The sequence below is a fragment of the Fictibacillus sp. BK138 genome, assembly GCF_004216955.1.
Classification (GTDB): Bacteria; Bacillota; Bacilli; order Bacillales; family Fictibacillaceae; genus Fictibacillus.
The window spans coordinates 2,499,705-2,555,160 of record NZ_SGXL01000001.1 but is presented as its reverse complement, the minus strand read 5'-3'; the positions used below and the strand labels follow the sequence as shown (position 1 = coordinate 2,555,160).

The following is a 55,456-nucleotide window of genomic DNA, read 5'->3' as shown; positions in this document are numbered from 1 at the left end:
TGATCGTGAAGTATGCTTTCGAAGAATTGAAACTGCATAGGGTTGAAGCGGGAGTTATGCCACATAATATTGGATCGATTCGTGTCTTAGAAAAAGCTGGTTTCGAAAAAGAAGGACTTGCCCGAAAAAATGTGAAGATCAACGGCAAGTGGGAAGACCATCAGCAGATGGCGATTGTTAATCCGGCTGATTAATCTATGAAAAAATGGTTCGTAATGCTAATAGTGTTAATAAGTTTAGTTGGCTGTAATAATGAAAAAAAATTAGTCCGAGTGGATTATCAAATCAGTGAAAATCATTCTGGCGAACATATAATAACGGATGAAGATCGGATTCAAACAATTGCCTCTATCTTTGAAAAAGTAAAATGGGAAAACGTTAAAGTAGAGATGTCGAGGAAAGAAGATATGCAGCTGACTTTTTTCTACCAATATGATCCGAACGAGCCGGAGAGGCTAGAAGAATATAAGATTTGGTTTAACAAGGATATGGATACTGAAATCGTTGATCCAAATAAACATAGGTACGGGAAGCTGGATGAAGCGGATGCCGTGAAATTGAGGGAAGCGATTAAGTGATGAGAGAGTCTAGGTGGTATGTTCTCGATCTTCGAGATGCACCTGTATATGGGAGATTTAATGATTGAAGTAAATGATAAGCTTGCATGCTCGTGGATAAGTCTAGGAAATCTTTGCATTGCTTATTGGTAATGTCTGTTGAAATTAACAGTGCATAATCCATGAGTGCTTGAATATGGGCAGTTTTAGAGGTGTGTTTACATTTGATACATTGCCAATTTGCTGAAATTCTCTCCATTTTATGATTGCATTTAGAACATAGGACGCCAGTTATTAACTCGCTTTTATCAACTCCAAAATACTCAAGTATGTCTGGATTATAAGGTTCATCTAGCTTCATTAATATTCGAAGAATCTTTTTCCTTTCTTTCATGGTCAGCACATCCTTTTCATATTTTTGAATATACTCTTCATATTTTCTTTTTAATCGTGAGCTTTTTATTATCATATTTAACGCGTCCTTATTAGATGGAGGGCTGTCTATATTCGTCTTAGGGTTAGTAATTACCACTAGAGTTTCAATTGGAACTTCAGGTATTTTATGCTTTTTTAGAATTTTTGACAGGTGATATGCCTGTCTCTTTACTTGTTCGATGGGATCATCAAAGACATCTTCTCTATCATTTATTTTTCTGATCAATTGTCCAAACCTATCATCAAAATAAAGGTGCCCTGCATAATTTTTTATTTCTAAAAGAATAATGAATCTCGAAGTAATGATGAGAGTGTCCATTTGAAAGTAATAATTCATATGAAGTATACGAATGTTGTGGATAAAATGAGCATCTTGAGGCAAGTAGCGGTAAAAGTACTCTAAAGATTTTTCTCCGTGTAAACCAGCAAGGTGTTTTGACAAATGATCTTCAAGTTTTAAGTGGATGTTTAAGGATTTAGGCACTCTTTTAATTGAAACCTCTAACTTTTGAATAACCACAGGATTATTATGTTGGTTTTTGATAAAAAAACCTCCCTTATAACATTGAATTTAGTATAAAGTCGGATGGGAAAAGTATCAAAAGTCAATTTGCTTGATCTCGTAATTTTCTAAAGTGATTTATCACATAATTTCTTAAGGCAATCACATAATTTTTTAGCCTCATCACATAAAAAAACGAGTCAATCACATAAAAATAGCCACTCATCACATAATTTTACATTTAATCCCAGTTCCGCATTCAAATTTCTGCTAGATTTCATATGACTTGTAGTAAAATCCCCTTTTCTGCTCTATACTGTGTAATAGAATGTGCATGGAGTGATTATGATGAGTAAAGCGAAAGCGAATAGCAAGAAAAAGAGTGGAGTAGGACAGGGAACTGGCAAGAAGGGCTGGAACCGATGGAAATCGAGCAGCAAGAAAAAAGGACCAAAGCCGTATGTAAGTAAAGGAACGAAAAAGATAGATAAAGATCAGGAACCAAACGACTAATAAGAGCCAGCTCACCATATACGTGAGTTGGCTTTTTTATTTGGTATATTTCGAACCCCTCCAAAATAAAATGAACTATCTAACGGTATTGGGGGAGGACAAGCAGTGTCAATAAATAAAACGGATTACACGATCTCTGAAGACTTGGTCATCAAATACAACACGTTGAGTGCCAAGAAAAAAGAACTTGAAAAGGAACTGGATGAACTGAAGAAGGTCTTTCATATTTATTTTGATAACCTGGTTGGTCCAAACGAAAAAGGCGAGGTTACCGTCAATAATTATAAACTGCAGAGACAAATTCGGAAGTCGGAAAAATTTAATGACGAGAAGACGGTTCACCGGCTTACCGAACTCAACATGACCGATCTCATCCATCATGTTCCAAAACCTGATGAAGAAAAGGTGAAGTCTGCCCTCACGCTTGGATTAATAAAAGAAGAAGACTTGGAAGGCTGTCTCCTTAAGAGTGCTTCACAAGCGATTGTTGTTAAAACACTTAAATAAAAGAGGGGTGACTTGTGTCAAAAAGTCACCCTATTTGTTATGGAGAGTGATCGAAATATGACAATCTTAGTAACAGGCGGTGCAGGATACATCGGCAGCCACACGGTACTTTACCTGAAAGAAAAAGGTGAATCTGTTGTTGTGCTGGATAATCTTATTACGGGCCATCGTCAATCGGTACTCAACAACATTCCTTTTTACATGGGGAGCTTACACGATGAAGAGCTGCTCCACTACATTTGCCAAAATCACAACATAGAAGCCATCATTCATTTTGCAGCAAATTCTCTAGTGGGCGAAAGCGTGAAAGAGCCGCTTTCCTATTATGAAAACAATGTGTCGGGAACACTTTCTCTGCTGAAAGTGATGAACAAAAATAATATAAAAAAACTCGTATTCTCTTCGACCGCAGCAGTTTACGGAGAACCGAAACACGTCCCGATTCAAGAAGAAGACCATGCAATCCCGACAAATCCTTATGGTGAAACGAAGCTTGCGATAGAGAAAATGCTTCATTGGGCAGAAAAAGCATATGGAATAAAATCCGTTTCACTCCGCTACTTTAATGCAGCGGGTGCAGACCCTGAAGGACGTATAGGGGAGGAGCACCATCCAGAAACGCATCTGATTCCGATTGTACTTCAAACCGCATTAGGACAACGGAACAAAATAAATGTGTTTGGCGACGACTATCCTACGCCAGATGGCACATGTATCCGTGATTATGTTCATGTCATGGATCTCGCAGATGCTCATTATTGTGCTCTAGAAAAAATCAGAAACGAAAATGAAGGCGGCGTCTACAACCTTGGGAATGGAAAAGGCTTTTCAGTAAAAGAAGTAATCGAAACGTGCCGGGAAGTTACGCAGCGTGAAATCAAAGTGGAAACATCTCCAAGAAGACCGGGGGATCCAGCAGTACTTGTAGCTTCCTCACAAAAAGCACGTGATGAATTAAAATGGCTGCCGAAACATCCCGATCTAAAAGACATCATAACTCATGCTTGGAACTATCATGCAAAACAGTCACATCAAAATAAAAAAAGAAATGTACAGTTCGTAAAATAGATGAGAGCAGCCCATTAATTCAGGGCTGCATTTTTTTCATGTAAGCATGGAAGTTCATTTACCCATATGCAATAATTGGTAGTACATACATAGTAGTATATAGAGAGCTTTTTTGAAAAAAGGGGTGCTGATCATTAATTTTTATTTCGTAAACCATTTTCCCTCAATGTTGATGGATATCCTGGCAATAATCGTGATTGGGGTTCTTGCTTATCGCATCTATAAAAAGCAAGATGAAAAACCGATAAAGTGGAAAGTTTTTATTGTGATCATCATTGGTCTTTTTTCATTTTCCATTACCATTCCAGCCTTTGATACATTCGTTAAAATTCCAATCCTTCCGCTTGGCGTTTGGATTTTGTATTTTATCTACAGAAACAAGGTAGAGAAGTGGGCGAAGTACAGGCGTTTTGCCTGGCTGGGGTTCATCTCGAATTTCATTTTTCTTGCTGCTGCTCTTTTATCATTTCCACTTCAGAATGCTCTCTATCCAGAAAATGAGCTATCCACTTACATGGCAAGTGTAAAAGAGGCGGAAATTGTAAGCACTCATCCTTCTGCAAAAAAGGTGCAACTTAACAAAAAGAGCCTTGAAAGTCAGTTGAATACAATGAGAAAAGATTCTATACCAAGTGAAGAATGGTACTACAATACAGTCGTAAATGTGGAACCGGAGGACCGTAAAGAACGTTTTCCTTATCAACTTACTGGCACTGAGATGAAATGGGGAAGCGGGACTAGCGCGGTTATATATGTGGAAGAGGACGGGAAAGGTCTGTTAGTTTGGACACCAACTAAACAACTATACTATCGAGCAGACTCCTCCATATTGGAAGGAGGGAAATAGACATGACGAAAACTACAAAATTAACGGTAAGCATAGGCGTATTAATTATTTTGATGCTGGTCACCTATTGGTATTTCCCGAGAACTCCAGTCGCTTTTCCTTCTGATAAAGAATTGATACAAACCATAAGCGCTACGCAAACTACGGTGAGAGTTGAAGAAATACAAGATAAAATAAGGATAGATGATAAACACTTCTTCGTTCCATTTGTCTCAACCACCGGAGACTATGGAACTAGCTATTGGGAATGGCAGAATACAAAATGGAAAGTACTTAACATCGATAATACAGGAGAACCGAAAGTATGGAGGATTGATAGTAAAGACCCGTCTACATTCCGGTTAGTTTGGAATCTACATGAAGACGATCAGGTAGCTTATATGAAGTTGTTCTTATACAGAGAAAGAAATTTCCATGTTACGGACGGAATAGAGTACTATTATCCAAAACTGCAGATGGAAAACAAGATAGAGACAGCTTCGGTCTCATACGGCTCAATGAAACTTACGAATGAGTGGGTATCTGTCATCGACTCTCTAATTAAGATGGATTCAGCTGCAACACCGGATTTATTTGGTGATTTTGACCTCAATCGTTATATGTATTTTGCGTGGAAGCCTTATGAGAAATCGGGGATTGAAGCAAGGATAGAGGGGACTAGCAACGGATTTTCTTTTATGAATGATGATATTGAATTGGATTTTGTAAGAATAATGAATGATCCAGACATCGAATCTCAATAATCAAAAAAACAGTACACCTCCCACATATGGGAATCATGCACTGTTTTTCTCTTTCTACTCTATTATTCTGCTTTCTGTAAGATCGAAATAGATTCAGAGTTTTTGATCCTCTGTAAGATCCCCTGAATGGATGGGTACTCGTCATACAAGAAAACGAGAGTGTCGCCTGGCTGTGATCGCTCCCAAGCCTGGAGCATCGCTTCAGGTTCTTTCGGATACACATGAACAGCCGTATTACTCTTGGCTTCCTTTACACCGGTGTAGAGAAGATGAACCGTTTCCCCAGGTGTGCGTCCTCTTAGATTCACATCTTCTTTTATGATAAAAATATCTGAATGGGTGCCAAAGATGCGACCCATCTCTTGTATGTTATGGTCCTGTCTGTCGCCGGCTGCTGATCCTACTGTAATCACACGACCGCCATTTCTTAGCTGATCCACGGTTTCAAACAACGCTTTAAGACCTGCTGGGTTATGAGCGTAATCGATCACGATCGTCCGGCCATGGATGTTCTCAACGTTAAAGCGTCCGCGGTTCTGGTTTTCTGTCGGAAGGAACGTAATCACTTTGCTGCGAAGTTCAGAAAGTGGACGTCCTAACGAATGAGCAGCAGCGAGTGCACCCAGTACGTTTGCAACATTATGGCGAGCTGCACCACTTATCGTTAACGGGATGTGAGAAACAGGCAGGAACCTTTCCGTTATCCCGTTCTCGCTGAACATCACCCAGTCATTTTCGAGATACCATACTTTTGCACCATTCTCTAAACCTTTTTGGATCTCAGGGTTCATAACAGACAGTGAGAAGAAGACTACATTACCGTTCGTGTGCTGTGCCATGTCCACACAGCGCGGGTCATCAGCATTCAGAACGCATGTCCCTTCTGGAAGTACCACTTCAGCTACAGTTTGTTTTAACCTTTTCAAATCGTCTAATGTTTCAACGCCGTTTAAGCCTAGATGATCTTCGCTCACGTTTGTTACGATGCCAACATCACAATAACGGAAAGCCAGACCTTCGCGAAGCATGCCTCCCCGTGCTGTTTCAAGCACCGCAACATCAACAGCTGGGTGTGACAGCACTTTGCGGGCGCTTCTCGGTCCGCTGCAGTCGCCTGAATCCAGCTGCTGATCGCCGACCCATACGCCATCAGAGCACGTATAACCGACCGTTACATTTTCTTTTTGTAAAAGGTGAGCGACTAAACGGGAAGTTGTCGTTTTGCCGTTCGTTCCCGTTACCGCCACGACAGGAATCGCGGCTTCTTCACGGGATGAGAACAAATAATCAACAATTGCTCCGCCGGCATCACGGCTTTTTCCTTTTGAAGGGTAAAGGTGCATACGGATACCTGGTGCTGCGTTCACTTCTAAGATAGCAGCTTCACCATCTACAAACGGAACAGTTACATCTGTTGAAAGAATATCGATTCCAGCAATATCAAGACCAACAGCAGCTGCAGCTTCTATGGCCATTTTACGGTAAGATGGATGAACTTCATCCGTAACGTCAATCGCAGATCCGCCAGTTGAAAGATTTGCGTTCCCTAAGACTTCAAGGGCTTGTCCTTTTTTCAACACAGAATGAAGAGAGTAGCCGCTTTTTTCTAAATGCACGACCGTACGCTCATCCAGCGGAATCTTGCTCATTGCTTTTTCATGTCCGTCGCCACGTAATGGATTCAGGTTTTCTTCATCAATTAACTCGCCGATTGTTTTAAAGCCGTCACCTGTTACGATAGGAGGGAGACGCAAACTCGCAGCAACCAACTCGCCATTCACAACAAAAAAGCGATAGTCGTTGCCAGAATAATAACGTTCGAGAATATACTGCGTTCCTTCACTGTACACAACACGGAAGGCCGCTAACAGATCTTCATCGTTTTGTATGTCAGTCACGATATTTTGTCCTTGGCGCCCGTTAAGCGGTTTGATCACAAGCGGATAACCGATCTTCTCAGCTGACTGTAGCAATTCATATTCATTGGATACCACATCGCCAATCGGAACTGGGAGACCGGCACCTTTCAGAAAGGTTTTCGTCATATCTTTATCACACGAATTTTCAACAGCAAGATAAGAAGTTTGGCTAGAAATCGTAGCCTGTACGGATTTTTGTTTTTTTCCGGTTCCGAGTCGTAAGTAGCTATTCGTTCCGATCCGCTCCACTGGAATCTTGCGGCTCCGAGCCGCATTGTAGATCGCCTCTGTGCTCGGACCTAATTTATGCAGATGATAAAGATCAGAAGTGTGTTGAATATAAGTATCAGCGCTGATTTCATTTCCTTCTAGAATAGCGGTTACAATTTCAATCGCAGCTTCAAACGCGTTATAGCCTGACTTCGGTTCCACATAATCATACGTTACAAAGTAGATTCCTTTTCGCTCACTTGTAATCGTTTTGCCGCGTTTAACTTTTATACCAGCAAGGTGCTGAATTTCTAACGCAATATGTTCTAAGATATGCCCCATCCACGTGCCTTCGTGAAGACGTTCCACAAATCCGCCCGCATAGCCTCTCGAACAGGTGTGAGTATGAAGGGAAGGGATGACTTTTAGTAATTTATCTGTAAAACCCGGTAACAGGTTCGATGGTTTTTCTTCGAATTCTTCTATATCAAGCTCAATCCAGATCGTTGGTTTGAAGCTGTAAAGATTAGGCCCCGTTAAATAATTCACGCGATTGATTTTCATTAATTACGCTCGCTCCTTAAGAGATGATTAATTCTCGTTTGTGTAAATTGAAAACCGCGCCCGCACCCAATGTATGGAAGCGGATATCGGAAATCGTCATGTTTCCTTTGTTTTCAGCAACGTCCACATACGTAGATGTTTTGCCGTCGAAGATGCTGACGTTGTATTCGCCGATTACTTCGAACTGCTCACCGTCGTTATGTACCCAGATTGCCGTGTTTTCATCGATTCCGATGCCAATGATCTGAGGATTTAACGCGATGGCGCGCATCAGCCTGCTGAAACGGTCGCGCTGGGAAAAATGCTGATCAATGATCACGTCTTCTAAAAATCCGAAGCCTGAGCCCATTTCTAGAACAGAAACGTCCTCTTTTTCAAAGAGCTTGGACGATATGATCATTAATCTGCTCATAACAGCAGCACCGGCACTCGTTCCGCCGATGGTTAATCCGTTTTTCCATTCTTGAAAAAGGTGCTTGTAGAATGTGGTGCCACCAAGAATACTAGTCAGTCTCAGCTGATCTCCGCCTGTCATGAACAAACCGGATAGGGAAGAGAGCTGCTGGGGCAATTCAGGATCTTCCGCTTTTTCCCGTGAGTCCAAATGGAAAAGCAGTGGCTTTGTTCCATGTAAAGTATGAAACAGTTCATGATATTCGCTGCCTACTTCTTCCGGAAAGCCGGATGCTGTTGTCAGAATCCCAATCGGACCTGGACGATTCTTACATAATGCAGCGAACCTGGATAGAATCATTTTTTTATCTTTTTTGTCCTCATTGCCACCAATGATCAAAAGATCACCTTTTGCCATCTTTCATCAGCCTCTTTGTAAATGTAGTAGTTGGAATGATAAGTCGAAATGAGTAAGGAATTTCGACCTGTTATGTATACCACCAATCGTCAGAGTTCAAACCATTTTGAGGGATTTTTTTACTGAATATTTAAATTGTTAAAATTTTTGTAAAAATAGCTAGATTCCTGTCTAAAGACTTAGTATAATTTACCTACTGGAAGTTTTTTGCTTTCAAAATAATGAAAAGGAGAGAAGGTAGAACAAAAGAGAAAATAGGAGGATGAATAGATGGAAAAAACGATGCTTCTAGGTTCCTACGAAATTAACACAAGTACGATGGCACTTTTACCGTATTATAATGAATTCGGTGTTGTGCATACAGAAATATTGGAATCTGAAAAAAATGAAAGAGTTGCACTCAGTCCGATAAAAATAATAAATGAAAGTTGTTTGTTCTTCGGCTCCAGTTATGAAGGCAGGCGAGAAGCTGTCCGCCGTTCAATGGGCTATGTGAGTCTATCCCCAATCATGATCAACCTCGAATTAGGCATTTTCTTTTTTCCTGTAGAATCACCCAAAAACGAAACGTGCATCTGGTTATCACAATCACATGTGCAGCGGATTGAAACTGTCGATTCCGACACATGCAGCGTCCACTTTAAAAACACCGCAAACCTGATCTTACCCCAATCGAAGCATGCACTAGAGGCGAAACTGTTCCGCACCGCACAATACCGATATATATTAAGTGAACGAGTGAGTGAAAGAAATACGAGATATTAAAAAGAAAAACAAAACGCCTGATGCATTCGTTATGCACGGCGTTTTGTTCATTTAAACGTTCATTAATGACATTGCCAAGTAACGAGAACGTCTTTGAAATTCCCATTCTTTAAATCGTCCTTTTTGATAATGAAATAGACTTTTCCTACATCTCCCCAAATAAAATCTAGTTCTTCGTCATAAAACATCCTTTCAAGAGATTAATAAAATCAGTATACGAAATAAGATAAGAAGTAATGTAGAGTCTAAAGTAGTTATTGCAAAAATGGAACTTTATTCCTTTATGCTCGTAGGTAAGTATAAGAGGAGGGATAAGGTTGAAAAATATTATGGTTTCAATTGTCACACTTATATTGATGGCTGCAATTAATTATGTGGTGTCTCGTATGATAGGCTGGAACTTTATTGATTTTGCTTTGTTTGTGGGCTTAGCGTCTGCGATCATCATCCGATTCTTTACTTCAACAGGCGGACTTTCTTCCAATATGGTCCGAATGCAGACACAAGCCATTACTGGTATAAAAGTAGATGAAGAGAAGCAGACATTCAAACCGACCTACGCTTATTATGCTGCTCTTGTTTATACAGCAGCATCATTTATCGGTATTATTATTTATTATCGGGAATATTTTTTATAGGGTGTTAAGTAACCATTAGTCTTCATTTTTCGTCTGTTAGTAGAGGTGAGGAGATGAGAAAAAATTATTTCAGCGTGATCCTTTTATTGTCAGTAATCTTACCTCAAGTCTCCTCTATGTAAATAAAAAACCTTCCAAGTCGGAAGGCTTTATCTCTTTTACGCTTGTTTTCGTGTTTCTTCTTCATCCTCGTCTTCAACATCCTCGTCAAACGGCACGTCGAATTCAGAGTCAGGTGCTGTGAACAATGAGATACCTACTAAACTTATAAGACCAGCCGTCATTCCGTAAAGGATAGGATTTGTTGCCGTCAGCCCTTCCATAAAGAGCCCCGCTAATACTACTACTGTTGAAATTAAGATCGCATAAAATCCGGAGTTTGGTGTAGCACGTTTCCAAAAGAAAGTCATGACGAGCGGAACAAAGATAGCTCCAGAAAGAATGGCATAAGCAACATCAAGCGCAACCAATACGTCTTGGATCCAGATGGAAAACGTAATCGCGATCAACCCAATAAAGAGGGTTGTTATTCTAGAAGATGTAAGAAGTTGACGATCTGTTGCGTTCTTTAAAAAGTACTGTTTTAAAATATCATTCGTAATTAATGTTGATGAAGCAAGTAATGAGCCAGATGCTGTTGACATTAGAGCAGAACAGACGCTTGCCAGAACAAGACCTAAAATTCCTGTTGGAAGAATGGTAAGTGCCATCTCTGCGAACGTATTTTGAGGATTCTCTAAGTTCGGAAGTACGATGAACGCACACATCCCGATGATACTGCCAGCAATCGCGTAAGCAAAACTATATACCCCTGCAAAAATAGAACCGTTTCTCGCTATTTTACTAGATTTAGCTGTAAATACACGCTGCCAAATATCCTGGGAAACAACCATTCCAAGTGCAAACAGGAGGAAATATTGGAAAATTTGCTGATAGCCAATCGTTGTAAAATTTAAATGAGTTTCAGGTAATGTGGATAATAGATTTCCTAAACCATCAACTTTTGAAAGACTCATAGGCAGCATGATAAAGAAGATTCCAGCCGTCATCACGACAAATTGAATAATGTCTGTAACCGTTACACTCCACATTCCGCCAAGAATGGTGTAAAAGAGGACGATACTGCCACCAACAAGCATAGAGGTTGTAATATTCCAGCCTAATAGTACGTTAATGATTGTACCCATTCCAATCACTTGAGTAACGGCAATCATGAGCGTATAGATCGAAGCAACAATAGCACTTAGTAGACGTGTTTCTGATTTATACCGTTTACCCAAAAGTTCACTGATCGTCGTAACTTTTAACGAATTAATCTTTTTAATAAAAATAGTACCTAAAAGAATAATGCCTAAACCAATCATAGATACGAACCAAATACCTGAGATCCCAAATTGATAGCCAAGCTTTGATGTTCCAATTGTTGCAGCTCCGCCTAGAATAACTGCGGATAAACAACCTAGATACATAAACATTCCGAGATTTCGACCGGCTAGATTAAAATCCTCCGATGTTTTTGCTTTCTTTGAACCGATAACTCCAGCCCCGATCAATACAGCAAAATAAAAAAGAATAATAACGGTATCAAGTGCTTGCATGTAAAAAAACCTCCTTTTTTATAGAAAGATTGTAGTCACACATTTTGATAACTTCCGCTTAGCTGCAAGTGAAGTTCATTCTGATATTCCAAAACAGCTTCTTCCAAAACAGACAGGCCGTGATCGATTTGTTCTTTATTAACCGTTAGAGGAGGAATCATCCGAATCACTTCTCCGTGGTTACCGCATAGGTAGAAAAGCACTCCTTTTTCTAAGCATTTATCTAGGATGGCCATCAATCCGTTTCCGTCAGGCTTGCCAGTCAAAGGATCAACGATCTCGATGCCAATCATGAGACCAAGGGCTCTGATGCTGCCAATAACAGGGGAATCTTGCTGTAAGACTTTCAACCGTTCGTAAGCATATGCCCCCATGTTTTTCGAGTTCTTAACAAGCTTTTCTTCTTTTAAAACAGCAATTGTTGCAAGTGCCGCTTCACAAGCGATCGGATTTCCTCCGAATGTTGTTCCATGACTTCCTAACGGCCATTGCTTCATCAATTCTTTAGAAGCGACTGTAGCACTTAAAGGGAGTCCGGATGCAATCCCTTTTGCGATCGCCATAATGTCAGGTGTAACATCAAAAGTCTGTGCGGCAAACCACTCACCAGTACGTCCGAATCCCGTTTGGACTTCATCAAAAATGAGCAGGATGCCGTGTCTATCGCAAATCTCTCTGATTCTTTTCAGCCATCCTTTTGGAGGTACGATATAGCCTCCTTCACCAAGAACAGGCTCCACAATCATGCATGCTACTTCCTCTGGTGTAACTTGATGATTAAATAAGGTTTCAAAATCCTTCTCCAGCTTTCCAATCACATACGTTTCAGGATCCATGCCAGACGGACAACTCTTCACGTCCGCATAGGGTACTTGATAGGAAAGACCATTTGGCTGAAGAAATTTCCGATATTTACTTTTGGAAGTTGTAACACTTAATGCACCAAGCGATCTGCCATGGAAACAGCCGATAAAGGAAACGACATACGGACGTTTTGTTACATGCTTGGCTAGTTTGATCGCTCCCTCAATTGCCTCTGTACCACTGTTAGCAAAGAAGAAACAATCAAGATCACCCGGTAAAACTTGTGCCAATTCCTTTGAAAGCTTCAAGATCGATTCATACATGATGACACCAGAAGGACCATGCATGAGATGGTCAGCACCATTTTTAATCGCTTCTACGACTTTCGGATGACGATGACCCGTGTTAGCTGTTGCGATACCAGAAGTGAAATCCAGATATTGCTTTCCATCCAATCCGTAGTAATAACAGCCTTCCGCTTTTACTACAGGTAGGTTTGGATGATCCTTAGCCATACTGGGGGCTAATAGATCGGGCATTTCCGTTACAAGATGACTCCAGTTTGTTGACACAAAATGACCTCCTTGAATATTCAATCTCTAGTTGTATAAAAAATTCCTATACAGAATATCCATGCAAGTTTTGTGCCAAATTATTAATAAATTCTATACTTTTTTAATTTTCTAACAATTGAAGGTTGGCTTGTCCCGAGAGCATCTGCCATTCGTATAGTCGTTATGTATTTTTTTCTCGCTTTTAATAAAATTTGTTTTTCCGTTTCTTCCAATAGTTCTTTCAATGTTTTATCGTTCATAACTGAAGGCGGAGAAAGGGTAGGACCTTCCTTTAAATGGTCTGGAAGCTGTTCTACTGTAATAAGGGTTGAAGGTGAGAGAACGACTAATCTTTCCATAATATTAATAAGTTCCCGCACATTGCCTTTCCATTCGTAATGCAACAAGTGGTGCACGACCGCTTCATCTAATTTCTTTTCGCGATTATATTTCTCCTCAAACTGCTGCAGCAGCAAATGTATAAGAGGTACAATGTCTTCTGTTCGTTTTCGGAGAGGAGGGATTGTTACAGGAACAACGTTTAATCGAAAATATAAATCTTCCCTGAACCTTTTCTCTTGAATAGCAGTATTCAAGTCTTTATTCGTAGCAGAGATCAAACGGAAATCCACTTTGATTGGCTTTGTTCCACCTACTCGGTAAAACTGTTTTTCCTGAATCACTTTTAACACTTTTACTTGATGATGCAACGGCAATTCACCTATTTCATCTAAAAAGAGTGTTCCGCCATTAGAGAGTTCAATCAACCCTAACTTTCCTTTTTGGTGTGCACCTGTAAATGCACCCGGTTCGTAACCAAATAATTCAGCCTCAAACAACGAGTCAGGAATGGCACCGCAGTTTACTTCAATGAATGGGCCTTTATTTCGCTGACTTTTATTATGTATGAATTTTGCAAGAAGTGATTTTCCGACACCAGATTCGCCAAGAATCAACGCATTCACATCGACTTCAGATAATTGAAGCGCTGTACTGATTACCTTTTTCATATCTTCACTGTTTGCTATGATTCCAGCATCCATGAGTTGCTTACTTCTCAACAAATCCAATTCGCTTTTGACACGTTCCATTTCTTCTTCCATAGCAATTAAAAAATCTTTGTATTCTGCCAGTTCTGTAATATCATGCGAATAACTGACAATCCTGTAAAGCTCACCTTTTTCGTCATAAACGGGGATGCCTGTTACCAGCAGTTTTTTTCCTTTATTCGTTGTTTGAACAAAGGTGATCTTCTTATTTTCCTTAACAACCATAGGGGTTAGTATGGGGGTAAATAATCCTTGTCTTTCAAGATCATATACAGATTTTCCGATCAGGCTCTCAGAATCTACACCGTAAATCTTACCTGTAACTTCGCTCACCTTTAAAATAATCCCATCTACGTTTGTGACTAAAATATCGTCTTTTAATGAATGTAGAATTTGTTCGTTTTCATTCCATGTAGAAGAAGAGGTCAAAACAATCATCCCTTTCGAATATTAGTAGCGATAATATTATACAATTCTGAATAATTATTCGTTTTTGAATAATTATAGCCTAGAGAGTGCCTTCTGGATACTGGTCAAATGAAATTTTTCCATGAAAAAAGGACCAACAATGTGGTCCAAAACCTAATTACAATACTTCTGTATTTAATTCTACTTCAATATTTCCTTGTGTTGCCTTTGAGTAAGGGCAAACGCCATGTGCTGTTTGAACGAGTTCTTGAGCTTCCTCTTGTGATACTCCGCTGACCCCTACATGAAGCACGACTTCCAGCTTAAAGCCGCCATCTGTATCTTTTCCGATTGAAATTTCAGCGGTTACTTTGGATTCAATCCGTTTTTTGGATTGTCTCGCCACAAGGTTTAACGCTGAGTCAAAGCAAGCTGCATAACCAGCTGCAAATAATTGTTCAGGATTGGTTGCACTCTCGTCTCCGGATCCACCAAGTCCTTTTGGCATGGCTAACTTGTGGCTTAATACACCATCATTACTTTTAACGGTTCCCGCTCTTCCGCCTTCAGCTGTTGCTTTTGCTGTATATAACTTTTCCATAATGAATAACACTCCTTTTATTTGTGTAAAATTAAATTGTGTACAATTAAATAATAAGAGCTTATTATAATAATGTCAAACAATTAAATTGTGCAACATTAATGTATAATAGAAAGAAGAAATGAATGAAGGAAAGGAATCGATTATGGAAGATCAAAATCCCTTGTTATTAGAAAGCCAAATTTGCTTTAAAATTTACACACTTGAACGTGAAATCACGAAACTGTACAGAAACTTGTTAGAAGATCTGGATATGACGTATCCTCAATATTTGGTCATGCTGCTGCTCTGGGAAAAAGATGCGATGACAGTAAAAGAAATAGGAAAACGATTGTTTTTGGATTCGGGCACCTTAACACCGATGCTGAAACGAATGGAGGCAAATGGAATAATTAAAAGAAGACGCTCAACTGAAGACGAGAGAAGTGTCATTATTTCATTAACAAAGAAAGGTGAACAATTTAAAAAAAAAGCAGAATGCATTCCTTCTAAATTAGTGGAAGATATGTCGTTGGATCATGGGGAATTAACGATTTTGAATAAAACGCTGACAAATATGCTCTACAGGCTGCAAGGGCAGACCACTAGTAATTAATAAACAAATCTTTAAACACTTAGATCAATATAGAAAAAGATGCACAAAGAGTCATCAAAATTTTTCAGGATAATGAAGTAGATCCTATAGGTTTAGGGGCAAAATAAGAAGCGCACTATCGGGATTTAAAATTAAAAGAATGGGAAGCTTTGTATCCCGATGTTATAGTTAACTTCAATGTGGACCTTACCATTAACCATACAGGTAGGATTGAATAAAAAGTAAGAACTTTCCGAGCGGAAAGTTCTTTTAATTTGCTGTTAAGCTCATGATAAATCCTTTCATATACTGATTCAGCTCATCAGCAGCTTTGGTTGGTATCTGGTGCTTTACATTATCAACGATTTTTAATTCATTGTATTGCAATTTCCGATTCAGTATCTTGGCATATGGATGAAACTGCCTGTCTTTCTTCCCGTAAACGAGAAGAACTGGCAAATCAATGTTCGAGAGCTGATTTGTGCAATTGTATTCTGCACTATAAGCATAATACTGCTCGATATTTATGGCATTCCCCTTCATAGACGATGTAAATAGCAGTCGAAACATCTCGTTGTTATTTGAGTTTGTTTTGGAAACAGATAATGCAATAAGGGGTACGGCATCTTGAGCAGCTAGAGATCTTCCCAGCTCTATTTTATCTTTTAAGACACCATGCGCTTCAGACATACCGCAAATGATAACTCCACCTAGAGCTCTACTTGGCAGTGCAAGTAAAAATTCCAAAACAATAGAACCACCGGTCGAATATCCACACACATAGGCTTTTTCAATACCCAGGTAATCCAGGAGCTGTTTAATATCCTCTACAATTAGTGGATACGTAAGAGGGGAACTTGAATAATAACTTCTACCGTGGCCTCTAATATCAAAAGTGATTACCTTATATATTTTTGATAATTCATCTTCCTGATAAGTGAAATTTTCAGATGTAAGGAGTGGAGGGTGGATAAAGATGATGGGCACCCCGTCTCCTTTAACACGGTAAGATAAAGAAACGCCATCTGCTGTTTCAAAGTAAGCCATTTTTAATGAGGCATATTCCCAGGATTGTTTTGCTGTGGAGCTTGTGCATAACTTTGAAGCATCGCCGTCATATCTTGATCGTTTAATTGCGGAACCTGATAATAGCCATGTTTATTTTGATATAAAAAGATCTCATAGCTCATCTCAATAAAGTTTGGAACACTATCTGCGACAACACGGCGTAATACAGGATTTGTCATCTCAAGTGCTGTCATGGCTAAAAGCGTAGCTAATGATTTTGTGTTTCCTAGCATGTAAGCAGACAATCCTTTGTCTGAAAGGTCGTTCACAGATTGATTTGGCTTTTTCGGAGCTCCTGGCTTAATGCCATAAACAATATTGTTATCCTGGTTCATTTTGTATTGCTGAGTCGGAACTTTCGGATCTTGCCCTGTGCTGAAGCAATCAACGATCGTATTGTACATTTGGGTGACAAATGCAGCCTGGCGGTGATTAATATCTTTTAAGATCGGGTCTTTAATATGCTGATCATACATTTGATACTGATCAAGCATGCTGATGATGCCGGCAATGATTTCATGCGCATCAAACAGCTCGTGGCCGCCATGGTTTTTATTTATAGCTTGATTTGCCATCATATTTTGCGGCATTTGAGTTCCGTTTTGCATTTGATTTTGGTTTTGATTTTGGTTAGGCATATAAATTCCTCCTAATATTTTTATTACGTCATTAGGATACCTAGTTTCCGTTTAATCATGTGTTTAAAATCAAAAAAACTGGCTCATTTTGGTTGCAGTGACAACCTTTCTGAGCCAGTCTGTGTGTTAATTGTTATTTACTTCATCATCCCGCATCAGCCAGCCTTCAAAGTGGCGTTTAACATGATTTTCAGCTGCTTGAAAACTATCAAATGTTTCTTCGACTGGATGTGTTTTATGTGTGATCAGCCAAGTTTCATTATCGTCAGAGTAGATCTTTGAAACTTCCTGATATTTATTCACGTACATCGTTCCGTCAGGGTTTCCCTTCACATTGTGTTCGTTCTTCGGAGCGTCAATTCTGCGCGCCTGTTCCTGAAAAGCTGCTACCACAAACTTCTCAAAAGCTTCTGGTGTGATCGTTCCGCCAGATGCTTTAGGGTGTCCGCCACCTCCATACTGCTTCGCATAGATCGAACAATCGACTTCTTCATGAATGGTACGGAGTCCAATTCGTTTGTTTGCGATGTTCAAAATTACAATGAGATCTAAGTGAGGATTCTCACGGTTGATCTCGTTGCCGAGCTCTGAATGATAACGTTCAGCATGAATAATACCGATCTTGTAAGTCTTCTCCTCAGATCCTTCACCTAGTGACCAAGTATCCCAGATCTCAACCATTTGACGCTGCTTTTTCTTGATGTAATCAGCGATGTTTTCTTCTTCTAGATCAAGAATCGTTGTTTCCGTTTCTGAGAACTCGAACGAATCACCTTTTAGGCGTTCCATGATTCGTTCTTCAAACTTATCAGGCGGAAGGATGAAGAATAAGTCGTTTAGACGTTTCGCTTCGACCTTTTGATCAAACCATTCCCATGTGTCATAAAGTCTGACTAACTCTACATATTCTTTTAGAGCGCCTGTGTCTTTCAGCTTGCCGTTCTCCAATAAATATTCATAGAAAAGGGAAGTTGCACAAGTCAGGCGATCATCGTCATAGCGAACTTGAACATGTCCCCAGTCAAATCCGTTAAAGTGAAGTGCTGTAGCATGGTGGTCGATCAGTTTAACTTTCCCACCAGCATTGGAACGTTCGTCCAGTCGCATCATTAATTCTTCGTTTACTGCGATATCCGTAATAATAATTTCTGTTTTTCTTTCTTTTGGATTATCCAGAAGCTGTTCCACTCGGTCGTTAATCGTTCCATGTGAACAATAAGAAATCTTGCAGTTGTCTCCAAAAGCTAGCTGTGCGAGGTAGCCGCACGATTTACCGTCTAAATCGTTGTGTGAAAATAAATGAATCATGTTAGTATCCTCTCTATTTTGCTCTCTGTCTAGAGTATCGTCATAATGCGGAAAGTTCAACCTAAAAAAACATTTACAAAAGATGGAATTAGGGAGAAAATGGTAGTAGAACATTGTTGCATACAAAATTGGGGGTTTTAAAATGAAGGATTTTCTGAAGATATTTCAGAACAAAAACTTCAGCAAGCTTTTTTTAGCTGGATTTACTTCGATGATGGGAAACATCATCGGTGTTACAGCATTCATGTTTTATTTATTAGATAAGTTTGGAGAACAGCCATTTTATGCAACGCTGGCTGAGTTAATGTATTCACTGCCTACATTAGCAGTCTTTTTTATTGTGGGTGTACTCGCCGACAGGATGGACCGCCAGAAGATCGCTTTATATTGTGACTGGATTTGTGCGGTTCTATGTTTGGCATTGATGGGGGCAATCTGGCTGGATTGGATGCCGTTAATCTTTGCGATTCTATTTTTGAGAAGTGCCGTCGGCAAGTTCTTCTTCCCAGCAGACCAAGCCATGGTGCAAGGAATCTTATCAAAAGATGAGTATGCGATTGCAGCAGGTTTGAATCAGATGGTTGGAAGTATGTTCATGCTTTTTGGAAACATGCTGGCGATCTTTATTTATTGGACTGTTGGTATTCAGGGAGCTATCGCTTTTGACCTGGTTACATATGTGGTTTCCGCGTTATTGATCATGAGCATGAAAGTGAATGAAGAAGTTCGTTTGCCGAACGGGAAACATAAGTTCAAAGATATTAATATCGGGATGGTATGGAAAGACTTCGGTGCAGGTTTCGCTTATATAAAGAACTCGAAATTGCTGATGTCTTTAATTTTTGGTTTTTTCTTGTTCGGTGTAGTCAATGGCGGATTATCGGTCATGCCAGCTTTTATCATGAAATACAAACTGGCTCCTGACAATTATGAGCAGATGATGATGTGGATGGGTGTCGTGTTTGGTGTGTCAGTTCTGGCTGGAAGTGTGATTTGTTCGATGCTTGCTAAGAAGATAAAGCTTTCAACTGCGATTATTATTGGTCTTTTTACAAGCGGAATAGCAATTGGTTGTTGTGCTTTAGCAGCAAACATTTGGGTTTTCTTTATTTTTACCGCTCTAATGGGCTTCAGTATCCCGCTTGTAAACATTGGTTTAGGGGGATGGCTGCCGAAAATCGTAGACCCGAAAATGATGGGACGTGTCCAAGGTGCGATCACACCGATTAATATGCTCTCACATACGGTCACCCTTGCGTTGATCGCGGCGTTCTTCCCAAAATTCTTGTCGGTTGAATCGCTATTCTGGGTAGTTGGTGGAGCGTTGTTCATTGTTGGATTGTTCTATATGTTCACATTGCCTAAATATGATGTTGAAGAAACAGATGAAACAACTGATATGGACTTGAAAGAAAAAGTACCAGTGTAAAGCTGGTGAAAGTAACGAACCCCTTATATAATGAAAGGCGGAGGGGAAGTTATGGCATTATTTCAAAGCATTCTATTTTGGTTTTTTATGATATTGCCTATCGTTCTTTTTATCGTGGCTGTTGCCAGAACATCGTGGGTGTTAATGCTAGTGAACTTGTTATTAACATTGCCGTTAGTTTGGTTTGTAGGCTGGATTACGGAAAGATATGGTGCAGTGTTTGTTGTGGTTGCTATTCATCTCATAGCAGGAGTTTGGCTATGGATGAAAAGGCAGCGGATGGATTTTAGATAAAAGTATGGAAAGGTTTCTGCAGACTTAGTTGGTTGCAGAGCCTTTTTTTATTAGAAAAAATGACCGGCTGGGATGGCCGGTCTCGCTGGTGGGGAGGTTAGGCGTTGGAATATCTAACCTATAATCAGAATAACACGAACAGGTGTTCCTGTAAACTCTTTTAGTTTATTTTTTCCAAACGATTGAAAATGTCGTTCCTCGTGATGAACTTGACTTCATAATGAGGTCTGCACCCAAAGCTTTTGCGAGCATTCTGCTAAATGGTAGTCCTAGTCCAAGCCCTCTAACTTTTAACTTTTTCTTTTCGCCGCGGAAGAAACGCTCGAAGATATATGGCTGTTCTTCCTCACGAATGCCTGCTCCTGTATCTTGAACTTCGATTGATTTTTCTAATAGTGTTATTGTAATTGATCCATTTTCACCAAGAGATTGATAAGCATTATTTAAAAGGTTGATCAAGATCTGTTGTAATCGAAGAGGGTCTGTTTCTCTATATACAATGGTTTCGGGAACAACTAACTTGATATCAAAATCCTCATTCAACGTGATTTTCCAATGATGCACCATTTCTCTCAGAAGTTCATTCATGTTTGTTTCTTCTGTTCTGATAGAAAACGCTCCGGCTGAAAGGGAGTTGTAATCGAGGAGATCCTCAATCATTCTTTGTAATCGGTGAATTTCTTTCAATGTAATCTCCAAAAATTCATCGCGCTCATTTCCAGAAACAATCCCATCTTTTACAGCCTGAACGAGGCCGCTTATAGAAGTAACAGGTGTTTTCAAGTCATGCGTAACGCCTGCCAGCAATTCTGCTCTAAGAGCTTCGAGCTGAGTCAGCCGGGTCGTCATCTCTTCAAAAGATAATAATAATTCATGAATTTCTTTTTCCTTTGCATCATCCGTGTTTAAATGGATATCGTAGTTGCCATCTCTGATTTGGGAAGCAGCAAATGCCACGTTGTGAATTGGTTTTAAGATTTTCTTAGTCAATAGATAAATGACGATCCATCCTAGCAATCCCAAACCAAGAAGTAAGATGATTGGCAATCGGTATTCTTGCTCAACATCTGTTAATTCTGAGGCGTTTTGCATAACAAAAACCCAGCCAGCTTGATTATCATCATAGACAATCGGCTTTTTAACTGCATATACACGTGTTTCATTTAGTTGTAATTTTTGTACGATTTTTTCATTTTCTAAAACGTCAGAAGGGATCTTCTGGAGATTATGAAATTGATGTTCTTTTTGCATGAGTCCTTTATGAAGAGGTTTTGAATTTAAGACATTGCCATCCATATCTGTAATGAAAAACTCTGGTGGTCTGTCCATTTGAAGGACTTTCGCTCTGTCATCAAGTTTTTTGTTAAAAAGGTTGTAGTCTTTATTTCTGTCCGATGATGCGATTCGGTCTGCCGTTTCAGCTGCTATATATTCCATGAGGGTTAACCGGTTTTCAAGGGTGGTATTTCTGATCCACCACAAGGTAAAAACGCCAAGGACCAGAAGACCGATGAAAAGGGTAAACAAATATCTCGTTGTCCAATATCGTAACAATGTTGTTCGATTCTTATTTTTCATAGACACAGAATTGATACCCCAATCCTCTAAGTGTACGTATTTCTCCTTGTGAAGCCGGCCATGAGGCCAATGCTTGTCTGATTCGTTTAATCGCCAGATCGACAGCGCGCTCACTGCCGTCATAATCCAGTCCCCAAACTTGCTCAATTAAGTTGTCCCTAGTAAATGTCCGGTTTGGTCTTCCTGCTAAAAAGAAGAGCAGGGAAAGATCTTTCGGTGTAAGAACAACAGGTTCACCATTTATTTTGACAACATGAGAATCCATATTAAGGTTAAGTGATCCAAATTGTTTTATATTCTCTGTCTCTAAAACATTTGCAGCGCGCCGCAATACTGCATTAACTCTTGCAATAACTTCTTCACCAATGAAGGGCTTTGTTATGTAATCGTCTGCGCCTTGGTTCAATCCTTTTAACCGGTAATCGATGTCTCCAAGGGCAGTTAGCATGATAACAGGGCATGAACTGTTCTGCCTGATTTCTTGTAAAATACTCCATCCATCCCGACCTGGGAGCATCACATCTAATAAAACAAGATTAGGAGATTGGTCAACAAAATAGGTTAATGCTTGTTGTCCATCAAATGCCTGAAGCACTTCATAGCCTTCATGTTTTAAGTAAACGGTCAAAACTCTTGAGATGGTTTCTTCATCTTCTACTAATAAAATCCTTTTCATGGCAGCACCTCCTGTTACCTTTACTATACTTGAAAAATCCCCAGTTTTATAGACTGGGGACCGTGTGAAACTTTAAATGTCATTTCCGATTTCCGCTGGGTTTTCTTCGTTCAATTGAGGCTGAACTTTACCGCCAGAAGGAGCGTCTGAACCAAATCGTTTTCCGCCATCATGATGCTTTCCTTTACCATGATGCCCGCCTGGTCCAAATCCGCCTTTGCCGATTGGAAAAAAGTCATCGCCACGCAAAGCTTCAAGCTTATCCGCATCTTTTTCTTTAATCGCTTCAATTAATTCACGTGTTGATTTGTCTTTTGTGGAGATGCCAAGCTCTTTAGCGAGGTTCTGTACTTTTTTCTCTTGAACCTCCATCGCAATTTCAGGAATCGCTTTTCCGTCAATCGTAATGTTTAGTTTTTTGGCTTCTGCTTTAACTTTTGCGGTCATCACTTCATGAGCCAGTTCTCTCATTTCCTTACCGTCTGTCGAAATCCCTAATTCTTTCGCTTCTTTTTGGATCGATGTAGTCATCACTTCCTGTTGAAGGGTTTGAAGGTCTTTTCCATCTGTTGAGATGCTGAGTTCCTTTGCTTTTTTGATAAGAGAAGCTTGTCTGATATCTTGTCTCAATGTTTCAGCATCTTTTCCATCAGTTGAAACACCAAGTTCTTTAGCTTCTTTTTTCAATTGTGCTAAGTGAATCGCTTCGTGCAGTTCTGCAGCGTTTTTATCCTTTGTAGAGATTCCTAGATTCTTAGCCTTCTTCTGTAGCTTTGCCAGCTGGACTTCTTCAGCCAATGTCTCGATGCTTTTTCCTGAAGTCTTAATTCCTAATTCCTTGGCTTCCTTTTTGATCTGCTCTGTTCGGATCTCTTTCATCAGCGTTTCTGCACCTTTACCGGTCGTACTGATGTTAAGCTCTTTTGCTTTTTCAAGTAAATCTTCTGTGTTTCTTTTGAAGAATCCGCCTCCAAAATGACCGTGCCCTTTCATCTTCATCTCCCATTTTTTCGGGGAAGTTTCTGTTGTAGTCTTCTGATCGTTTTCTGCTGCAAGGGAAGTAGTTGCATAGCCTCCAGCTAATAGTGCGCCTGCGATCGTAAAACCGATTACTGATTTTTTCATTGATTGATTTCCTCCTGGATGGTTAGGGTAGTTTTTCGAAGGTTCGAACCTTGTACATTTAATGTAACCAGTGAAGATGTCAGCACAATGTCAGGAGAAAGAAATACAAAAATAAATTTGAACATTTTTTAAAAGTAAAAATGAGGCTTGTATTATCTAACATATAAGGACTATTTCATTAAAAGTATAAAGAAGGGATGTGTCAGGAAGATGTCAAAGGGGAATTATGGGTCATATACCTTGCCGACTTTTATGTAAAAGGCATACACTATATTTTAAAACGTAGTATTCTGATTTGTTAGGAAGGGATTGTCGTTTTGTGAGCTATTTATACGATGCATATATCAAAAATGAAACGCAGCAAAATTGGTTTAAGAAAATAGATGGTTTGGCGGAAAAGTTTGCAGAGCGAGCTGATAAACATGACCGCGAAGGCAGTTTTCCGTTTGAGAACGTTAAGGAGCTTAAAGAGGCTGGTTATCTTTCGTTAACGATTCCGAAAGAGTTTGGCGGAGAAGGGTTGAGTCTGTATGAGTTTGTTCTCTTACAAGAAAGAATTGCAGCAGGAGATGCAGCAACAGCATTATGCCTGGGATGGCATCTTGGCTGTTTTCTGGAACTAGCAGAAGAGCGGACGTGGAACGAAGAGAAGTTCCGTTCCTTTTGTGAAAAAGTGGTGGTAGATCAGGCTCTTGTGAATCGTGCGGCATCTGAACCTGCCACTGGCAGTCCAACGCGCGGCGGGATGCCGCAAACAAAAGCGGTGATGCAAGGTGAAGACTGGGTGATCAATGGCACGAAGACTTTTACATCAATGGCACCAGCGCTAGATTATGCCATTGTTTCTGCCCAAATCGGGGATACGGGGAAAAAAGGTAACTTCTTGATTGATATGAAGCAGGATGGAGTTACGATAGAAGAGACGTGGGATACGGTAGCCATGCGGGGTACGCGAAGCGATGACCTCGTGATGAAGGATGTAACCGTAAACGGTGATGCTCTTGTTGAAGAAGAACGAGGAAAACTGGATCTTCCAAAAGCATGGCTGCTTCATATCCCTGCCTGTTACCTTGGGGTAGCAGTAGCGGCGAGAAATGAAGCCGTTAATTTCGCAAAAAGCTATAAGCCGAATAGTTTGCCAGGAGCGATTGCTGAGGTTCCAGAAGTACAACGCAAGATCGGTGAAATGGAACTCGAACTATTTAAAGCCCGAGAGCTCTTATATACAACCGCTGCAAAATGGGTGAATGAGCCAGAATCCAGGATGGGAATGGGACCTTCACTAATGGCCGTTAAGCATGTGGCAACAAACTCGGCTGCAAAAGTTGTTGATCTTGCTATGCGGATTGTAGGAGCAAGAAGTTTAGCGATGTCCAGTCCGTTGCAGCGTCATTACCGCGATGTACGTGCTGGTCTTCATAACCCGCCGATGGACGATATGGTGATTAGTGCACTGGCGAAGAGAGCCTTAAGTAATAGCTGAACATCATTTGAAAGCCTTTCAGCCCAAGACCTAGGGTGGAGGGCTTTTTTGTGGTTCAGTAATGTGGTGCGAGGGTATTATCGCGTGCGGGATTTGTCGAGGATTGTAAACTCGTGGATAAACTGCTAAAACTTTTGGATTGAGGGGTAAATCTCGTGGATAAACTGCCAAAAGTTCTGGATTGATGCCGCTTTTTTCTGGATTCGACCTGTTGGATAGCCTCCTATACCCAGTTAGGTATCGCTTTGAAACCGTTTCGGCACCCGAAACTGCTCCTAATTAGGGCTCTTTTCGCTGGGGCAACCTGACTTGCTTCGTTTTTTGTGAAATCACCTTAATTACTTGCTGAAAATGGAAGAATCCCTTCTGAAAATAATCAGAAGGGACATCTTCATTATATAAATGAAGCAGGATGAAGCTTAGTGCTCCGTATCTCTCATAAAAAGCCTACCTCTGTTGAGGCTCGTAGAAACAAAGGTTATTTCCGAACGGGTCTCCAATCCTGATTTCCAGGTGGCCATGAGCGCTTTCTAAACCAGGTCTCGCAAACTTGTATTTTTTCGAACTAATTCTTTGGTGCAGTTCTTCAATTCCATCCACTTGTATCCGGATTTTGATCCCCGGGCTGGAATCCCCATAATGTTCGGAGAGATGCAGTTGGCAAGAACCTGATGACACTTGCATATATAAAGGATAATCTTCTTCATACCGGTGCTCCCAGTCGAGGTGAAACTCCAAAAAGTCTAAATAAAATTCTTTTGCTTTCTCTACGTCAAATATTCGAAGGACTGGGGTAATGCTTTTTGCTTTAATCATGTATAGAAGAGGCCTCCATTTTGTTTTTTTGCATATGTGCTAGTTGTTTTAGGTTTTTTTCAAAAAGTTCTTTTAAAGCCCAATCTTCATAGGAAGAGGGGATGTTTATGACAGCCGCATCTTCCGCATTCTCAGCGATTGTCTTAACGTCTTTTATGTATTGAATAATTTGATAAAAATCTGATTTTGTACCTAACGGACCATGACCGGGTATGGCTGTTTGAATATTCCAGGTACTCAATTCTTGCAGCGTGTGCATCCAGTTATCCAGATCGGATTCATCAAAGAACGAAGGATGTGTTTTGACAAATAATAAATCTCCCATAAAGATGACCTCATCTTCTGGTAGATATAAAAACGTGTCACAAGGGGAATGACCAGCACCTCTTGTAAAAAGCCGTGCTGTCCGTTCAGTACCATGAATAGTAAAAGCCTCAAGGAACGTGCTAGAAGGGAGAGTTAGCGTTAATGTTGGTAAAGACGATAAGATCTCCTTTAAAAAATGAATCTGTGTGAGTGTTTTTTGCTCTTTTGTCTCGTTATATTCGCTTTGTAACGTTTGTATGTAATTCTCTAATCCAGCGATATCTTGCTTCTGTCCCTTAATACGTTCAGGTTGAATGTCCTTTGCTTTTCTGTAGGTTAACTCACTTGATATCAGGTTGCTGGAGTGGAAAATCTGATTTCCGCGAATGTGATCTCCATGATAATGGCTGTTCACAACCCATGAAACGGGCTTATTTGTCATCTCTTCTGCACACTTCTTTAATTCCAGTGCTGCTTGCTGTGTATTGAAAGTGTCAAATACGACCGTTTTGTCACCTAAATCTATGAAACCTGCATTTCCAACGGCACCGCCGCCATCCTTAGCAATCGCTGCATAAATACCTTCTTTTACTTGATGAAGCTCAAAGTGTTTGTTTTCAGTCAGAATCATGTCATAACCTCCTCTCCATAAATTTTCTCTTCCAAACCTGCCGATACCTTTATGTTCATGAAGGATTTTTCTTCCAGAATAAAGAATTGTAAAAGTAAACAAGGGAGGACACCTATGAAACTCGGAACGATCGTTTATTATATTTTGTTTTTACCCATCTTGTTTTTTATATTTCTTCAAGAGAATTGGTCTCCTTGGCTCATAGGCTTTCTTGTTATTGCTTTAAGTATTGTTGTCCGAAAGTTTACAGAGAGCATCGGATTTTTACAAAAGAAGATTCACTTTCTTGCAGGATGTGGTGTTCTTTATGGGATGCTGATCATTTGGGCAGCTGTGATTGTATTTATCGTTTAGTAGAGGAGGAAAATTAAATGAAAGAAAAACTAGTCCGAGTAGGTACCACGTATGTACCTGTTCAAGATCCTAACGTTTCGGCGAGATGGTACGCTGAAAATCTTGGAGCTGAAATCAACTACCAGGATGAAGATAAAGTGATTATGAATCTAGCTGATCAAAGTTTTTTTCTTGTGAGAGCTGAGCAAAACGAGAGTTCCAACTTCACAGATTACAAGGGTAATCAAAGGTTTAGTTTGACATTTGAAGTCGACGGAATCGACACGCTTTACAAATTGCATAATGAATTTAAGAGTCTAGGTATTCAGACTGGTGAAATTGAAGACCGCGGTCATGCGGGGGAGAATTTTGTTTTCAGTGATCCTGATGGAAACAAGTATGATGTATGGAGTGAATTAAGTCCGTCATTTAAAAAAATGCGTGCTTCTTTTTATGAGGAGGTATAAAAATGAGATGGGCGATCGGTCTTGTTTTCTCTTTCATAGGCGTCCTTTTGTTGACGAAAGGCCTATCCTTAAGGGCGATAGGAGCTGAAAGCATAGACGGAGATGGCATCGGCGTTTATTTCTTAGGAATGGAAATCAGTGATAGAGTGCCGACAGCGGATATCCCAACTTACGCGAATAGTTTTCTAGGTACAGGCGTCATCCTTTTGCTTCTTGCCGTCTCCCTTTTTGTCATCCTCCTAAAAGAAAAGAACACATTCAAACCGATTGGTAGAAAAAATCATGCTTGAGATTTAAGGAAAAAGGGAAATTTCATAGCAACCAAATAAGGGAACCAGAGAGGAAGTCTCAAGGTTCTTTTTTCTGTCTAAAAATGTGCTGAGGAGGTGAGCGTATGAAAAAAGGACTTTTGCTCGTATTCATTTGCGGCTACTTTTTGCTTGGTCCTTCCGCAATAGCATTGTCTCCTACAATCGGTGATAACGCTGTGAACCTGTCTTACTATACACCGATCAGCACAACGATCGTTACCAATGAACACGTGATATTAGATAAGCAAAACCCGCTCCAATAAAGGGGCGGGTTTCTTTTTGAACTTTTATCGTTTTCCGCTTAATCCGTACATCACAAATTCAACGATGTGCTCGATCTCTTTGTCATCATCCCACTCTTGATTGGGAAAAAGAAGGAAGCGGGGAAGAATGTATCCGATGATGCCTGAAGCTGACATGCGGATGATGGTTTCAGGAGGCAGGTCGAGGATTTCTCCCTTTTCCTGAAAGTGTTCGATGATCTTCTTGAACTTTCCGTAAACGTGCTCGGTAAAAAGCTTTTGATAAGGTTCCCGAAGCTCGTCGTGAAACGCAATCTCTTGGATGAAAATTTTCAAAACTGAGAAATGTTTTTTTACGAACTCCAGACGATTTTTCGCGACCATCCTTAAGAAATCCTCGTAATGCTCATATTCCTTCTCAAAAACTTCTTTGGCAAATGTTTTTATAAAGAAAGGAGCTGCGAACTTTGCCATTGTCGGAGTAACAATCGCTAAAAGAAGTTCCTTTTTTGTCTTGTAGTGGCGGAAGATCGTACCTTCAGCGACCCCTGCTTTTTTTGCGATCTCACTTGTGGAAGACGCAGCATATCCTTTTTCTGAAAAAGTATCGATCGCCGCTGCTAATATTTTTTGCTGCTTTTCACTAATGACAGTGTCTTCGGTGTCATGCATCAGCTCTTTTATCCATTCTTGGTCGGACATGAGTGTTTCTCCTTTAAACGTGCGTTTCTTTTATTATAGACACATTTTCATCCATGGACAAACGGTTACAGCTTTCTGTGTTTCTTTAACGCTAAAACGTTCAATATCATAAAGAGCAGCGAAAAGCCTGCGAGTACGAGAACTTCATCATAGATCTCTGGCCATCCTCCACCTTGGATCATGACGTCGCGAATCGCTTGGCCGCCATAAGTCAAAGGCATGAGATAGCTCAACGGCTGGAGCCAGTCGGCCATCGTTTCGATGTTAAAGAGTCCTGAGAAAAATACTTGCGGAACGACCACAAGCGGTATGAACTGAATCATCTGCAGCTCGTTTTTTGCAAATGCTGACAGCAGTGTTCCAAGTGAAAGAGCAGTCACTGCAAGCATAAGTGTGATCAAGATAACAAACCAGATGGAACCGGCCATCATGATATCGAGAACATAGATCGAGAACGAAACGATGATTGCCGATTGAATGATGGTGAAAATTCCGAAACCTAATACATATCCCGCAACCATTTCCCATCGGCGCATCGGTGTAGCAAGCAACCGTTCCAGCGTACCTGTCGTTCTTTCGCGCAAGAATGAAACGCCTGCGATCAGGAATACAAAAAAGAATATAAAGAATCCAATGAGGAACGGTCCGATGTAGTCGAAGGATTCCATATCAGCCGATCCGTGCAGGTAAGTGACCTCTGTTTCCATAGAGGTTTGCTGGTTGTTTTTCGGAGTCAATGACTTCAGCGTTTTTTCCACGGTCATCATAACCGCTTTGTTAGCTGTCGGATTGCTGCCTTCCAGTGTGATCTTTGTTGTAGGCGGGTTTATCTCAAGTATTGCATCCAGTTTTTCATTTTCTAAGTCTTCTGCTGCCAGTGTTTTATTTTCATAGATTGTAAAAGACTTATCTGCTTTCTCAAGTTGTGAAGCCATCTGTTCCTGGCTGCTTATTACAGCGATCTCAGGGTCATAATCATTCCCAGAAAAAACAAGGTTCACAAGCGTTAAGATGAGTAATGGCGCCAGGAACATCATGGCAAGCGTTCGTTTATCCCGAATGAACTGGCGGATGATCCGTTTAACTAAAGCTCTAGTTCTCATTGCGGACACCTCCGTAATAAAGGAATGCATCTTCAATCGTTGCACTGGCTGTGGATTCCTTCAGCTGCTGAGGAGAACCTGAAGCGATTAATCTTCCGTCTCGAAGCATGCCAAGCTGGCCGCATTTCTCCGCTTCATCCATCACGTGTGTGGTGACGAGTATCGTCGTCCCAGCGTCACTTAGTTTGTAAAGCTCGTTCCAGATCGATTGACGGAGAACAGGGTCAATCCCTACAGTAGGTTCATCTAAAATTAAGATCTCGGGCTCATGAAGAAGAGCGGCCGCTAACGAAAGGCGCCTTTTCATTCCTCCAGAGTATTGGTGAACAGGTCTTTTTAGATAATCAGTCAGGTTCACTAGAGAAGCAGCGTGTTCGATTCGTTCTTTTTGCTTCTGTCCTTTCAAACCATAAATCGAAGCAAAAAACTCCAGATTTTCTTTGCCGCTCAATTCAACATAAAGAGCGTCAGATTGAGCCATAAAACCAATGCGGGTCATGTTATGAAGATTAGGCATGTCTGTGTCTAGTACTTTAATACGGCCATTTGTTGGAGTTTCGATTCCGGCGATCATTTTAACGAGAGTCGTTTTCCCGGCACCGGACGGACCAAGCAATCCGTAGATCTCGTTTCTTTTAACGTTTAATGAGATATTTTCAAGCACGTGCTGTGAACCATAGTTCTTTGAGACATCGAAAACGTCTATAACAGATGTCATGTGGAGAACCTCCTTTTTAAATCAGAATATAAAAGTGAGTAATCACTCATTTTCTATTTTCAGCATATGTGAGAGGACAGAATCTTGTCAAGTGAGTACTCACTCATTTTTCTTGTTAAAAAAGAGATCCCTCGAAAATTAAGGGATCTTCATCTATTTGAGGGGGTATTCACAATGCTAAATATTACTTAATAACCAGTACAGGACATTCAGCTTTTTGCACAACGTAATGACTGACACTTCCTAAGAATAATTCTTTTACACCGCTTAACCCGCGACTGCCGATCACGATTAAATCGATTCCGTTTAAAGATGCATAGTGGGTAAGTACGTTTCCTGGGTGTCCTTCAATGGCTTTAGCAACGATCGGGTGATCTGTTTTCAAACTGATCTCTGTTTTGACATTCTGAATGATGGCTTCGTTTCTTTCTTTTAATTCGTAGGATGCTTGTTCAACCGAATAGTTCGCATACGTGTAAGCCATCGTATAGACAGGCTGGTAAACAGTGACGAGATGAAGTTCAACGTTTTTTCTCTCGTTGGCAAATTCCACAGCATAGTCTAATGCTTTTTGGCTTTCCTGTGATCCGTCAAAAGCAACAAGGATGGTTTGTAAATGATTCATCATAAATCCTCCCTACACTTTTTTTATTTTGGAACTAATTTAAGCATAAGGTGTTAGGAAGCAGTTGTATGTGATAAACATCACAAACTTTTGTTGTTTTAAAATAATATTGACGAAAATTTCAGGAAAAACCATAATTAACCTATATTACAAGAAATGAGGGGTTTAGGATGTTAAAAAACAAAACGAGCTACGTTCAAATGATGATGGTGCGGAAGGGTTAAATCTTATTAAAAGACCCTCCGTGTAAAAACACAAATGGGGGAATTTATTTATGTCTTTTAGCAATTATGGAGAGCTTTGTACGGAAGTTTATGATCTTACTAAAAAAGTTGGACAGTCTTTTGGCGGGGATATCGAGTACTACACAAGCAGATTGAAGGAAAACGGCGGACGCACTTTGGAAGCTATGGTCGGATCTGGCCGTGTGATCATCCCGCTTTTGGAAGCAGGACTTCACGTTGATGGGATGGACTATTCTGCTGAGATGCTGGCTTCTTGTCAAAAACGAATCGATGAAAAAGGGTTATCGACGAATCTTTATCAAAGTGATCTTCAGAAACTCGATCTGCCTCATAAATATAACACTATCATTATTCCTGGAGGCTCATTTTTACTGATCGAAAAACGGGAAGAGTCACGTCAGGCGTTGAAGCAGATGTATGAAAATCTTGAAGACGGCGGCCGTTTGATTCTGGATATTTTTCTGCCGACCGATAATTTTGAAGCGGGAAAAGTGCTTCGTACATTAACGGTAGACTGTCCGAACGGGGACATCATTACGATGGAAGATAAACTAGTAGAAGTGAACTTTTTCGAACAGTACAAAGCATCTTATCTAAAATATGAAAAATGGCGTCAGGGAAGTCTTGTTCAGACAGAACTGCAGCGATTTGCGATCCGCTGGTACGGAATTGAAGAACTGAAACTGATTATGGAGAGCGTTGGCTTTCAAAATGTTTCAGTGAGCGCTGACTTCGAGTATGGTAAGAAACCGACTCATGCCCGTCAAAGCTTTGTTTTTGAAGCAACAAAATAAAGAAGAAAAACCATTTGCTTTCATGAGCGAATGGTTTTTAATTTCTAGAGTTATCATGTTGTTGTTCACTTTTTTGAAGCTTAGTTAATAGAAAGTAGATGATCCCGCTAGTCATCACAATAATAAGAAATGTATTGGAGATAAAACCGAAGTCCAGCTCAGTTACTTCATATATTACTTTTCCATCAATCCCGAGATATCCAGTACTAAACCCTTTATACTCATCAAGTGTGAAATAGGATATAATCAATCCAATGAGCAGTCCGCTAATTATTGAAATTTTTCCTTTCATCACGTTCACTCCCTTTCTTTTATTAGATTCCATTTTTATACAATAAATTCCTTTAAAAAAAGACTCCATTCAAAGGAGTCTTCATACATGTTATTGATTATGTGTTTTCCGATACTGATACTGCTGCCATCTGAAGCGGATAAAGCAGCCGACGCAAAATCCTAAAATTGCGATAAATGATGCAGCTGCTACCATTACAGTTGCTGCTAAAGCGAGCCCTGTCCAACTCAGGGTGTATGAAATGAATCCCAGTGCTAATAGCGAAATGGCGATCAGCTGGTTGAATTGCTGCTGATCCTTATCTTCAGGAATATATTCAGATGGTTTCTTTTTTAAGAATAATGCTGCTACCCTCATCACAGGATTAAAGTTAAAGAACATACCAAGTAATCCCGCACTTAGCGGCAATAATAGAATCCAGGCTTGACCAGTGAGCCATGTGGCCACAACAGATAAAAAGATGAACCATTGATTTGTGCGAACTAAAGGTCTAGGGATAGATACAGCGCTTTTTGACATGACAATTCCGACCTTTCTTATAGGTTTAGTTATTATAGTGTAATTGTATTCGGCCGATATGTGAAGTGTTAAGCTTCAATAAATATAAGAAGGGGATTATGGCAGATAAAAAGAATCATTTAGAAGAGGTGATACGATTGAAGATAAAAAGAGACGATACAGAGGTCCATTATCAATATGCTGCAGAGATTCGAGAAAAACTGAATCAGGACACGTTTGCTCAGTGGCTCGGGATTGAACTGACAGATATGGGGCCAGGGACGGCAGAAGCTGAGATGACGATAACGGAGAACATGCTGAACGCACACGGAACAGCACATGGAGCAGTGCTTTTTGCAATTGCTGATTTTGTGTTTGCAGTCGCGTGCAATTCGTATGGAAAAACTTCGGTTGGGCTCTCGGTGAACATCGGTTATTTGGCAGCCTGCCAAAAAGGAGACAAAATCACGGCAAAAGCTTCAGAAATCAAGCGAAACCATCGCACTTCCTGGTACGAAGTGACGGTTGAGAACGAAAAGGAGACGGTTGCTCATTTGAGTGCACTGTCCTACAGAAAGAATGACTATTTTGTAGGCGGAGAAGAGTAGCAGTGGGAGATAATCACATAAAAAGTGCTATTGATCACATAAAAAATTTGGGCAATCAAATAAAAACCACTTCTCATCACATAAAAATGGCCCTACATCACATAATTTGTATTATTATTCCAATTAATGGCCGTTCCACAAATAAAAAACGGAGTGAGGCACATTCGCCTTCACTCCGTTTTTATTATTTCTGCAATGTTTTCTTGATATATTTGATGGTCTTTCTCAAATCTTCGGCAGTTGGACGGCCGAATGGACCCGTCTGAATATCGAAATATAGCACTCGCTTTTGGTCATCGACTAAAAACAACGCGGGTTCACCATGTTCACCGTGATCTTCATAGAGCTCTCCGTTATGGTATTGAACACCATAAGGCTCTGCCGCAGCTCGTTCAGGATCACTGAACACAGGAAACGAAAGAGAGTGCGTTTCCTTCATTTTATTCAGGTTCTCCGTTTCATCGGTCGAAATCGCGAGTATGTGTGTGTTTAATTCATTAAAGGTGTCTATGTTCTGTTCAAGCTCTTTTAACTGATCGTTACAAACCGGACACCATTCCCCCCGAAAGAAAACGAGCAGATGGAAGCGATCATCCTTCACCAGGTGCTGATGAAAAGAAAAGGATTCTCCCGTTTCGCTTTTCAGAGTAAAATCTGGTGCCATATCGCCTGTTTTTAACATATAACATCCCTCCAAAACATTAGACTCTTCTTTAGGTATACCTCTAATCTCGAGATTTAAACCATTTGTCCAAACAACCTGTCTTAATAGGAATAGTATGTAAGATAACTATTGAAAGAGGATGAGTACTTTTGAAATTAAGACCTTTTCTATTAAACAGCATACCCAAAAGCGGAACCCATCTTTTGCTGCAAGCCGTTAAAGGTATTCCTGATGTGGAAATCGTTCCACCGGTAATAATGGGTGAATTAAAAAAGGAATCCCTTGATTTGCATGATTTGTCTTTAAATCAATTTATATATGGACATCTTTTTTATTCTGCAGAATATGAGGAGATATTTAGAAAGCTCGGAGTAAAGCAGCTTCTGATGATCCGAGACCCAAGAGATGTGATTTTATCCTTGTATTATTATATGTTTAAAGTTTTGCCGCACCATCCAGTCCGAAGATATGCTGAAAAAAATGAACTAACTAAAGAAGAGATTATCAATTCACTTATATTAGGAATCAGTGATGAAGATTTTCTTTATGAAGGTACAAACAAAGTTATGACGAGATTTTCTTCATGGATGAAAAATCCTGATGTACTTGTCTTGCGTTATGAGGACTTAAATGACCCTGCTAAACAAGATAAGGAATTTTTCAAGATTTTGTTTCACTTATCTGAAGGGAATGAACCTGGAAATTTTAGTGGAATTATTGAATCTATGAAAAATAATATAATACCTGAACATTCTGGTACGTTCAGAAAAGGAAGAAGCGGTGAATGGAAGACAGAATTCACAAATATGAATAAAAAGGTTTTCCATCAAAATTGCCAAAAACTATTAACGGAATTAGGTTATGAGTAAACTTTTGGGTTAATAAAAATAGTGCTCCACTCTAGGTATATTCTAGGTCTCCATGTAAAAAGTTTCAAAAAATGCAAAGGAAATACAATGACTATATTCCTATTTTAAGTTAAAACTTTTAAAAATTAGTAGTATCTATTTGTTTTTGCTAGAATAGTAAAATTTTTCTTTATTTTCAGTTATTTCACCCCTATATTAGAAATTGTCGACAACATAAAATTATAAGGAGTGAAGTAAATGTTTAAGAAGATTGCCACAATGGCAGCAGTACTACCATTAGTTGTGTCTCTTGCATCACCGGCTTCAGCGGCGAAAAGTACCGAGGTAAAGGCGAATGTAACTCCTCAAGAAATTATCGTAAAGTTTAAAGATGGTGTTTCAGACTCCAAAGCAAAGTCATTAGCAGTTAAAGCGAAAGATGAAGTAAAAGAAAAAGGTCCGAAATTCCACGTTATCAAAGTTAAAGAAGGATCAGTGGAAGAAGCTATTGCAGAATACAAAAAGAGCGGAGATGTAGAGTACGCGGAACCGAACTATACATACCATGCTTCTTGGACACCGAACGACACGTACTTCTCAAACGGCGTACAATGGGCACCTCAAAAAGTCAGTGCACAATCAGCTTGGGATATTACTCGCGGATCTTCGTCGGTAAAAGTAGCGATTATCGATACAGGTGTTGATTACAATCACCCAGACTTAGCGGGCGGAGTTATCAAAGGTTACGATTACGTTGATAACGATTGGGATCCAATGGATATGAACAACCACGGTACACACGCAGCAGGTATCGCAGCTGCTACTACAAACAACTCTCGCGGTATTGCGGGTATGGCGCCAAACGTTTACATTTATGCAGTGCGCGTACTTGATGCGAACGGAAGCGGTTCGTTGGATGATGTAGCAAACGGAATCTACCATGCTGTTGATAACGGTGTTAAAGTAGTTTCATTGAGCCTTGGTGGACCAAGTGGCGCGACTTCACTTCAAAACGCTGTAAACTATGCAGCTTCTAAAGGTGTAGTGGTTGTTGCTGCAGCAGGTAATGAAAGCACATCTGCTCCAAGCTACCCGGCTTACTATTCCAATGCGATCGCTGTAGCAGCTACTGACCGCAACGATCTTAAAGCTTCTTTCTCTAACTACGGATCTTGGGTTGATGTTGCAGCTCCTGGAGTAGACATCGCTTCTACAGTTCGTAATGGAGGCTATGCTTACATGTCTGGTACTTCAATGGCTTGTCCCCTAGTAGCAGGTATTGCTGGATTACTAGCTTCACAAGGAAGAAGTGCATCCAACATTCGTGCAGCGATCGAGAACACAGCTGATTACACATCTGGAACAGGTTCTTACTACTCTAAAGGACGTGTAAACGCAGCTGATGCTGTTCGCTACTAATCTATAAAAGTAAAAGACTCTCAAGTACGGACTGCGGTCCAGACTTGAGAGTTTCTTTTATCATAATAGTTTTAATAGACTAGTAAAAAGTGTCGAATCATAAGGATATGGTAAGAACGAATGCTTATGTTTCTCATGCATAAATTGTCGATGTAGACATAATTCCTTATTTTTAAAACGGGACTTGTGGAAAACTTTAACAGTTTGTTAGAATAGTGATAATAATACCCTCAGCGAGAATCTTTATTCTTTTTTTCTTACACTAAAAGAAAGGAGGTTCCCATCATCTACGGAAGTTTCATCACCCTTTTCAACCATCATGAACAGCCCCAGTAAATTCAAATGATTCACTAATCTTTTTTATTAAAAGGAGGCAAGGATCATGAGTGAAATTCGCTTAATTCCTTTTGTACTGGAAGATGTAATGGAAACATCAAAAGAAGAAATTCCATACGGTGTAGAAATGATCAACGCTCCTGCTTTTTGGCGCGAAGGTGAAAAAGGACAAAGTGTTGTGGTGTCTGTTCTCGATACAGGCTGTGACACGAGTCATCCCGAACTGGCGAATCGAATCGCGGGCGGGCGGAATTTCATAGAAGGTGAAGAAGACGATTACACGGATGCTCATTACCATGGAACGCATGTTGCGGGCACGATTGCGGCAACGCTAAATAACGCAGGTGTTGCAGGCGTTGCACCGGACGTGAAGCTGCTGATCTGCCGGGTACTCGGTAAAGACGGAAGCGGAACGTATCAGGGAATCATCGATGCGATCGATTATTCGGTAAAATGGCGAGGAGAGAACGGGGAGAGAGTCCGCGTGATCTCGATGTCACTCGGCGGACCGAACGATGTTCCTGAACTTCACGAAGCGATTCAAAGGGCAGTGTTGGAAGATGTTCTTGTAGTCTGTGCGGCTGGAAATGAGGGGGACAACAAAGAAGATACAAACGAACATGCTTTTCCTGGAGCTTATAAAGAAGTGGTACAAGTTGGTGCTGTGGACGCTAAAATGAAGCTGGCTCCTTTTTCAAACACAAACGATGAGATCGATCTCGTAGCACCCGGCGTTGATGTAATCTCAACGTATCCTGGAAATAAATATGCCAAGCTGTCTGGAACTTCAATGGCCACTCCGCATGTTTCGGGGGCAGCAGCTTTATTGATCGAACGCGAGGAAAAACTGTTTGGCCGCGAGCTATCTGAAGCAGAAGTTTACGCGCAGCTCGTAAAGAACACCTTAAGTATCGGATTGACGAAGAAGGCAGAAGGAAACGGATTGCTTGTCTTAAACGCGCAGGAAAAAGCGGTGTGTGATAAGGATACGTACCGAGCAATGAGAACTCCGATTGAAACGGCAGCAGCCAAAGATCCAGATTCATAATATAAGCCCGCTTCTTCGGAAGAAAGGGGTGTTGGAGGATGGCGTATAAAATATTGGCGCTTCTCATCAGTTTCGCAATGCTGATTGTGAAAATCTATGAAGAGATGAGAAGACGTGCAAAGATGCTGGCAAAACAAGAAGAGCTAGAAAAGAAGAAGAAACGAAAGCGCAAAAGAAACGCCAAGAAAAAAGAGAAGGAAAGTGCTTAAATGAATAATTGGAACAAAAGCTGATCTGCTGGACAAGAAACCGTCCGGAATAGATCAGCTTTTTTGCTGTGTGGAGACGATATCCATGTTCTACAGGATGTTTTAAATTAAAATAGGGTTCAGTTTTTAAAAAAACTGTTCAGAATAGGTTTTGGAGTATGCGCACCAGCAGACGGAGGGGCGTGGTCGGCGTTTTGAGGGCTCAAAACAGGAGCGAATCCAAAAGTTTTGGGACTGAATCCACGAGTTTCAGCCCTCAATCCAAAAATTTTGACCTTCAATCCAAAAATTTTGGGCATTTATCCACGAGTCGACAATTCGGCGAATTTCACCACACACTCATAACTGCCACTAGACCACTCAGCTTAAAAGTTGCTTCGCTGGAAAGAAAAGGAGTAGTATATGTAGACTACATTGTTTTAAGAGAGGTCGTAAATATGCTTGCTTTACTCCTGATAGCTGCTGCAATAGTGGCTGTGATCTTGTTTATCAGATTTCACCCGGTTTTTGGAAGCAATCCCTCAAAAGAAGTCAAAACAGAATACAGTTCCCTCGAACATTATTCTAACGGTGCGTTCGTTAATCAAATTCCTACCGAAATGGCTACGGATTTTCGATCTATGCTGCCTGTATTAAAAGAATTCCTAAAAGGAAATCCAAACAGACAGCCCGGTCAGCCGATTCCGACAAAACCCCTTCAGTTTTCAAAACAGAATCCGAATCAAACCACAAAGGTAACTTGGTTTGGTCATTCATCGTTATTGCTGGAAATGGATCATAAAAGAATCCTTCTTGATCCGATGTTCGGGAAGGCACCGTCGCCTATTCCATGGTTCGGCAACAAACGTTATAGCAAAGAACTTCCATTTTCAGTTGACGAGCTGCCTCAAATCGATCTGGTTATCTTATCCCATGATCATTACGACCATCTGGATTATGGCACGATAAAAAAGCTGAAGAGTAAAGTAAATCAATTCCTCGTTCCGCTCGGAGTAAGCAATCATCTGAAAAGATGGGGTGTAGAACCAGATAGAATACAGGAATGTAACTGGTGGGATGAAATTGTCGCAGCGGGTGTTACACTTGTGTGCACACCTGCAAGGCACTTCTCCGGAAGGAGTTTAACGAATCGTAATTCTACGCTTTGGTGTTCTTGGGTTATTAAAGGAACAGAGACGAAAATCTATTTTAGCGGTGACAGCGGATATGGTCCGCATTTTAAAGAGATTGGTGAAAAATATGGACCTTTTGATCTAACCTTGATGGAGTGCGGTCAATATCATGAAAAGTGGGCTGCCATTCATATGATGCCAGAAGAAACCGTGCAGGCACATATAGATGTTAGAGGAAAGAGGATGATACCCATTCACTGGGGGGCATTTACATTATCACTTCATGACTGGACAGATCCTGTTGAACGAGCGATAACAGCTGCGAATGGGAATAACGTAATGATATCAACCCCTCACATCGGTGAAACGATATCCTTAGAAGAGGAACAGCCATCTAAGTGGTGGAAAAGCTGATCAGCGAATCTCAGATTTCTTTTTCATAAGATGCAAAGTAAAAAGTAGACCTGTTAATCCAGCAGTAAGAATTGGACCAATGCTATAGATAAGATATCTCCAGTCCCCGGTCACGATGGAACTAACGGTAAAAATAATAGGGAAACCAATCAAGACAAATAGGGAAGCGAACAAGCCAGCTCTTACGTTTTCTTTCATAACGTACTCCTTTCATGAACCTGGTAAAATTTAACTTAATAATATCATAAAAAAGGCGGTCCCAAAATAAATTTTGAGCCGCCTTCTTCTTATTTACTTTTCCATAACTCTAATAGAGGACCTTCTTTTCCGAAGAGCGGATCCGTTTCTGGTAACGGAACTAGCATAATCTCATCGAGTACTTCAGGTCGATCATCAGGGTCACCTTTTTTCACGTTGTGTTCCATTCCGCCCGGATATGCTCCTCCTACTTTAAAATCGGTGCTGCAGCCGATCATTTTATGGCCCGTTCCAGCGGGCAGGACGATAACATCACCCCTCGATACCGTAACGGAAACACCATCTTCACCGCCTAATAAAAGTACGGCTTCACCGCTCATAACCCCTAATACTTCATGCGTGTTACTGTGGTAATGATGGTAATCGAACACGCCGTTCTTCCAGCCGTTCGTCCATCCATTTTCCTCAAAAACATCCAGTGCATCCTGAGGTTCTTTTAGTTCACCAACGTACAATAGAACTGGCCAAGAAGGATGATTTGGAATTTTTCCATCATCCGTAAAGAACAGCGTCTTAACATTTTCGCTCAACATTTTCATATCCACTTAACACCTCACCCGTTTTTCGATTCTTTTCCCTTTATTCTATAAAAAGAAACGAAAACCTTTTCTGAAAATATTTTTTATTTAGATGAAAATGAGAGCATTCTTGCGAAAGAGCTCATTATTTGACGAAAAGTAATGTGTTTAAAATAGTTTCTTTTTTTGCAAGAAGTGGTATTAAAAGAAGTACAAGGTTTAAATGTCATTGAAAGGTGGAAATCAGTATGAAATACAAAGTTAAGGACTGGCTCCGGTTAACGCCGCGTGAGAGATACCTGCTTTTGTTCGCTGTTTCCCAACTCCAGAAAAAACTTCGAGCAGGTTAAAAGAACCAAATATATAAATTTAAGGCGTTTTCATTGCCACAACTCCCCCTTGTTTGGTTACAATAAGAGTAGATAAAGAACAGGGAGGAACACAGAATGGCTGACCTCAATAATTGGTTTGAAAAAGGCATGACTCGCTATGCATATATAAATGCTATGACTACACACAAAGAGAACCTGCTATCTATCTATAATGCATTCGTACTTCCAGATCCGATGAAAGATGCACTGCAAGGCATGCAGAAAAGCCGGTTGAGAGCAATTGTGATTACCGAAGACTGGTGCGGTGATGCAATGCTGAATCTCCCTGTTTTTATGCGGATGGCGGACGAAGCTCTCATCGACGTCCGTTTTATTCAGCGTGACAAAAATCCAGAGTTGATGGATCGATACCTTACCAATAAAGCAAAGTCTATCCCAATCATTATTTTTATAGATGAAAAGGGTAAAGAAATTGTGAAGTGGGGACCGCGTGCTCCGAAATTACAGCAGCTGGTAGAGGAACGGAAAAAGAAGCTTCCTACAAAAGATGATCCGCGCTACGAAAAAGCATTCAAGCTTTTTGCAGAAAAGATATCAACCCTTTTTACGACAGACCACGCACTGTGGGAAGAAGTCAGTCTAGATATTATTAAAAAATTATTAGCTAAAATAAATGTTAACAGCCTGTAATTAGGCTGTTTTTTGTCGTTCGGAAAGGTTTATGCGCGTTTGGGGAGATTTATGCGCCGTTTGGGAGGGTTCTTGCTCTCCATGTTGGAATTATGATGTTCTATTATAGTAGAATGCAACAAGCGATTAATAATGTATGAGGTGTAACATGAAAAAAGCGAACGTAATCATTTTGGCAGGATTTTTGGGAAGCGGAAAAACAACCTTGCTCAAGCAGCTGCTTCAGCGTGAAAAAGATAGAAATCACAAAACAGCTGTCCTCATGAATGAACTTGGGCAAGTTTCGATTGATTCTGATGCAGTCCCGGGAGATATTCCGTTAAAAGAACTGCTTAACGGCTGTATCTGCTGCTCATTATCCGATCAGCTTGAAAAGCAGTTGTGGGGACTTTGTAAGGAAAATGAACTCGACACTTTGATCATAGAAGCAACAGGTGCTGCTCATCCGATTGATGTGTTGGACGCTTGTTTGTCACCATACCTGCTCGATGAACTGCATGTATCTGGAATCATTTCGGTCATGGATGCACCAAGGTGGCTTGACCGGGGTACGATGAGTGTCCAGGCAAAAATGCTGATGCTCGAACAAATAAAGCATGCGGACTTCATTATTTGGAACAAGACTGGTGCTTTGTCAGACGAACAGAAACAATCAATAAAAGAAGACGCGGAACGCTTAAATGAAGGAATACCATATGTTTTGACTGATTATGCGAAAGCAGACATTGATCAGCTGTTCTCCCTTTCTGTAAAAGACAGAAAAGAACATCAAAAAGTTACAGCCGACAAACTAAAGGTGAAAACGTGGATGTATCCGTTTAAAGGTGCCATCAAAAAAGAAGCTTTTGAAAACTGGCTGCGCGAAGCACCATCATCGATATACAGGATCAAAGGCTATATCAAACTTGAAGACGGACAAATCTATCTGTTTCAATATTCCTACGGACTGCCCAATTACGAAAAAGAGCTTATGAAGATGCCTTTAAGACTGGTGTTTATCGGTGAGGATTTGAATACTGAAAAATTAGCTGAAGGATTAAAACAATTAGAACAATAAAACGAATGACGCTTCGGGAATTTTCTCGAGCGTCTTTTCAATTAAAACAATAATCTCTTTTCATATAATCTTCCTCTTCAACCATTTCAGCTACCCCTGGAACTGTTTCAGAGGCATGAATATAACTTCCAATAATCTTATCATCCCCAGTTAGAATTACCGCCTCTAGATATCTGGTATCACATTTTTGTTCTAATCGGTATTGGTGTCTCGTTATTTTCGTTTTTTCATATCCTCTAAAATCAACTCCCGCTAAATAGAAGATTTCCAACGGCTCTGGATATTCAGGTATTGAAAAAGGTTCTTTCTTAGGCAAATAAAAAGCTAAATCCCAGCCTTTCTCTTCGATAAAAGCTCGGTGACTGTCTGGAATCATAAGGTGAAAAGCGAAACTCATTACGAACAATACAAGAAAAAAAATCAGAATGAAAAAGCCAGCTGCACAGGGTAACTTTTTCAAGATAAAAACCTCCTTTTTACTCCAATACCGTTCGTTTTATGATAGTCTAATATTATCATAATTTTCCAAATAATAGATGAGGTGATTTCTTTTGCAAACAAAAGTAATAACACATGATCATCGTAAAATTCATAAAGAAATTTATGGAGAGAAGCCCGGTCCGGTTCAGATACTACGTATGCCTCAACTGAAATATGTAGTACAAGAGATGAACACCGCTTACCATATGGATTGGGCAGGACGGCCTGAACCAGTGGATCAGCAGTGGATTGTATGGAAGATCGTCAATCAGCTAAAACACATTACAAAAACAAGTGCAGACTATAAATTTAAGCTGATGCCTCACGAAATCATTTGGCATGAAATGACCGGTAATCTAGCGAGAACTACTCAGGTGATGCAAGTTCCGGATTGCATAACAGATGAGATGTTTGAAGAAGCACAAAGGAAGGTCGCTAAGAGCCTGAAAGAAGAGATCCCAGAAACAAAACTTATTACTGCTAAGTCGGTGTTATGTGCGCAAAAGTTACACGTCGGTCATTATCGTGAAACTAAAGCAACTCTTCTAGAAGTCAATCAATTTGCAGAGGATCAAGGATATCAAGTTAGAGGCAGCCATAGAGAAATTTATCTGACACCTGCGATGAGATGCCATGATCCATCTACGTGGAAAACCATCGTAAGTGTGGAATTGGAATAAATTTAGGAGAAATTAATGAGCACGGATAAAATAAAGTTCAAGCTGGAATTGAAAGAAGAAGATAAGGGTTTGAAATATATACTTATTTTGATCATTGCAGGTTTATTAATAAGTGTGACCGCATTGTCTATGTATCGTGGAGCAGACGGAGACTTCGAACCACAAATGGTAGCCTCTCAATGGGCACAAGCCGAACTCCAATCCAATGAATCAATGAAATATAATCTTTTGTCTGAAAGAGCCAGAGCAAATTATATAGACGTTGTCCCAGATGAACGAAAAAGAATCGCTGGTGAAGAGGAATTCGAAGAGTATGATCTTTTTCAATGGAAAATAAGAAAAAATGAATACATTTATAAGGTTCATTATTATGGAATGAAGTCGTGTCCTGATTGCCAAAAAGATATTTGGGTAAGAGTAAAAGCTGCAAACGGTAAGTGGGAGGTACCTGAATTCAATTTTTCTGAGTTAAATGCTATTCCAATCATAAGAAACCTTGAAGCAGAGCAGATCCCAACATCCGTGGAACAGGAAGAGGAAATGGAAAAAAAGAAATCCATATTTGAAAGAGTACTAAACTTATAAAAGGGGACGCCCTGCATGTTAAAAAGATAGTATTATTTTCGTTATTATCGGAGCTCTTATCAAGATGTCAACTTTCATTTTCTTTTCAGGAGTGGAATACGAACGTTATATACGGTTTTCAGGAGGATTTATATTCTATCTTGGTACTTTAATGATTCCTGATTATCTTGTAAGTCCTAAAAAGGAAGATAAAAAAGCTTGAGGGATGTTTACCTCAAGCTTTTTCTATAAAGATACTTTCATGAATTTACTTACGTCTTTAAAACCCATTTTTTCATATAGTTTAATAGCTTTTTCATTAAAAGAATAAACATTGAGTCTTACATCGCTATAGCCGTTCTTTTTGAATTCTTTAAAGGCTTCTTCGATTAAAAGCTTTGAGTATCCCTTTCCTCTGTAAGGGGGTTTTACATACAAATCGTTAATCCAGCCAACTTCATCACCTGTTAAATAGTCAAAAGCCTTATCAATCTGGACCCAGCCTAACAAGGTTTCCCCATCCATTAAACAAACAAAATAGGCATTGTATTTTGCAGAATGTTCGTAGGCCGCAATCATTCTTTCTCTATTGTCTTCAGCATTGCAGTTTGTCGCTTCTTTACGATTCACACCAGCTATCTCATAAATCTCTTCAATCTCAACCTCAGTCGCTTTTTTGAATGCTAACCCCATATGTTCATCCCCTAAACGTAATCTTTTCTTTATGATGTTAACATAAATTTCCTGAAAAATGTTTATTCCAAAAGACCACTGAGATCTTTGTAAATATAATCCGGTCTAATTCCTAGTTCATCGATTTCAAGATCTGCTCTGTTAATCCATGCTGTTTTAAACCCAAAAGATGAAGCACCGGTAATATCCCAGAAGTTAGAACTCATGAATAAGACTTCATGTCGTTTGACGCCAAGTGTTTCGAGTGCATATTGATAGGCTGCTGGAGCTGGTTTGTACTGTTTAACATCATCAACGGATAAAACTCTCAAGAGATGATTCAATTCTCTTTTTTTAACAAGAGGACTCAGCATTTCATAGTTGCCGTTTGAAAAGATGATCTGTGTCTTATTTTGATTTTGTAAGGTTTCCAATGTGGCACGAACCTCCTCATACACTTCAAGTTCTAAGTACGATTGCATGAGAGAGTGGAGTGTATCTTCATTGCTTTGTAGAGAAAGATTTCTTAAAGTATACAAAAGAGCGTTTCTCGTAACTTCAGAAAAGGGTTTGTAAGGGCCGGTCAATTGATGAAGCAAAAAGTATTCAACCTGTTTTTTCCGCCACTGTTCACTGATGGTTTTCCCGTACCCTTTAAATTCAGACTCAGCTTTTTCTGAAACAGAGTGGACATCAAAAAGAGTGCCGTAAGCATCATAAACATAAGCTTTTATCGTCATAAAAACACCGCCTCCTTTCCTAAAGGATACCCTAATAGGATACATCTGAAATTCACGAAAAAATTTTTTAGTGTTCCAGGTAGAATTTCCAGCAATACGGGAATAGATAACTTATGAGGTGATAAATATGAAAATGCAATTGTACTTGTTATTCGGTTTTATCTTTGCACTGATTATAGCAACGTTTGCAGTTATTAACGTTGGTGATGTTGAAATTAATTATCTGTTTGGCACAGCTAACTGGCCGCTCATCCTTGTTATTTTGGGATCTGCAGTCTTTGGAGGTCTTTCCGTTGGATTATTCGGCTTGATCAGGGTGATTCAGCTGCAAAGACAAGTTAAAAAGCTGCATCAGATTCAAAACGAAAAAGAATCTTGGAAAGCAGAAGAAAGAAAAGAAACCGTTTCAGAAACCGTTGCACCCACACAAGAAATTCCGCATGAAAAAGCAGAGGATAAATAAGACAAGAAACCCTGAAGAAACCATTTGCTGGTGTTCATCAGGGTTTTCTTCACTTTCCGAGTAAATTCGGATTCATTGTTAAGCCATTTTCTAAGTAAAAATCACAGTACTTTTTGTAGACTGAAAAAATGTCATCCTGACCCACGATTTGATTTTCTTCATCAAAATACTGAAGAGATCCACCTAAAGTAAATAGAGTAATCACTTCTTCGGCTTCCGTTATTAAAGTATGTATATCTCCTGGGGGTTCGAAGATAAAGGTACCGGGTGTGGCTACCCAATCTCTTTCAGCATATCGCCATTGACCTTTAAGATTAAATCCAATCACATTTCCGCCTGTATGCCTGTGCCGGGTAAGGACTTGATTTGGTTTTATCTTAAACAAATATGTCCAAGTTCCTGTAGTGAAATCAAAGCGAACAGGTTTAAAGTGACACGTTTTTTCATCAAAAGGAACCCATGGCATATCTTTGGTATCAACTACAATTTCAGGCAGCTGGAGTTTTTCTGCGAATTGAATTAAGTCTGGATCTAGAAGCTCTTTCAAATAAAAAACCCTCTTTCGTGTACTGTTTATAAACCTAAAGTTCCTCACAAAGTAAGTAAATTCCTTTTTCAGAAATTTTAAAAATAGACTTGAAAGCGAATTCAATTAGCGTTAAGATAGACAACAAATCATATCCGAAACGTTTTGGGGGATGAAAAGTGGCAACGATTAGGGATGTAGCAAAAAGAGCGGGAGTATCTGTTACAACGGTTTCAAGAGCGTTAAACGGATATTCTGACGTAAACGAAAAAACAAGAGAACGAATTAAAGAGATCGCAAAAGAATTAAAATACAGTCCGAACCTACTAGCGAGAAGCCTCGTGATGAAGAAGACGAAAACGATCGGTTTGCTCGTTTCAGGTCTGAAGATTGAAGGAAGCAAAGATAATTTCACGTATGAGGTACTTTGCGGAGTGAATGACTGTGCAGGTCAACTTGGGTATGAGCTTGTTCTCATCAGTACTGATTCACAAAAACAGCAGGAAAAAACGTACAATCAGCTCGTTCAGGAGCGAAAAGTCGAAGGAATCATCCTGCAAGGAATTAAAACGGATGATCCCTATCTAGAAGAAGTGCTGAAAAGTGATATTCCTTGCATTCTCATCGATATCCCCATGGAGAGCGATTCAGTTGGTTATGTCACAACAGACAATAAAGATGGTGCGAAATCAGCTGTCACACACCTTTTGGATCTTGGGCATAAGCATATTGGGATGATCAACGGACACAGCCAGGCTTTTGTCAGCCAAGAGCGGCTGGATGGCTATCAGGAGGCTCTCCAGGAAAAGGGGATTGCCTTTAATGGATCTTATGTTGTGGATGGTGCCTTTTTAGAAGAAAAAGCAGAAACCGAAACGGCAAAGCTTCTCCAAAAACATCCTGAACTTACAGCACTATTTTGTGCGAGCGACCTTATGGCGATGGGGGCGATAAGGGCTGCCAAGAAAATGGGTCGAAAGCTTCCAGAAGAGTTGTCGATCGTCGGTTTTGACAATATTATTCTGTCAGCCTATTCCACACCTTCACTTACTACGATTGCTCAAGACCGCTATCAGTTAGGGTTTGAAGCAACGAAACTTTTAACAGACATGCTCGAAGGAAACAAAGGCAGCAAAAGGAAAGTGCTTAACACAACATTCATAAAAAGAGAATCAACTTCTGAAAACCACAATTAGTGGTTTTTAAAATACAAAGTACCGAAAACGTTTTGGGAAACTTTTCAACAAAAGCTCTAAGATTGTTGCTTTTAAGTAATTTCCTTCACTGACAAGTTGATCGGAGAGTAAGGTGCAAGACTCCTACGGGACGAGCGGTCAGGTGGAAACTCCTAATGGCGCGTAGCGGCAGGAGGCTCACCGCACGCCCCGTGGAAAGCGAGTAACCTGGAGCGGAAATTAACTACTATCAAAAGCAACAAGATATACGAAAAACATCTAAACAAAACAGGAGGAAACAACCGTGAATTACCGCGTAATTAAAGAGAACGATTTATTTTTCTTAACCGATGACAAAGGAAATATTCCACAGGAAAACAGCTATGGATTGGGGCTCTATACAAAGGATACGAGGTTCTTAAGTAAGTTTGATATCAAAATCAACGGTCAAGATCCTATTCTTCTTTCATCTTCAGCCGATGAGAACTATATGGCAAAAATTTTGCTGACCAATCCTCACATGGAAGAGGACGGAGAGCTGATTCTTTGGAGAGAATCAGTAGAGATTGAAAGAAAGCGTTTAATCTATGATGGTGTGCTCTATGAAACACTTCAACTGAAAAACTATTATCCAAAGCCAGTGGAGTTCGAAGTCAGCCTACATGTGGATGCTGATTTTACAGATATGTTTATCGTACGAGGATTTCAATTCGGTGATGTAGGCAAGAAAACAGGAGAAGAAGTGACGGATCGATCATTGAGCTATTTTTATAGAGGAACAGATGAAGTTGAACGAGCTACCAAAATTCAATGGGATCGTGATGCGGTATCTGTGAAAAAAGAAGGAGTGGTTGCATTCAAGTTTCGTTTGAATCATGGAGAAGCTCAGTCTGTGACCTTTACCGTTTCACCTGAGATTGATGGAGAGTCAGGTTCGGTTATTGAGCCGGATGCTGCACTTCAACTTCTTAAAGGCTCTTACGAAAAGTGGGAGTCTGAAACTACAAGTGTTGAAACGGATTACGAACCGCTTCAGAGATTAGTAGACCGCGGAATACAAGATTTGCGTGTCCTTTTGACAGACATTGGACATGGGCAGTTTCCAGTTGCCGGTCTACCATGGTTCGGAGTACCGTTCGGAAGAGACAGTTTAATAGCGGCGCTTCAAATGCTAGCATTCAATCCTGAGATCGCAAAAGGAACTCTCTTAACGATGGCATCTCAGCAGGGGACAAAGGTGGATCCGTGGCGAGATGAACAGCCAGGTAAAATCATGCATGAGATCCGTTACGGAGAACTTGCGGCAACAAACCAGATTCCGTTTACCCCATATTACGGAACGATTGACGCGACACCGCTCTTTTTAGTCCTTTTATCTGAATATACAAAGTGGACGGGTGACCTTTCTTTAGCAGAAAAACTTTCGCAGAACGTGGACGCTGCGCTCATGTGGATCGATGAGTACGGTGACCGCGATGGTGATGGCTTTGTCGAGTATCATCAGGAATCCAGTAAAGGCATCGCGAACCAAGGCTGGAAAGACTCGGGTGACTCAATCGTTCATCGAAACGGTGATTATGCTGAAACACCGATCGCGCTCTCTGAAGTTCAAGGGTATGTGTATCAGGCAAAACAAGGAGTAGCAACGATTTATGAAGCACAAGGGAAAACGGAGGAAGCGGCAAAGCTTCGGGATCAAGCGGATCAGTTAAAGCGAAGATATGATGAAGCGTTTTGGATGGAAGATCAGGAGTTTCATGCCATTGCTTTAGATAAGGAAAAAAAACAAGTAGGAACATTAACGACGAATCCGGGGCATGTGCTCTTTGCAGAAATGTTAGAAGAAAACAAAGCGGATGCTGTAATTGAAAAGTTAATATCTCCAGCCTTCTTCTCAGGATACGGCATTCGTACGATGGCTGAGGGAGAAGCAGGATATAACCCGATGAGCTACCATGACGGCAGCATCTGGCCGCATGATAACAGCATGATCCTGCTTGGAATGAGCAAACTTAACCGCCAGTCAGAGGCCAACACAGTCATTCATGGCTTGATCGAAGCGGCTGAACACTTTGAATATGACCGCTTGCCTGAACTGTTCTGCGGTTACGGTACTGAGGCGGGACGTGCTGTGAAATATCCAGTAGCGTGCTCACCGCAAGCATGGGCAGCAGGAACTCCGCTTGTTTTTATCCAAACGATTCTTGGGCTGTTTCCTGACAGTTTAAACAAAACGATTACGCTTTGCCCGCAACTTTTAAAGGGAATGAACGATTTGCATGTTATGAAGATCAGAATTGGAAAAGGTTATCTTTCTGTAAAAGTCACTCGTAATGGAGAAGAAATGATTACCACCATTGAAGAAAATACGACTGGTTACGAGGTTGTCCAAAAACAATTAGCCTAATTCAAGCTTTGAAGAAGGGAGAGAGAAACAATGAGACCTGCAAAATGGATGTCAGCTGTTTGTTTTTCTTCACTGTTACTGACAACTGCACTGTCGGGCTGCGGCAATGACGAAGAAAGTGACACAGAAAAAACAGAGATCGTCTTAAGTGGATGGGGAGGTAATCCCGTCGAAAAGAAACTGTTGAATGAAGTGCTTGCTGATTTTGAAAAAGAGCATCCGCACATCGATGTGAAGCTGAACACGATCAATGATCAATATATGGATGTACTCAAAACCCGGCTGATCGGTGGAACAGCGGCTGACGTGTTTTACTTAGATGCGTTTGAAGCTCCTGCCTTGATCGAGACAGGTGCGATTGAACCACTTAAAAAGTACGTAACGGAAGAATTCGATATTGATGACTTTGAGAAACCGATGATCGACGCTTTTAGAAGTGACGGTGAACTTTATGGATTGCCCAAAGATTATTCAACTCTAGCCCTTTTTTATAATAAAAAAATGTTCAAAGAGCACGGCATCTCAGGACCGCCAAAAACATGGGAAGAGCTAGAACAGATCGCAAAAAAAGTGACCGATGAAGAAAAACAAGTGTACGGACTCGGTGTTATGCCGCAGATTGAGCGCTTATATTATCTGGCAGAATCCCAGGGCGGGGAAGTGATTACAGACGGACGCGCCAGCTTTGCAGATGACAAAGTAGTAAATGCTATCCAGCCGATTGTGGATATGCACTTGAAAGATAAATCTGCAGCTACTCCATCCGAAGTTGGAGCAGGACAGTCTGCGGGTGAAATGTTCGGCCGCGGGAAAGCGGCAATGGTCGTTGAAGGAAACTGGAACATTCCTTATATGGAAGATACTTTCCCTGATATCGACTATGGTACAGCAGAACTCCCAACCGTTAACGGGAAAAAGGGAACGATGTCATTCACAGTCGGTTATGCTATGAATTCAGAATCTGAACATAAAAAAGAGTCGTGGGAACTAATTGAATATCTCACCGGCAAGGAAGGCATGGAAAAGTGGACAAGCAAGGGTTTTGCATTGCCGACGAGAAAATCGGTTGCGGCTGAACTCGGCTTTGATCAAGACGAACTACGCCGGCCATTGGTTAACGGAGCAAGCTATGCGACCGTATGGCAGGATGGTCCTTCACTTCCAATCGTCATGAACAACTTTAACAACCAGTTTCTCAGTGCATATCTTGGAGATCGTAAATTAAAAGAAGCGCTGAAAGATGCTGAGAAACAAGCGAACAGAGAAATAAAGGTTACAGAATAACGAAAAAGAAGTGAGGTGAAGAACGTGAAAATGTTTACGAAAAAAGAGAGGAAAGAAGCGGGACAAGGCTATCTGTTTTTGCTTCCGACAATCCTTATACTAGGCGTATTTGTTATCGCCCCAATCCTTTATGCTGTTTTCTTATCTTTTCATAAAGTGGAGCTGCTCGGTGGTGCTAGTTATGAGTTTCGGGGGCTGGATAACTTTTTAAAAGTAACCTTTGATGACCGTGCGATTATCGCTTTGAAAAACACCGCCATATATGTAGCGGTGGTTGTCCCTGCACAGACCTTCTTGGCGCTGGTGCTTGCGGCTTCCTTGAATGCAGGGCTTAAGGGGCAGAAGTTTTTCCGGGTCGTCTATTTCTTGCCGACCTTAACATCATCCGCGGTGTTAACCCTGATCTTTATGTGGATGTATAATCAGAACGGCTTGATCAACTATGTACTGAAGATATTTCATCTGCCGACCTATAACTGGATTGGGGACCCGGACGTCGCACTGATCGCCATCATGATCATGAACATTTGGGCGACAGCACCTTTCTTTATGGTCATCTATCTTGCGGCGCTGCAGGATATACCGGACAGTCATTATGAAGCAGCCGAGCTGGACGGGGCAGGTGCAGTTCAAAAGTTTTGGCACATCACGGTTCCGAACCTGCGTCCTGTTACATCATTCGTAGTAATCATGGGAATCATCGGAACGTTCCAGCTGTTTGATCAGTCGTACATTTTCTCAGGAGGATCGGGCGGACCGAACAACTCCACGCTGACAGTTGTTCTTTTAATCTATCAATATGCATTTAAGACGCTTGGGACGATGGGTTACGCAACAGCGATCGCCTTCATGCTTGCGATCATCATTCTAGTGGCTACTTTAATACAGCGCAAATTCTCAAAAGAAGAATCACTTTACTAAGGAGGAGATTCCATGAAAAAACGATCGGCTGGAAGAAAAGCATTATATGTCATCCTTGTCGTCTACGCGATCATCACTGTCATTCCGTTTTTATGGGCACTGTCTTCTTCCTTTAAAACACTAGGTGAGATCGTAAGCGGATCGATCAATTTTATACCGAAAGATTTTACACTGGATAACTACAAACAAATTTTCTCGAAAGAACCGTTATTCGGCAGATGGCTGTTCAACAGTCTATTTATAGCAACAGTTGGAACAATGCTTAATTTATTGTTCAACTCTATGGCTGGATATGCGCTCGCTAGGTTGAGCTTCCCGGGTAAAAAGAGTATCTTTATCATCATTCTAGCTGTGTTGATGATTCCGTTTCAGGTTACGCTGATCCCGAACTTTTTGATTTTAAAAGAGCTTGGCTGGCTGAACTCTTATCAGGGAATGATCATACCAGGTGCAGTTAACGCAACGTTCATCTTTATGATGAGACAGTTCTTTGTGAACTTCCCGAAAGAAGTGGAGGAAGCAGCAGCAATCGATGGTCTAGGCCGCTTCGGTACGTTCTTTAGGATCGTACTGCCGCTTGCAAAACCGGCTCTTGCCGCTCAGACGATCTTCGTGTTCATGGCGTTCTGGAACGACTTTATGAGACCGCTCATCATTTTGTCTGACATGGATATGTTCACATTGCCGCTCGGATTGAACTCGTTTAAAGGACAGTTCATTTCATATTGGAACTACATCATGGCAGCATCCATGGTCTTTACGCTCCCGATAATCGTCCTGTACGCCTTTTTCAACCGATATTTTGTAAAAGGAATCAAGTTTACAGGAGATAAATAGAATAATTGATGAGAAACTGGCTTTTGAGGGGGTGACGAGTTCCCCTCGAGCCAGTTTTTTTGTTGCTTTCTAAACAGAATCCCACGTCAGATGAATTTATTCCTTGCTTAAAATGAATAATCCCACGAAAAAGAGCAATAATCCCACGTAAAATAAAATATAACCACGAGTAGTTAATTCTCGACAATTCAGAGAGGAATCAAGCCATCTCATGCAGAACTTCACAGGACAGTTATTTTAAAGAACAGGTGAACATATGAAAAATCTAATCGAAACTATTAAAAAAGCAACGGAGTTATATGGGATAACCCCTGATGAATTAACCGCCATATCTGAAGGGTTTCAAAACAAAGTTTATAGCTTTACAAGGAACCACCATGATTACATAATGCGGATCACATCTAAAGATAAAAGAAACGCTGAAATGCTCAACGAAGAGATTTCATGGATTCAGTGTTTGAAGAAAAGCGGTGTACCTGTTAGTGTTGCTGTCACCTCAAAAAACAATCAGTTCGTTGAAGAGGTACATGATTCTTATGTAACGGTTTTTGAAAAAGCCACTGGCGGACCGGTTAATGTTCAGAACCGAGATCAATGGAACCCGCATTTTTTTCAGCGATGGGGGAGGTTGCTAGGAGAGGTTCATCAAGCCGGAAAACGCTATTCTGCCGAAAAAACGAATACCGGTAGACCCCATTGGAATGCAGATCATCCCTATAATCATGAACTATTTAAGGATCTGCCTTCTGAATGGATACGACAAAAGTATGTTGAACTGGTTGAACGAATTAAGGAGTTTTCAATGGGGGATCAGTATTTCGGTCTCATACATAATGATTTTCACCAAGGAAACTTTTTTGTTGATGAAGAGGAAATCACGCTTTTTGATTTCGACGACTGTGCTTATTTTTATTTTGCTTATGATATTGCAACAGCGTTCTATCATGCATATTGGCAGCACACATCATTCAATTCAACAGAAGATGATTTTGCGGTGGAGTTTCTTATCCATTTTCTGAACGGATACAGAGAGAGCAATGATTTAACAAATGAGCTGATCGATCAGCTCCCAGACTTTCTTAAGCTTCGCGAGTTATTTCTATATGTTCTTTTTCTAAAAGTTTGGGATATTGGTAACCTGCAAGATTGGCAGGAATACACGATTCATAATCTGAAAACAAACATTGAAAACAACAAGATTTATGCAGATTTAGATAGTGATCTGCTCACCAAAATCAAAAACAACATTCATAAACCACTCTAAAAATACGGAGTGGTTTTCCTAATCCTTAAATGTTAACTTAAATATTTTATAAGTTGACGCAAATCGTAACCTTCGCTATTCTTATAGCATAAACAGTTCTTACAAATGGAGGTTCATTCACATGACAGCAAGAAGAAATGGGTTGAAAACGATTGATATTACGCTGATCGGAATGTTTGTGGCATTAATGGCGATCGGGGCAAACATAACAACGATCTTTCCGTTCATGGTCGTTGGCGGAGTTCCAATTACATTGCAGACGTTCTTCTGTATTCTGGCAGGAGCATTATTAGGAAGCCGATTAGGTGCGATTGCTATGAGCGTATACGTATTAGTTGGTTTAGTCGGAGCACCTGTCTTCGCACAATTTAAAGGCGGTTTTGCAACCGTAGTAAGTCCTACTTTCGGATTTCTATTATCTTTTATTCTAGTAGCCTATGTAACAGGTTTGATCATTGAAAAGAACGGCAGCAAAGCTTCGTATGTGGTGGCGACACTCATCGGAACGGCGATCAACTATGTGGTTGGAACAAACCTCATGTTCATGGCATATAAGATGTGGGCAGCTGCGCCAGAAGGGT

At 40.4% G+C, this 55,456-nt stretch carries 66 protein-coding genes (2 of these 66 only partly in view); 37 read left to right on the top strand and 29 right to left on the bottom strand.

Annotated elements, in window-relative coordinates; all coding sequences use genetic code 11:
• On the top strand, window positions 1–194 hold the 3' portion of the coding sequence (locus tag EV282_RS12715) for a GNAT family N-acetyltransferase (protein ID WP_130296159.1). It extends 370 nt beyond the left edge of the window; the window shows 194 of its 564 coding nt (coding positions 371–564); its start codon lies beyond the left edge, outside the window; the stop codon is at window positions 192–194.
• Between the two features lie 3 nt (window positions 195–197).
• Window positions 198–578, top strand: a complete 381-nt coding sequence (locus tag EV282_RS12710) for a hypothetical protein (protein ID WP_130296158.1) — start codon at window positions 198–200, stop codon at window positions 576–578.
• Here EV282_RS12710 and EV282_RS12705 read toward each other — a convergent pair.
• Window positions 571–1,476 (bottom strand): nuclease-related domain-containing protein, encoded by a 906-nt coding sequence (locus EV282_RS12705; RefSeq protein ID WP_165389454.1) that lies wholly within the window; start codon window positions 1,474–1,476, stop codon window positions 571–573. The genes EV282_RS12710 and EV282_RS12705 overlap by 8 nt on opposite strands.
• A gap of 366 nt (window positions 1,477–1,842) precedes the next feature.
• Between EV282_RS12705 and EV282_RS12700 the strand changes: the two genes are divergently transcribed.
• The 5 genes from EV282_RS12700 to EV282_RS12680 all read left to right on the top strand — a co-directional run bounded on the left by EV282_RS12700 (window position 1,843) and on the right by EV282_RS12680 (window position 5,172).
• Window positions 1,843–2,007 carry a DUF3934 family protein gene (locus tag EV282_RS12700; RefSeq protein ID WP_077362246.1) on the top strand — a complete coding sequence of 55 codons (165 nt, stop codon included), beginning with the start codon at window positions 1,843–1,845 and terminating at the stop codon, window positions 2,005–2,007.
• Window positions 2,008–2,112: 105 nt separating this feature from the next.
• Window positions 2,113–2,514, top strand: a complete 402-nt coding sequence (locus tag EV282_RS12695; RefSeq protein ID WP_242611870.1) for a hypothetical protein — start codon at window positions 2,113–2,115, stop codon at window positions 2,512–2,514.
• A 57-nt stretch (window positions 2,515–2,571) separates the two neighbouring features.
• A complete protein-coding gene (gene galE / locus EV282_RS12690; RefSeq protein ID WP_130296156.1) occupies window positions 2,572–3,582 on the top strand; it encodes a UDP-glucose 4-epimerase GalE in 1,011 nt (336 codons plus the stop codon).
• A gap of 112 nt (window positions 3,583–3,694) precedes the next feature.
• On the top strand, window positions 3,695–4,429 hold the full coding sequence (locus tag EV282_RS12685; RefSeq protein ID WP_242611869.1) for a hypothetical protein: 735 nt from the start codon (window positions 3,695–3,697) through the stop codon (window positions 4,427–4,429).
• A gap of 2 nt (window positions 4,430–4,431) precedes the next feature.
• Window positions 4,432–5,172 (top strand): hypothetical protein, encoded by a 741-nt coding sequence (locus EV282_RS12680; protein ID WP_130296155.1) that lies wholly within the window; start codon window positions 4,432–4,434, stop codon window positions 5,170–5,172.
• A 62-nt stretch (window positions 5,173–5,234) separates the two neighbouring features.
• Here the strand turns inward: EV282_RS12680 and cphA are convergent, their stop codons facing one another.
• Together cphA and EV282_RS12670 are read right to left on the bottom strand one after the other, a co-directional pair.
• Window positions 5,235–7,865 carry a cyanophycin synthetase gene (gene cphA, locus EV282_RS12675; protein ID WP_130296154.1) on the bottom strand — a complete coding sequence of 877 codons (2,631 nt, stop codon included), beginning with the start codon at window positions 7,863–7,865 and terminating at the stop codon, window positions 5,235–5,237.
• Between the two features lie 16 nt (window positions 7,866–7,881).
• The gene (locus EV282_RS12670) at window positions 7,882–8,676 is read right to left on the bottom strand and encodes a cyanophycinase (protein WP_130296153.1); all 795 of its coding nucleotides are present in this window, start codon (window positions 8,674–8,676) and stop codon (window positions 7,882–7,884) included.
• A 270-nt stretch (window positions 8,677–8,946) separates the two neighbouring features.
• On the opposite strand from EV282_RS12670, the gene EV282_RS12665 reads away from it, so the two are divergent.
• Complete coding sequence (locus tag EV282_RS12665; RefSeq protein WP_130296152.1) at window positions 8,947–9,441, top strand: competence protein ComK; 495 nt, start codon at window positions 8,947–8,949, stop codon at window positions 9,439–9,441.
• A 62-nt stretch (window positions 9,442–9,503) separates the two neighbouring features.
• Here EV282_RS12665 and EV282_RS20680 read toward each other — a convergent pair whose 3' ends face one another.
• Window positions 9,504–9,629, bottom strand: a complete 126-nt coding sequence (locus EV282_RS20680; RefSeq protein ID WP_130296151.1) for a DUF1963 domain-containing protein — start codon at window positions 9,627–9,629, stop codon at window positions 9,504–9,506.
• A gap of 129 nt (window positions 9,630–9,758) precedes the next feature.
• On the opposite strand from EV282_RS20680, the gene EV282_RS12655 reads away from it, so the two are divergent.
• The gene (locus EV282_RS12655) at window positions 9,759–10,079 is read left to right on the top strand and encodes a hypothetical protein (protein WP_130296150.1); all 321 of its coding nucleotides are present in this window, start codon (window positions 9,759–9,761) and stop codon (window positions 10,077–10,079) included.
• A 158-nt stretch (window positions 10,080–10,237) separates the two neighbouring features.
• Here the strand turns inward: EV282_RS12655 and EV282_RS12650 are convergent, their stop codons facing one another.
• From EV282_RS12650 to EV282_RS12635, 4 genes are all read right to left on the bottom strand, one after another.
• Complete coding sequence (locus EV282_RS12650) at window positions 10,238–11,677, bottom strand: sodium:solute symporter (RefSeq protein ID WP_130296149.1); 1,440 nt, start codon at window positions 11,675–11,677, stop codon at window positions 10,238–10,240.
• 35 nt (window positions 11,678–11,712) lie between these two features.
• Complete coding sequence (locus EV282_RS12645; RefSeq protein WP_130296148.1) at window positions 11,713–13,053, bottom strand: aspartate aminotransferase family protein; 1,341 nt, start codon at window positions 13,051–13,053, stop codon at window positions 11,713–11,715.
• A gap of 83 nt (window positions 13,054–13,136) precedes the next feature.
• Window positions 13,137–14,513, bottom strand: coding sequence for a sigma-54 interaction domain-containing protein (locus tag EV282_RS12640; protein WP_242611868.1), 1,377 nt, complete (start codon window positions 14,511–14,513; stop codon window positions 13,137–13,139).
• 157 nt (window positions 14,514–14,670) lie between these two features.
• A complete protein-coding gene (locus tag EV282_RS12635) occupies window positions 14,671–15,093 on the bottom strand; it encodes an organic hydroperoxide resistance protein (RefSeq protein ID WP_130296146.1) in 423 nt (140 codons plus the stop codon).
• Between the two features lie 121 nt (window positions 15,094–15,214).
• Here EV282_RS12635 and EV282_RS12630 point away from each other — a divergent pair, with 121 nt between their 5' ends.
• Window positions 15,215–15,688: a MarR family winged helix-turn-helix transcriptional regulator gene (locus EV282_RS12630; RefSeq protein WP_242611867.1), complete on the top strand. Its 474-nt coding sequence runs from the start codon at window positions 15,215–15,217 to the stop codon at window positions 15,686–15,688.
• A 249-nt stretch (window positions 15,689–15,937) separates the two neighbouring features.
• Here EV282_RS12630 and EV282_RS12625 read toward each other — a convergent pair whose 3' ends face one another.
• The 3 genes from EV282_RS12625 to EV282_RS12615 all read right to left on the bottom strand — a co-directional run bounded on the left by EV282_RS12625 (window position 15,938) and on the right by EV282_RS12615 (window position 18,681).
• Complete coding sequence (locus tag EV282_RS12625) at window positions 15,938–16,714, bottom strand: alpha/beta fold hydrolase (protein WP_130296145.1); 777 nt, start codon at window positions 16,712–16,714, stop codon at window positions 15,938–15,940.
• A 2-nt stretch (window positions 16,715–16,716) separates the two neighbouring features.
• Window positions 16,717–17,373 (bottom strand): spore coat protein, encoded by a 657-nt coding sequence (locus tag EV282_RS12620; protein ID WP_130296144.1) that lies wholly within the window; start codon window positions 17,371–17,373, stop codon window positions 16,717–16,719.
• A gap of 126 nt (window positions 17,374–17,499) precedes the next feature.
• The gene (locus EV282_RS12615) at window positions 17,500–18,681 is read right to left on the bottom strand and encodes a DHH family phosphoesterase (protein WP_130296143.1); all 1,182 of its coding nucleotides are present in this window, start codon (window positions 18,679–18,681) and stop codon (window positions 17,500–17,502) included.
• 142 nt (window positions 18,682–18,823) lie between these two features.
• Between EV282_RS12615 and EV282_RS12610 the strand changes: the two genes are divergently transcribed.
• Together EV282_RS12610 and EV282_RS12605 are read left to right on the top strand one after the other, a co-directional pair.
• Entirely contained in the window at window positions 18,824–20,110 is a 1,287-nt protein-coding gene (locus EV282_RS12610) for an MFS transporter (RefSeq protein ID WP_130296142.1), read from the top strand.
• A 51-nt stretch (window positions 20,111–20,161) separates the two neighbouring features.
• A complete protein-coding gene (locus EV282_RS12605) occupies window positions 20,162–20,404 on the top strand; it encodes a hypothetical protein (protein ID WP_130296141.1) in 243 nt (80 codons plus the stop codon).
• A gap of 165 nt (window positions 20,405–20,569) precedes the next feature.
• Here EV282_RS12605 and EV282_RS12600 read toward each other — a convergent pair whose 3' ends face one another.
• The 3 genes from EV282_RS12600 to EV282_RS12590 form a co-directional block, all read right to left on the bottom strand.
• Window positions 20,570–21,982: a sensor histidine kinase gene (locus EV282_RS12600; RefSeq protein WP_242611922.1), complete on the bottom strand. Its 1,413-nt coding sequence runs from the start codon at window positions 21,980–21,982 to the stop codon at window positions 20,570–20,572.
• On the bottom strand, window positions 21,972–22,658 hold the full coding sequence (locus EV282_RS12595; RefSeq protein ID WP_130296139.1) for a response regulator transcription factor: 687 nt from the start codon (window positions 22,656–22,658) through the stop codon (window positions 21,972–21,974). Before EV282_RS12595 ends, EV282_RS12600 begins: the two co-directional genes overlap by 11 nt.
• 72 nt (window positions 22,659–22,730) lie before the next feature.
• A complete protein-coding gene (locus EV282_RS12590) occupies window positions 22,731–23,783 on the bottom strand; it encodes a hypothetical protein (RefSeq protein WP_130296138.1) in 1,053 nt (350 codons plus the stop codon).
• A gap of 319 nt (window positions 23,784–24,102) precedes the next feature.
• Between EV282_RS12590 and EV282_RS12585 the strand changes: the two genes are divergently transcribed.
• Window positions 24,103–25,266 (top strand): acyl-CoA dehydrogenase family protein, encoded by a 1,164-nt coding sequence (locus tag EV282_RS12585; protein ID WP_130296137.1) that lies wholly within the window; start codon window positions 24,103–24,105, stop codon window positions 25,264–25,266.
• Window positions 25,267–25,713: 447 nt separating this feature from the next.
• On the opposite strand, the gene EV282_RS12580 is transcribed toward EV282_RS12585, so the two are convergent.
• Together EV282_RS12580 and EV282_RS12575 are read right to left on the bottom strand one after the other, a co-directional pair.
• Complete coding sequence (locus tag EV282_RS12580; RefSeq protein WP_130296136.1) at window positions 25,714–26,082, bottom strand: glyoxalase superfamily protein; 369 nt, start codon at window positions 26,080–26,082, stop codon at window positions 25,714–25,716.
• Complete coding sequence (locus EV282_RS12575; protein WP_130296135.1) at window positions 26,075–27,019, bottom strand: MBL fold metallo-hydrolase; 945 nt, start codon at window positions 27,017–27,019, stop codon at window positions 26,075–26,077. Before EV282_RS12575 ends, EV282_RS12580 begins: the two co-directional genes overlap by 8 nt.
• 114 nt (window positions 27,020–27,133) lie before the next feature.
• On the opposite strand from EV282_RS12575, the gene EV282_RS12570 reads away from it, so the two are divergent.
• The 4 genes from EV282_RS12570 to EV282_RS12555 all read left to right on the top strand — a co-directional run bounded on the left by EV282_RS12570 (window position 27,134) and on the right by EV282_RS12555 (window position 28,393).
• On the top strand, window positions 27,134–27,373 hold the full coding sequence (locus EV282_RS12570; protein WP_130296134.1) for a hypothetical protein: 240 nt from the start codon (window positions 27,134–27,136) through the stop codon (window positions 27,371–27,373).
• Between the two features lie 17 nt (window positions 27,374–27,390).
• Window positions 27,391–27,819: a VOC family protein gene (locus EV282_RS12565; protein ID WP_130296133.1), complete on the top strand. Its 429-nt coding sequence runs from the start codon at window positions 27,391–27,393 to the stop codon at window positions 27,817–27,819.
• Window positions 27,820–27,821: 2 nt separating this feature from the next.
• Window positions 27,822–28,109 carry a hypothetical protein gene (locus tag EV282_RS12560; protein WP_130296132.1) on the top strand — a complete coding sequence of 96 codons (288 nt, stop codon included), beginning with the start codon at window positions 27,822–27,824 and terminating at the stop codon, window positions 28,107–28,109.
• 104 nt (window positions 28,110–28,213) lie between these two features.
• Window positions 28,214–28,393, top strand: a complete 180-nt coding sequence (locus EV282_RS12555) for a hypothetical protein (RefSeq protein ID WP_130296131.1) — start codon at window positions 28,214–28,216, stop codon at window positions 28,391–28,393.
• Window positions 28,394–28,417: 24 nt separating this feature from the next.
• Here EV282_RS12555 and EV282_RS12550 read toward each other — a convergent pair whose 3' ends face one another.
• From EV282_RS12550 to EV282_RS12535, 4 genes are all read right to left on the bottom strand, one after another.
• On the bottom strand, window positions 28,418–29,074 hold the full coding sequence (locus EV282_RS12550; protein ID WP_130296130.1) for a TetR/AcrR family transcriptional regulator: 657 nt from the start codon (window positions 29,072–29,074) through the stop codon (window positions 28,418–28,420).
• Between the two features lie 65 nt (window positions 29,075–29,139).
• Window positions 29,140–30,177 carry an ABC transporter permease gene (locus tag EV282_RS12545; RefSeq protein WP_130296129.1) on the bottom strand — a complete coding sequence of 346 codons (1,038 nt, stop codon included), beginning with the start codon at window positions 30,175–30,177 and terminating at the stop codon, window positions 29,140–29,142.
• A complete protein-coding gene (locus EV282_RS12540) occupies window positions 30,167–30,895 on the bottom strand; it encodes an ABC transporter ATP-binding protein (protein ID WP_130296128.1) in 729 nt (242 codons plus the stop codon). Before EV282_RS12540 ends, EV282_RS12545 begins: the two co-directional genes overlap by 11 nt.
• A 184-nt stretch (window positions 30,896–31,079) precedes the next feature.
• A complete protein-coding gene (locus EV282_RS12535; RefSeq protein WP_165389453.1) occupies window positions 31,080–31,520 on the bottom strand; it encodes a universal stress protein in 441 nt (146 codons plus the stop codon).
• 274 nt (window positions 31,521–31,794) lie between these two features.
• Between EV282_RS12535 and EV282_RS12530 the strand changes: the two genes are divergently transcribed.
• On the top strand, window positions 31,795–32,559 hold the full coding sequence (locus tag EV282_RS12530; RefSeq protein ID WP_130296126.1) for a class I SAM-dependent methyltransferase: 765 nt from the start codon (window positions 31,795–31,797) through the stop codon (window positions 32,557–32,559).
• 37 nt (window positions 32,560–32,596) lie between these two features.
• Here EV282_RS12530 and EV282_RS12525 read toward each other — a convergent pair whose 3' ends face one another.
• Entirely contained in the window at window positions 32,597–32,851 is a 255-nt protein-coding gene (locus tag EV282_RS12525; RefSeq protein ID WP_242611866.1) for a hypothetical protein, read from the bottom strand.
• Window positions 32,852–32,941: 90 nt separating this feature from the next.
• Window positions 32,942–33,370 carry a DUF4395 domain-containing protein gene (locus EV282_RS12520; protein ID WP_130296124.1) on the bottom strand — a complete coding sequence of 143 codons (429 nt, stop codon included), beginning with the start codon at window positions 33,368–33,370 and terminating at the stop codon, window positions 32,942–32,944.
• A gap of 98 nt (window positions 33,371–33,468) precedes the next feature.
• Here EV282_RS12520 and EV282_RS12515 point away from each other — a divergent pair, with 98 nt between their 5' ends.
• Window positions 33,469–33,957: a PaaI family thioesterase gene (locus EV282_RS12515; RefSeq protein WP_242611865.1), complete on the top strand. Its 489-nt coding sequence runs from the start codon at window positions 33,469–33,471 to the stop codon at window positions 33,955–33,957.
• Window positions 33,958–34,141: 184 nt separating this feature from the next.
• Here the strand turns inward: EV282_RS12515 and EV282_RS12510 are convergent, their stop codons facing one another.
• Window positions 34,142–34,639, bottom strand: a complete 498-nt coding sequence (locus tag EV282_RS12510; protein ID WP_130296123.1) for a peroxiredoxin family protein — start codon at window positions 34,637–34,639, stop codon at window positions 34,142–34,144.
• Window positions 34,640–34,770: 131 nt separating this feature from the next.
• Here EV282_RS12510 and EV282_RS12505 point away from each other — a divergent pair, with 131 nt between their 5' ends.
• The 5 genes from EV282_RS12505 (at window position 34,771) to EV282_RS12490 (ending at window position 40,007) form a co-directional block, all read left to right on the top strand.
• The gene (locus tag EV282_RS12505) at window positions 34,771–35,490 is read left to right on the top strand and encodes a sulfotransferase domain-containing protein (protein WP_130296122.1); all 720 of its coding nucleotides are present in this window, start codon (window positions 34,771–34,773) and stop codon (window positions 35,488–35,490) included.
• A 237-nt stretch (window positions 35,491–35,727) separates the two neighbouring features.
• On the top strand, window positions 35,728–36,888 hold the full coding sequence (locus EV282_RS12500; RefSeq protein ID WP_130296121.1) for a S8 family peptidase: 1,161 nt from the start codon (window positions 35,728–35,730) through the stop codon (window positions 36,886–36,888).
• Window positions 36,889–37,270: 382 nt separating this feature from the next.
• Window positions 37,271–38,272, top strand: coding sequence for a S8 family peptidase (locus EV282_RS12495; protein WP_130296120.1), 1,002 nt, complete (start codon window positions 37,271–37,273; stop codon window positions 38,270–38,272).
• A 38-nt stretch (window positions 38,273–38,310) separates the two neighbouring features.
• Window positions 38,311–38,481, top strand: coding sequence for a hypothetical protein (locus EV282_RS20275; protein WP_165389452.1), 171 nt, complete (start codon window positions 38,311–38,313; stop codon window positions 38,479–38,481).
• Between the two features lie 437 nt (window positions 38,482–38,918).
• The gene (locus tag EV282_RS12490) at window positions 38,919–40,007 is read left to right on the top strand and encodes an MBL fold metallo-hydrolase (RefSeq protein WP_130296119.1); all 1,089 of its coding nucleotides are present in this window, start codon (window positions 38,919–38,921) and stop codon (window positions 40,005–40,007) included.
• Here the strand turns inward: EV282_RS12490 and EV282_RS12485 are convergent, their stop codons facing one another.
• Window positions 40,008–40,205 carry a hypothetical protein gene (locus EV282_RS12485; RefSeq protein ID WP_130296118.1) on the bottom strand — a complete coding sequence of 66 codons (198 nt, stop codon included), beginning with the start codon at window positions 40,203–40,205 and terminating at the stop codon, window positions 40,008–40,010.
• A gap of 89 nt (window positions 40,206–40,294) precedes the next feature.
• Entirely contained in the window at window positions 40,295–40,804 is a 510-nt protein-coding gene (locus EV282_RS12480; RefSeq protein WP_347400185.1) for a cupin domain-containing protein, read from the bottom strand.
• Window positions 40,805–41,229: 425 nt separating this feature from the next.
• Here EV282_RS12480 and EV282_RS12475 point away from each other — a divergent pair, with 425 nt between their 5' ends.
• Window positions 41,230–41,805: a thioredoxin family protein gene (locus tag EV282_RS12475; protein ID WP_130296117.1), complete on the top strand. Its 576-nt coding sequence runs from the start codon at window positions 41,230–41,232 to the stop codon at window positions 41,803–41,805.
• A 148-nt stretch (window positions 41,806–41,953) separates the two neighbouring features.
• Entirely contained in the window at window positions 41,954–42,862 is a 909-nt protein-coding gene (locus EV282_RS12470; RefSeq protein WP_130296116.1) for a CobW family GTP-binding protein, read from the top strand.
• A gap of 37 nt (window positions 42,863–42,899) precedes the next feature.
• Here EV282_RS12470 and EV282_RS12465 read toward each other — a convergent pair whose 3' ends face one another.
• Window positions 42,900–43,322, bottom strand: coding sequence for a DUF4830 domain-containing protein (locus EV282_RS12465; RefSeq protein WP_130296115.1), 423 nt, complete (start codon window positions 43,320–43,322; stop codon window positions 42,900–42,902).
• Between the two features lie 91 nt (window positions 43,323–43,413).
• On the opposite strand from EV282_RS12465, the gene EV282_RS12460 reads away from it, so the two are divergent.
• From EV282_RS12460 to EV282_RS20270, 3 genes are all read left to right on the top strand, one after another.
• Window positions 43,414–44,022 carry a hypothetical protein gene (locus EV282_RS12460; RefSeq protein ID WP_130296114.1) on the top strand — a complete coding sequence of 203 codons (609 nt, stop codon included), beginning with the start codon at window positions 43,414–43,416 and terminating at the stop codon, window positions 44,020–44,022.
• Window positions 44,023–44,037: 15 nt separating this feature from the next.
• Window positions 44,038–44,607: a hypothetical protein gene (locus EV282_RS12455; RefSeq protein ID WP_130296113.1), complete on the top strand. Its 570-nt coding sequence runs from the start codon at window positions 44,038–44,040 to the stop codon at window positions 44,605–44,607.
• Window positions 44,608–44,671: 64 nt separating this feature from the next.
• Window positions 44,672–44,809 (top strand): hypothetical protein, encoded by a 138-nt coding sequence (locus EV282_RS20270; RefSeq protein ID WP_165389451.1) that lies wholly within the window; start codon window positions 44,672–44,674, stop codon window positions 44,807–44,809.
• Between the two features lie 23 nt (window positions 44,810–44,832).
• Here the strand turns inward: EV282_RS20270 and EV282_RS12450 are convergent, their stop codons facing one another.
• Together EV282_RS12450 and EV282_RS12445 are read right to left on the bottom strand one after the other, a co-directional pair.
• On the bottom strand, window positions 44,833–45,279 hold the full coding sequence (locus EV282_RS12450) for a GNAT family N-acetyltransferase (protein ID WP_130296112.1): 447 nt from the start codon (window positions 45,277–45,279) through the stop codon (window positions 44,833–44,835).
• 62 nt (window positions 45,280–45,341) lie between these two features.
• Window positions 45,342–45,998, bottom strand: a complete 657-nt coding sequence (locus EV282_RS12445) for a haloacid dehalogenase type II (RefSeq protein ID WP_242611864.1) — start codon at window positions 45,996–45,998, stop codon at window positions 45,342–45,344.
• 127 nt (window positions 45,999–46,125) lie between these two features.
• Between EV282_RS12445 and EV282_RS12440 the strand changes: the two genes are divergently transcribed.
• Window positions 46,126–46,461 (top strand): LapA family protein, encoded by a 336-nt coding sequence (locus EV282_RS12440; RefSeq protein WP_130296110.1) that lies wholly within the window; start codon window positions 46,126–46,128, stop codon window positions 46,459–46,461.
• Window positions 46,462–46,510: 49 nt separating this feature from the next.
• Here the strand turns inward: EV282_RS12440 and EV282_RS12435 are convergent, their stop codons facing one another.
• Window positions 46,511–47,008, bottom strand: coding sequence for a 2,4'-dihydroxyacetophenone dioxygenase family protein (locus EV282_RS12435; RefSeq protein WP_130296109.1), 498 nt, complete (start codon window positions 47,006–47,008; stop codon window positions 46,511–46,513).
• Between the two features lie 158 nt (window positions 47,009–47,166).
• Here EV282_RS12435 and EV282_RS12430 point away from each other — a divergent pair, with 158 nt between their 5' ends.
• From EV282_RS12430 to EV282_RS12400, 7 genes are all read left to right on the top strand, one after another.
• Window positions 47,167–48,183 (top strand): LacI family DNA-binding transcriptional regulator, encoded by a 1,017-nt coding sequence (locus EV282_RS12430; RefSeq protein WP_130296108.1) that lies wholly within the window; start codon window positions 47,167–47,169, stop codon window positions 48,181–48,183.
• A gap of 283 nt (window positions 48,184–48,466) precedes the next feature.
• Complete coding sequence (locus EV282_RS12425) at window positions 48,467–50,569, top strand: amylo-alpha-1,6-glucosidase (RefSeq protein WP_130296107.1); 2,103 nt, start codon at window positions 48,467–48,469, stop codon at window positions 50,567–50,569.
• A gap of 30 nt (window positions 50,570–50,599) precedes the next feature.
• Window positions 50,600–51,853 (top strand): ABC transporter substrate-binding protein, encoded by a 1,254-nt coding sequence (locus tag EV282_RS12420; protein WP_130296106.1) that lies wholly within the window; start codon window positions 50,600–50,602, stop codon window positions 51,851–51,853.
• 30 nt (window positions 51,854–51,883) lie between these two features.
• Window positions 51,884–52,774 (top strand): carbohydrate ABC transporter permease, encoded by an 891-nt coding sequence (locus tag EV282_RS12415; protein WP_077362150.1) that lies wholly within the window; start codon window positions 51,884–51,886, stop codon window positions 52,772–52,774.
• 12 nt (window positions 52,775–52,786) lie between these two features.
• Window positions 52,787–53,611: a carbohydrate ABC transporter permease gene (locus EV282_RS12410; RefSeq protein ID WP_077362148.1), complete on the top strand. Its 825-nt coding sequence runs from the start codon at window positions 52,787–52,789 to the stop codon at window positions 53,609–53,611.
• Window positions 53,612–53,867: 256 nt separating this feature from the next.
• On the top strand, window positions 53,868–54,875 hold the full coding sequence (locus EV282_RS12405) for a phosphotransferase enzyme family protein (RefSeq protein ID WP_130296105.1): 1,008 nt from the start codon (window positions 53,868–53,870) through the stop codon (window positions 54,873–54,875).
• 121 nt (window positions 54,876–54,996) lie between these two features.
• Window positions 54,997–55,456, top strand: the 5' portion of a protein-coding gene (locus EV282_RS12400; RefSeq protein ID WP_130296104.1) for a biotin transporter BioY. 143 nt of this gene lie beyond the right edge of the window; only the first 460 of its 603 coding nucleotides appear in the window; it begins with the start codon at window positions 54,997–54,999; its stop codon lies beyond the right edge, outside the window.

Bases quoted from the DNA above. Each gene is read 5' to 3' on its own strand.
- EV282_RS12565 (WP_130296133.1), top strand. From the start codon at position 27,391: ATGAAAGAAAAACTAGTCCGAGTAGGTACCACGTATGTACCTGTTCAA.
- EV282_RS12670 (WP_130296153.1), bottom strand. From the start codon at position 8,676: ATGGCAAAAGGTGATCTTTTGATCATTGGTGGCAATGAGGACAAAAAA.
- EV282_RS12620 (WP_130296144.1), bottom strand. From the start codon at position 17,373: ATGCCTAACCAAAATCAAAACCAAAATCAAATGCAAAACGGAACTCAA.
- EV282_RS20275 (WP_165389452.1), top strand. From the start codon at position 38,311: ATGGCGTATAAAATATTGGCGCTTCTCATCAGTTTCGCAATGCTGATT.
- EV282_RS12480 (WP_347400185.1), bottom strand. From the start codon at position 40,804: ATGAAAATGTTGAGCGAAAATGTTAAGACGCTGTTCTTTACGGATGAT.
- EV282_RS12415 (WP_077362150.1), top strand. From the start codon at position 51,884: ATGTTTACGAAAAAAGAGAGGAAAGAAGCGGGACAAGGCTATCTGTTT.
- EV282_RS20680 (WP_130296151.1), bottom strand. From the start codon at position 9,629: ATGTTTTATGACGAAGAACTAGATTTTATTTGGGGAGATGTAGGAAAA.
- EV282_RS12615 (WP_130296143.1), bottom strand. From the start codon at position 18,681: ATGATTCATTTATTTTCACACAACGATTTAGACGGTAAATCGTGCGGC.
- EV282_RS12625 (WP_130296145.1), bottom strand. From the start codon at position 16,714: ATGGCTTACTTTGAAACAGCAGATGGCGTTTCTTTATCTTACCGTGTT.
- EV282_RS12665 (WP_130296152.1), top strand. From the start codon at position 8,947: ATGGAAAAAACGATGCTTCTAGGTTCCTACGAAATTAACACAAGTACG.
- EV282_RS12520 (WP_130296124.1), bottom strand. From the start codon at position 33,370: ATGTCAAAAAGCGCTGTATCTATCCCTAGACCTTTAGTTCGCACAAAT.
- EV282_RS12550 (WP_130296130.1), bottom strand. From the start codon at position 29,074: ATGTCCGACCAAGAATGGATAAAAGAGCTGATGCATGACACCGAAGAC.
- EV282_RS12410 (WP_077362148.1), top strand. From the start codon at position 52,787: ATGAAAAAACGATCGGCTGGAAGAAAAGCATTATATGTCATCCTTGTC.
- EV282_RS12555 (WP_130296131.1), top strand. From the start codon at position 28,214: ATGAAAAAAGGACTTTTGCTCGTATTCATTTGCGGCTACTTTTTGCTT.
- EV282_RS12485 (WP_130296118.1), bottom strand. From the start codon at position 40,205: ATGAAAGAAAACGTAAGAGCTGGCTTGTTCGCTTCCCTATTTGTCTTG.
- EV282_RS12440 (WP_130296110.1), top strand. From the start codon at position 46,126: ATGAAAATGCAATTGTACTTGTTATTCGGTTTTATCTTTGCACTGATT.
- EV282_RS12545 (WP_130296129.1), bottom strand. From the start codon at position 30,177: ATGAGAACTAGAGCTTTAGTTAAACGGATCATCCGCCAGTTCATTCGG.
- EV282_RS12525 (WP_242611866.1), bottom strand. From the start codon at position 32,851: ATGAAAGGAAAAATTTCAATAATTAGCGGACTGCTCATTGGATTGATT.
- EV282_RS12580 (WP_130296136.1), bottom strand. From the start codon at position 26,082: ATGATTAAAGCAAAAAGCATTACCCCAGTCCTTCGAATATTTGACGTA.
- EV282_RS12540 (WP_130296128.1), bottom strand. From the start codon at position 30,895: ATGACATCTGTTATAGACGTTTTCGATGTCTCAAAGAACTATGGTTCA.
- EV282_RS12590 (WP_130296138.1), bottom strand. From the start codon at position 23,783: ATGAAAAAATCAGTAATCGGTTTTACGATCGCAGGCGCACTATTAGCT.
- EV282_RS12495 (WP_130296120.1), top strand. From the start codon at position 37,271: ATGAGTGAAATTCGCTTAATTCCTTTTGTACTGGAAGATGTAATGGAA.
- cphA (WP_130296154.1), bottom strand. From the start codon at position 7,865: ATGAAAATCAATCGCGTGAATTATTTAACGGGGCCTAATCTTTACAGC.
- EV282_RS12575 (WP_130296135.1), bottom strand. From the start codon at position 27,019: ATGATTCTGACTGAAAACAAACACTTTGAGCTTCATCAAGTAAAAGAA.
- EV282_RS12560 (WP_130296132.1), top strand. From the start codon at position 27,822: ATGAGATGGGCGATCGGTCTTGTTTTCTCTTTCATAGGCGTCCTTTTG.
- EV282_RS12455 (WP_130296113.1), top strand. From the start codon at position 44,038: ATGAGCACGGATAAAATAAAGTTCAAGCTGGAATTGAAAGAAGAAGAT.
- EV282_RS12445 (WP_242611864.1), bottom strand. From the start codon at position 45,998: ATGACGATAAAAGCTTATGTTTATGATGCTTACGGCACTCTTTTTGAT.
- EV282_RS12535 (WP_165389453.1), bottom strand. From the start codon at position 31,520: ATGAATCATTTACAAACCATCCTTGTTGCTTTTGACGGATCACAGGAA.
- EV282_RS12635 (WP_130296146.1), bottom strand. From the start codon at position 15,093: ATGGAAAAGTTATATACAGCAAAAGCAACAGCTGAAGGCGGAAGAGCG.
- EV282_RS12605 (WP_130296141.1), top strand. From the start codon at position 20,162: ATGGCATTATTTCAAAGCATTCTATTTTGGTTTTTTATGATATTGCCT.
- EV282_RS12630 (WP_242611867.1), top strand. From the start codon at position 15,215: ATGAATGAAGGAAAGGAATCGATTATGGAAGATCAAAATCCCTTGTTA.
- EV282_RS12530 (WP_130296126.1), top strand. From the start codon at position 31,795: ATGTCTTTTAGCAATTATGGAGAGCTTTGTACGGAAGTTTATGATCTT.
- EV282_RS12680 (WP_130296155.1), top strand. From the start codon at position 4,432: ATGACGAAAACTACAAAATTAACGGTAAGCATAGGCGTATTAATTATT.
- EV282_RS12405 (WP_130296105.1), top strand. From the start codon at position 53,868: ATGAAAAATCTAATCGAAACTATTAAAAAAGCAACGGAGTTATATGGG.
- EV282_RS12570 (WP_130296134.1), top strand. From the start codon at position 27,134: ATGAAACTCGGAACGATCGTTTATTATATTTTGTTTTTACCCATCTTG.
- EV282_RS12610 (WP_130296142.1), top strand. From the start codon at position 18,824: ATGAAGGATTTTCTGAAGATATTTCAGAACAAAAACTTCAGCAAGCTT.
- EV282_RS12450 (WP_130296112.1), bottom strand. From the start codon at position 45,279: ATGGGGTTAGCATTCAAAAAAGCGACTGAGGTTGAGATTGAAGAGATT.
- galE (WP_130296156.1), top strand. From the start codon at position 2,572: ATGACAATCTTAGTAACAGGCGGTGCAGGATACATCGGCAGCCACACG.
- EV282_RS12710 (WP_130296158.1), top strand. From the start codon at position 198: ATGAAAAAATGGTTCGTAATGCTAATAGTGTTAATAAGTTTAGTTGGC.
- EV282_RS20270 (WP_165389451.1), top strand. From the start codon at position 44,672: ATGTCAACTTTCATTTTCTTTTCAGGAGTGGAATACGAACGTTATATA.
- EV282_RS12510 (WP_130296123.1), bottom strand. From the start codon at position 34,639: ATGTTAAAAACAGGCGATATGGCACCAGATTTTACTCTGAAAAGCGAA.
- EV282_RS12515 (WP_242611865.1), top strand. From the start codon at position 33,469: ATGGCAGATAAAAAGAATCATTTAGAAGAGGTGATACGATTGAAGATA.
- EV282_RS12700 (WP_077362246.1), top strand. From the start codon at position 1,843: ATGAGTAAAGCGAAAGCGAATAGCAAGAAAAAGAGTGGAGTAGGACAG.
- EV282_RS12600 (WP_242611922.1), bottom strand. From the start codon at position 21,982: ATGAAAAATAAGAATCGAACAACATTGTTACGATATTGGACAACGAGA.
- EV282_RS12500 (WP_130296121.1), top strand. From the start codon at position 35,728: ATGTTTAAGAAGATTGCCACAATGGCAGCAGTACTACCATTAGTTGTG.
- EV282_RS12470 (WP_130296116.1), top strand. From the start codon at position 41,954: ATGAAAAAAGCGAACGTAATCATTTTGGCAGGATTTTTGGGAAGCGGA.
- EV282_RS12475 (WP_130296117.1), top strand. From the start codon at position 41,230: ATGGCTGACCTCAATAATTGGTTTGAAAAAGGCATGACTCGCTATGCA.
- EV282_RS12490 (WP_130296119.1), top strand. From the start codon at position 38,919: ATGCTTGCTTTACTCCTGATAGCTGCTGCAATAGTGGCTGTGATCTTG.
- EV282_RS12650 (WP_130296149.1), bottom strand. From the start codon at position 11,677: ATGCAAGCACTTGATACCGTTATTATTCTTTTTTATTTTGCTGTATTG.
- EV282_RS12420 (WP_130296106.1), top strand. From the start codon at position 50,600: ATGAGACCTGCAAAATGGATGTCAGCTGTTTGTTTTTCTTCACTGTTA.
- EV282_RS12595 (WP_130296139.1), bottom strand. From the start codon at position 22,658: ATGAAAAGGATTTTATTAGTAGAAGATGAAGAAACCATCTCAAGAGTT.